This is a genomic window from Flammeovirga sp. SJP92 (genome assembly GCF_001583495.1).
Taxonomy (GTDB): Bacteria; Bacteroidota; Bacteroidia; order Cytophagales; family Flammeovirgaceae; genus Flammeovirga.
In genome coordinates this window covers 173,014-230,684 of record NZ_LQAQ01000093.1, presented here as the reverse complement: position 1 = coordinate 230,684, position 57,671 = coordinate 173,014, and the positions used below count along the sequence as shown (strand labels likewise).

At 36.2% G+C, this 57,671-nt stretch carries 50 protein-coding genes (1 of these 50 running past the window's edge); 40 read left to right on the top strand and 10 right to left on the bottom strand.

Going from position 1 to position 57,671, the window contains the following annotated elements:
- Positions 1 to 337 carry the beginning of an L-serine ammonia-lyase, iron-sulfur-dependent, subunit alpha gene (gene sdaAA, locus AVL50_RS21690; protein ID WP_062618565.1) on the bottom strand. Its footprint begins 566 nt before the window's first position, so 337 of the gene's 903 nt are visible here — the first part of the coding sequence; it begins with the start codon at positions 335 to 337; its stop codon lies off the left edge, out of view.
- A gap of 83 nt (positions 338 to 420) precedes the next feature.
- Between sdaAA and AVL50_RS21685 the strand changes: the two genes are divergently transcribed.
- From AVL50_RS21685 to AVL50_RS21545, 30 genes are all read left to right on the top strand, one after another.
- Entirely contained in the window at positions 421 to 906 is a 486-nt protein-coding gene (locus AVL50_RS21685) for an NADH-quinone oxidoreductase subunit A (RefSeq protein WP_062618564.1), read from the top strand.
- A 7-nt stretch (positions 907 to 913) separates the two neighbouring features.
- The gene (locus AVL50_RS21680; RefSeq protein WP_062618563.1) at positions 914 to 2,323 is read left to right on the top strand and encodes a hypothetical protein; all 1,410 of its coding nucleotides are present in this window, start codon (positions 914 to 916) and stop codon (positions 2,321 to 2,323) included.
- 56 nt (positions 2,324 to 2,379) lie between these two features.
- Complete coding sequence (locus tag AVL50_RS21675) at positions 2,380 to 3,264, top strand: SdiA-regulated domain-containing protein (protein ID WP_062618562.1); 885 nt, start codon at positions 2,380 to 2,382, stop codon at positions 3,262 to 3,264.
- A 354-nt stretch (positions 3,265 to 3,618) separates the two neighbouring features.
- Positions 3,619 to 4,044, top strand: coding sequence for a 50S ribosomal protein L16 (gene rplP / locus AVL50_RS21670; RefSeq protein ID WP_044203083.1), 426 nt, complete (start codon positions 3,619 to 3,621; stop codon positions 4,042 to 4,044).
- Between the two features lie 9 nt (positions 4,045 to 4,053).
- Positions 4,054 to 4,386: a 50S ribosomal protein L29 gene (gene rpmC, locus AVL50_RS32635; protein ID WP_063768999.1), complete on the top strand. Its 333-nt coding sequence runs from the start codon at positions 4,054 to 4,056 to the stop codon at positions 4,384 to 4,386.
- Positions 4,387 to 4,404: 18 nt separating this feature from the next.
- Positions 4,405 to 4,659 carry a 30S ribosomal protein S17 gene (gene rpsQ / locus AVL50_RS21660; protein WP_044203085.1) on the top strand — a complete coding sequence of 85 codons (255 nt, stop codon included), beginning with the start codon at positions 4,405 to 4,407 and terminating at the stop codon, positions 4,657 to 4,659.
- Between the two features lie 71 nt (positions 4,660 to 4,730).
- Positions 4,731 to 5,099 (top strand): 50S ribosomal protein L14, encoded by a 369-nt coding sequence (rplN, locus tag AVL50_RS21655; protein ID WP_044203087.1) that lies wholly within the window; start codon positions 4,731 to 4,733, stop codon positions 5,097 to 5,099.
- A gap of 5 nt (positions 5,100 to 5,104) precedes the next feature.
- Positions 5,105 to 5,428, top strand: a complete 324-nt coding sequence (gene rplX, locus AVL50_RS21650) for a 50S ribosomal protein L24 (protein ID WP_062618561.1) — start codon at positions 5,105 to 5,107, stop codon at positions 5,426 to 5,428.
- Entirely contained in the window at positions 5,428 to 5,976 is a 549-nt protein-coding gene (gene rplE, locus AVL50_RS21645) for a 50S ribosomal protein L5 (protein WP_044203091.1), read from the top strand. The genes rplX and rplE overlap by 1 nt, the downstream gene beginning before the upstream one ends.
- Before the next feature lie 105 nt (positions 5,977 to 6,081).
- Positions 6,082 to 6,351, top strand: coding sequence for a 30S ribosomal protein S14 (gene rpsN, locus AVL50_RS21640; RefSeq protein ID WP_044203093.1), 270 nt, complete (start codon positions 6,082 to 6,084; stop codon positions 6,349 to 6,351).
- Between the two features lie 57 nt (positions 6,352 to 6,408).
- Positions 6,409 to 6,807, top strand: coding sequence for a 30S ribosomal protein S8 (rpsH, locus tag AVL50_RS21635; RefSeq protein ID WP_062619153.1), 399 nt, complete (start codon positions 6,409 to 6,411; stop codon positions 6,805 to 6,807).
- An 80-nt stretch (positions 6,808 to 6,887) separates the two neighbouring features.
- On the top strand, positions 6,888 to 7,445 hold the full coding sequence (gene rplF / locus AVL50_RS21630) for a 50S ribosomal protein L6 (protein ID WP_044203095.1): 558 nt from the start codon (positions 6,888 to 6,890) through the stop codon (positions 7,443 to 7,445).
- 5 nt (positions 7,446 to 7,450) lie between these two features.
- Positions 7,451 to 7,804, top strand: a complete 354-nt coding sequence (rplR, locus tag AVL50_RS21625; RefSeq protein ID WP_062618560.1) for a 50S ribosomal protein L18 — start codon at positions 7,451 to 7,453, stop codon at positions 7,802 to 7,804.
- Between the two features lie 14 nt (positions 7,805 to 7,818).
- Positions 7,819 to 8,334, top strand: coding sequence for a 30S ribosomal protein S5 (rpsE, locus tag AVL50_RS21620; RefSeq protein ID WP_044203098.1), 516 nt, complete (start codon positions 7,819 to 7,821; stop codon positions 8,332 to 8,334).
- 18 nt (positions 8,335 to 8,352) lie between these two features.
- On the top strand, positions 8,353 to 8,532 hold the full coding sequence (gene rpmD / locus AVL50_RS21615) for a 50S ribosomal protein L30 (protein ID WP_044203100.1): 180 nt from the start codon (positions 8,353 to 8,355) through the stop codon (positions 8,530 to 8,532).
- A 59-nt stretch (positions 8,533 to 8,591) separates the two neighbouring features.
- Positions 8,592 to 9,041: a 50S ribosomal protein L15 gene (gene rplO, locus AVL50_RS21610; protein WP_062618559.1), complete on the top strand. Its 450-nt coding sequence runs from the start codon at positions 8,592 to 8,594 to the stop codon at positions 9,039 to 9,041.
- 6 nt (positions 9,042 to 9,047) lie between these two features.
- The gene (secY, locus tag AVL50_RS21605; protein ID WP_062618558.1) at positions 9,048 to 10,370 is read left to right on the top strand and encodes a preprotein translocase subunit SecY; all 1,323 of its coding nucleotides are present in this window, start codon (positions 9,048 to 9,050) and stop codon (positions 10,368 to 10,370) included.
- Entirely contained in the window at positions 10,370 to 11,143 is a 774-nt protein-coding gene (gene map / locus AVL50_RS21600) for a type I methionyl aminopeptidase (RefSeq protein ID WP_062618557.1), read from the top strand. Before secY ends, map begins: the two co-directional genes overlap by 1 nt.
- 11 nt (positions 11,144 to 11,154) lie before the next feature.
- Positions 11,155 to 11,373 carry a translation initiation factor IF-1 gene (infA, locus tag AVL50_RS21595; RefSeq protein ID WP_044203105.1) on the top strand — a complete coding sequence of 73 codons (219 nt, stop codon included), beginning with the start codon at positions 11,155 to 11,157 and terminating at the stop codon, positions 11,371 to 11,373.
- 223 nt (positions 11,374 to 11,596) lie between these two features.
- Entirely contained in the window at positions 11,597 to 11,713 is a 117-nt protein-coding gene (gene rpmJ, locus AVL50_RS32795; RefSeq protein WP_082026427.1) for a 50S ribosomal protein L36, read from the top strand.
- Between the two features lie 61 nt (positions 11,714 to 11,774).
- Positions 11,775 to 12,143 carry a 30S ribosomal protein S13 gene (rpsM, locus tag AVL50_RS21590; protein WP_062618556.1) on the top strand — a complete coding sequence of 123 codons (369 nt, stop codon included), beginning with the start codon at positions 11,775 to 11,777 and terminating at the stop codon, positions 12,141 to 12,143.
- 36 nt (positions 12,144 to 12,179) lie between these two features.
- Positions 12,180 to 12,575: a 30S ribosomal protein S11 gene (gene rpsK / locus AVL50_RS21585; protein WP_044203107.1), complete on the top strand. Its 396-nt coding sequence runs from the start codon at positions 12,180 to 12,182 to the stop codon at positions 12,573 to 12,575.
- Between the two features lie 145 nt (positions 12,576 to 12,720).
- Positions 12,721 to 13,326, top strand: coding sequence for a 30S ribosomal protein S4 (gene rpsD / locus AVL50_RS21580; RefSeq protein WP_062618555.1), 606 nt, complete (start codon positions 12,721 to 12,723; stop codon positions 13,324 to 13,326).
- A 100-nt stretch (positions 13,327 to 13,426) separates the two neighbouring features.
- On the top strand, positions 13,427 to 14,422 hold the full coding sequence (locus AVL50_RS21575) for a DNA-directed RNA polymerase subunit alpha (RefSeq protein WP_044203109.1): 996 nt from the start codon (positions 13,427 to 13,429) through the stop codon (positions 14,420 to 14,422).
- Positions 14,423 to 14,578: 156 nt separating this feature from the next.
- Positions 14,579 to 15,049 carry a 50S ribosomal protein L17 gene (gene rplQ / locus AVL50_RS21570; protein WP_062618554.1) on the top strand — a complete coding sequence of 157 codons (471 nt, stop codon included), beginning with the start codon at positions 14,579 to 14,581 and terminating at the stop codon, positions 15,047 to 15,049.
- Positions 15,050 to 15,331: 282 nt separating this feature from the next.
- On the top strand, positions 15,332 to 16,426 hold the full coding sequence (carA, locus tag AVL50_RS21565; RefSeq protein ID WP_062618553.1) for a glutamine-hydrolyzing carbamoyl-phosphate synthase small subunit: 1,095 nt from the start codon (positions 15,332 to 15,334) through the stop codon (positions 16,424 to 16,426).
- 203 nt (positions 16,427 to 16,629) lie between these two features.
- Entirely contained in the window at positions 16,630 to 20,031 is a 3,402-nt protein-coding gene (porU, locus tag AVL50_RS21560) for a type IX secretion system sortase PorU (RefSeq protein ID WP_062618552.1), read from the top strand.
- A gap of 149 nt (positions 20,032 to 20,180) precedes the next feature.
- Positions 20,181 to 21,395: a type IX secretion system outer membrane channel protein PorV gene (gene porV, locus AVL50_RS21555; protein ID WP_062618551.1), complete on the top strand. Its 1,215-nt coding sequence runs from the start codon at positions 20,181 to 20,183 to the stop codon at positions 21,393 to 21,395.
- A gap of 117 nt (positions 21,396 to 21,512) precedes the next feature.
- Positions 21,513 to 22,793, top strand: a complete 1,281-nt coding sequence (locus tag AVL50_RS21550) for a pitrilysin family protein (protein WP_062618550.1) — start codon at positions 21,513 to 21,515, stop codon at positions 22,791 to 22,793.
- A gap of 576 nt (positions 22,794 to 23,369) precedes the next feature.
- A complete protein-coding gene (locus AVL50_RS21545) occupies positions 23,370 to 24,473 on the top strand; it encodes a sulfotransferase (RefSeq protein WP_062618549.1) in 1,104 nt (367 codons plus the stop codon).
- A gap of 233 nt (positions 24,474 to 24,706) precedes the next feature.
- Here the strand turns inward: AVL50_RS21545 and AVL50_RS21540 are convergent, their stop codons facing one another.
- From AVL50_RS21540 to ruvB, 6 genes are all read right to left on the bottom strand, one after another.
- A complete protein-coding gene (locus tag AVL50_RS21540; protein WP_082795954.1) occupies positions 24,707 to 26,143 on the bottom strand; it encodes an efflux transporter outer membrane subunit in 1,437 nt (478 codons plus the stop codon).
- Positions 26,144 to 26,146: 3 nt separating this feature from the next.
- The gene (locus tag AVL50_RS21535; protein ID WP_062618547.1) at positions 26,147 to 29,314 is read right to left on the bottom strand and encodes an efflux RND transporter permease subunit; all 3,168 of its coding nucleotides are present in this window, start codon (positions 29,312 to 29,314) and stop codon (positions 26,147 to 26,149) included.
- Positions 29,314 to 30,507 carry an efflux RND transporter periplasmic adaptor subunit gene (locus AVL50_RS21530; protein ID WP_063850832.1) on the bottom strand — a complete coding sequence of 398 codons (1,194 nt, stop codon included), beginning with the start codon at positions 30,505 to 30,507 and terminating at the stop codon, positions 29,314 to 29,316. The genes AVL50_RS21535 and AVL50_RS21530 overlap by 1 nt, the downstream gene beginning before the upstream one ends.
- 120 nt (positions 30,508 to 30,627) lie before the next feature.
- The gene (gene glpK, locus AVL50_RS21525; RefSeq protein WP_062618545.1) at positions 30,628 to 32,127 is read right to left on the bottom strand and encodes a glycerol kinase GlpK; all 1,500 of its coding nucleotides are present in this window, start codon (positions 32,125 to 32,127) and stop codon (positions 30,628 to 30,630) included.
- A 48-nt stretch (positions 32,128 to 32,175) separates the two neighbouring features.
- On the bottom strand, positions 32,176 to 34,356 hold the full coding sequence (locus tag AVL50_RS21520; RefSeq protein WP_062618544.1) for a tetratricopeptide repeat protein: 2,181 nt from the start codon (positions 34,354 to 34,356) through the stop codon (positions 32,176 to 32,178).
- A gap of 158 nt (positions 34,357 to 34,514) precedes the next feature.
- Positions 34,515 to 35,546, bottom strand: coding sequence for a Holliday junction branch migration DNA helicase RuvB (gene ruvB, locus AVL50_RS21515; protein ID WP_062618543.1), 1,032 nt, complete (start codon positions 35,544 to 35,546; stop codon positions 34,515 to 34,517).
- Positions 35,547 to 35,750: 204 nt separating this feature from the next.
- Here ruvB and AVL50_RS21510 point away from each other — a divergent pair, with 204 nt between their 5' ends.
- From AVL50_RS21510 to AVL50_RS33415, 7 genes are all read left to right on the top strand, one after another.
- A complete protein-coding gene (locus tag AVL50_RS21510; RefSeq protein WP_062618542.1) occupies positions 35,751 to 36,989 on the top strand; it encodes a pitrilysin family protein in 1,239 nt (412 codons plus the stop codon).
- Positions 36,989 to 38,053, top strand: coding sequence for a type IX secretion system protein PorQ (gene porQ / locus AVL50_RS21505; RefSeq protein WP_062618541.1), 1,065 nt, complete (start codon positions 36,989 to 36,991; stop codon positions 38,051 to 38,053). Before AVL50_RS21510 ends, porQ begins: the two co-directional genes overlap by 1 nt.
- Before the next feature lie 90 nt (positions 38,054 to 38,143).
- The gene (gene hslU, locus AVL50_RS21500; RefSeq protein WP_062618540.1) at positions 38,144 to 39,514 is read left to right on the top strand and encodes an ATP-dependent protease ATPase subunit HslU; all 1,371 of its coding nucleotides are present in this window, start codon (positions 38,144 to 38,146) and stop codon (positions 39,512 to 39,514) included.
- 472 nt (positions 39,515 to 39,986) lie between these two features.
- Entirely contained in the window at positions 39,987 to 43,118 is a 3,132-nt protein-coding gene (locus AVL50_RS21495) for a SusC/RagA family TonB-linked outer membrane protein (protein WP_062618539.1), read from the top strand.
- Positions 43,119 to 43,128: 10 nt separating this feature from the next.
- Positions 43,129 to 44,616, top strand: a complete 1,488-nt coding sequence (locus tag AVL50_RS21490; protein WP_172826897.1) for a SusD/RagB family nutrient-binding outer membrane lipoprotein — start codon at positions 43,129 to 43,131, stop codon at positions 44,614 to 44,616.
- Positions 44,617 to 44,629: 13 nt separating this feature from the next.
- Positions 44,630 to 45,547, top strand: coding sequence for a hypothetical protein (locus AVL50_RS21485; protein WP_157491482.1), 918 nt, complete (start codon positions 44,630 to 44,632; stop codon positions 45,545 to 45,547).
- A 6-nt stretch (positions 45,548 to 45,553) separates the two neighbouring features.
- Entirely contained in the window at positions 45,554 to 49,225 is a 3,672-nt protein-coding gene (locus tag AVL50_RS33415; protein ID WP_082795953.1) for a S8 family serine peptidase, read from the top strand.
- A gap of 48 nt (positions 49,226 to 49,273) precedes the next feature.
- Here AVL50_RS33415 and AVL50_RS21475 read toward each other — a convergent pair whose 3' ends face one another.
- From AVL50_RS21475 to AVL50_RS21465, 3 genes are all read right to left on the bottom strand, one after another.
- Complete coding sequence (locus AVL50_RS21475; RefSeq protein WP_062618535.1) at positions 49,274 to 50,089, bottom strand: helix-turn-helix domain-containing protein; 816 nt, start codon at positions 50,087 to 50,089, stop codon at positions 49,274 to 49,276.
- Positions 50,090 to 50,251: 162 nt separating this feature from the next.
- Positions 50,252 to 52,681 carry a transglycosylase domain-containing protein gene (locus AVL50_RS21470; protein WP_062618534.1) on the bottom strand — a complete coding sequence of 810 codons (2,430 nt, stop codon included), beginning with the start codon at positions 52,679 to 52,681 and terminating at the stop codon, positions 50,252 to 50,254.
- A 179-nt stretch (positions 52,682 to 52,860) separates the two neighbouring features.
- A complete protein-coding gene (locus tag AVL50_RS21465; protein ID WP_062618533.1) occupies positions 52,861 to 54,993 on the bottom strand; it encodes a tetratricopeptide repeat protein in 2,133 nt (710 codons plus the stop codon).
- Positions 54,994 to 55,454: 461 nt separating this feature from the next.
- On the opposite strand from AVL50_RS21465, the gene AVL50_RS21460 reads away from it, so the two are divergent.
- From AVL50_RS21460 to AVL50_RS21450, 3 genes are all read left to right on the top strand, one after another.
- Positions 55,455 to 56,327 carry a M23 family metallopeptidase gene (locus AVL50_RS21460; RefSeq protein ID WP_062618532.1) on the top strand — a complete coding sequence of 291 codons (873 nt, stop codon included), beginning with the start codon at positions 55,455 to 55,457 and terminating at the stop codon, positions 56,325 to 56,327.
- A 141-nt stretch (positions 56,328 to 56,468) separates the two neighbouring features.
- Entirely contained in the window at positions 56,469 to 56,900 is a 432-nt protein-coding gene (locus AVL50_RS21455) for a polymer-forming cytoskeletal protein (protein ID WP_157491481.1), read from the top strand.
- Positions 56,887 to 57,198, top strand: a complete 312-nt coding sequence (locus AVL50_RS21450) for an AtpZ/AtpI family protein (RefSeq protein WP_062618531.1) — start codon at positions 56,887 to 56,889, stop codon at positions 57,196 to 57,198. Before AVL50_RS21455 ends, AVL50_RS21450 begins: the two co-directional genes overlap by 14 nt.
- Positions 57,199 to 57,671 lie beyond the last annotated feature (473 nt).

Below are 57,671 nucleotides of genomic sequence, written 5' to 3'. Positions count from 1 at the left end.
CGGCGACAACTCTACCCATGCAGGAGTTGACTTCCTTGGCCGCTAAAGCACGTGCCACTAGTAGCTTAAATTCCTCAGAAAGTACGTTGACAGGTGTTTTCATTACCTTTTTGCCTCCATTTTCGATCATTCCAGATCTAGAGGTCATATCTTCATGAAGACCTGTTTTTACAGCATCTTTCATGACTAGGAAAGCGTTTTCAAGAGCAGTTTGGATTTCTTCTTTAGTGCGTTCTTTTTCTCTGATTTCATACTCAAGAACAGGTTGATAAAGAGGAACATTTTTCTTTTCACAATACTCTTTCCATTCTAAAAATGTCTCAAAAAGTACGGCCATGTTATGATAGTGTTTATATGGTTAGTATTTTTATCCCGAAATTTATACAAAAGAAATAATTCAACCTCGAATTTTCTATTTTTATGAGCAATCAAATCCTAACAGACTTCGGGAATATCGCTTTATTCATCATTGTAGGTGTCATTTTTGTTTTAGGCGGATTAATGGCAGCAAGTCTTATGCGTCCTAACAGACCAAGTCATGAAAAACTGACAACCTATGAAAGTGGTGAAGATCCGGTAGGTTCAGCATGGGGCGGTTTCAATATCCGTTTCTATATCATTGCCTTGATTTTTCTTCTTTTTGAAGTAGAGATTTTATTCTTATTCCCTTGGGCAACCGTATTTGGTGATGCTGAAAAAATAGAGCAGACCAATGGTGTATGGGGTTGGTTTGCTTTGGTAGAGATATTTCTTTTTGTAGGAATATTGATTGTAGGTTTAGCGTATGTATGGAGAAAAGGCTTTTTGGATTGGGTAAAACCAGCAACAGCTTCAAATGCAAGTTCAACTGCAAAGGAATTTGATAAAACGCTATACGATCAATTTAATAAGCAATACACTAAATAATATTAGTTTGAGATCTATTCATCCATTTTTTTATATAGCTATTGGGTTAATTTTTTTTACTTCATGTGATCCTCAAGATGAGATATTATCCACAGACCCAAATTTAAGATTATCGTTTTCGCAAGATACCGTCTTCTTTGATACTTTATATACATCAAAAGTGGATGAAGGGATTGATATGCCCAGTACAACCCAGCGTTTTACGGTATACAATAGAAGTGAAAATGCGGTAAATATTGCTGAAATCTCACTTTCTGACCCTGATAATGTATATCAGCTATTGATTAATGGGCAGGCTTCTGATAAAGTAGAAAATACATTTCTGAGAGGAGGTGATAGTATGCTGATCTTTGCTGAAGCTAATATTCCTCATGAAAATAAAGATGATATTAGAGAGTTTACTGGCAGTGTAAACCTATTTACGAATGGCAATAGACAGGAGGTAATTCTTAGTGCTTTTGCTGAAGATCCATTTTATGTAGCAGGAGGCGCAATTGTGATAGGAGATGTAGTTTGGCCTAAAGGAAGACCGTACGTTATTATGGACTCGCTTTATGTGGCGGAATCTTCTTCTTTGACTGTTGAAGCCGGAGCCAAGATGGTTTTCAATAATGATGCAAAGATTCAAGTGAGCGGTTCATTAAAATTGCAAGGAACCGTACAAGATACGATACGTTTAGAAAGTATTAGAACAGATGGAAGGTACTTCAATTCACCTGGACAATGGGGCGGGATAATATTTGATTCATTGAGTAGTAACAATGAGGTAAAGGGAGTTCACTTAAAAAATGCTACCTTTGGGCTCTACATTTATCACCCTGATGAGGATGATGAGATTGATTTACTTATTGAAAACTCGACAATTGAGAATATTTCTCAGGTTGGCGTAAGTGTTATCAAGGCTGATGTTACTGTTATCAATTCAATTATTAGTCATACAGTAAGCTATGCTTATGCTCATGCATCAGGAGGTGTTTGTAATTTCCTCTATAATACTGTAGTCAATGAAAATACAGGATTTTTTAGAGACAGACCCTCTTTAGCATTTGAAGCCGTGGCCGATGATAAAGGAGTTTTGACGCCCATAGATTTGACGCTGAAGAATAATATTATTTGGGGAAGCTTAAGTAATGAAATTTCTATCCTTGAAGGAGTTAATAAGTTAAGTGTCGTACATAACTTATTAAAGACTAATGTAGAGGATTTTGATCCATCGAATATTTTAAATCAGGATCCATATTTTAAAGTTCCTTATTCATATAACTATCAGATATCCGAAGAAAGCCCGGCTAGAGAAGTAGGGATTGATGTAGAGGGAATTAATATGGATCAAGTCGGAGTACCAAGAACATCACCTCCAGATATTGGAGCTTTACAATATGTTCCTGATACTACCGAAGTTGCAACAGAGCCATAGAGCTTCTGTATTAAATCAGAAACAAGTACTTATGTACTTCATAATTTTATTGAACATTGAAGAGACTAATTCTAATTTTATTTTATTTCCTAGCTACCTCATTATCAACATTAGGTCAGAAAATTCATGAGCTGAAATTACTGGATATTAAGCAAATGACTGAATATGAGGGCCGTTTTGACTTAAGTGGTATCACATATAAAGGAGATGATATATATGTTATTGCCGATAAAAAAGAAAATAATCATATCTATAAATTAAACTGGAGAGAAAATGACTGGACAGTTTCACCTAAAGTATCTTTTGATTTAGGAGTGGATATAGATATAGAAGGCATTACCTTGAATAATGAAGATGCTTATTTGATTAATGAGGCAAATAATGAAGTTTATAAGGTTGACTTAAAAGATGGTAATGCATCACAACTTCAAATTGATTGGGGTAAACTGAAGTTGCCTAAAAAGAAATGGGCTAAAAACGCAGGTTTTGAAGGGGTTGCAATTGACGAGGAGAAGCAGGTTTTATATTTAGCAAAAGAAAGAGACCCAAGATTTATAATTGAGATAGACCTAAAGACACAAACAATCATAGAGGAATATGATGTTAGGAAAACGTGCTCTAAAGATTTTGCAGACCTTTATTTTTATGAAGGTTACCTCTATGGAATAGAAAGAAATGCTTTATGTATTGCTAAAATAGATCCTTCGACACATAAAGTGGTACAGCACTTCAGCTATCAAGAAGTGGCAAGTAGAGAAGGAGAGAAGCTTTATGAACCTGTGAAATACGGTATGGCGGAAGCTTTAATGATAAAAGACGGCGTGATTTGGATAGGTTGGGATAACAATGGCGTTGAAGTTTCTAGCTTTGCCAAAGAAAAATACAATCTCAAAGGCACCTTGCCAGTGATTATGTTACTTGAATTGCCTGATGCAGAGTAAGTAATATTCAAATAAATGTCATCAAAACTAACTTTTTAGACCTAAAGCAAGTATTACTCAATAGCAAAACTTAAAAATTTGGCTGTCAAATGTAAAAGATTTTAAATTCATGTAGATATTTTCGCTAACTACTTGGATTACAAAAAAAAGTGTTATACTTTTGCAGTCCAAACCTCGGGAAACTACGTTTATAATCAGACATGAGCGCAAGTCCTAAACTACTTAATAATAAGAAACATTAATTCTGTTATAAAAGAATTTAGCGTCAAACGCTTAAGTTCTCCGAGAAGTTTGTGCACTTAGGCATAAGAAATCGCAGGAGGTTCCTGCGTGTAGGTAAATAACAGAACGAAAATGTTACAGCCAAAAAGAGTCAAGTTCAGAAAGAGACAAAAAGAAAGAAGTAGAAGCCATGGTATCGCGCAACGCGGTCATAGCGTTTCTTTCGGTAGCTTCGGTTTGAAAGCTCTAGAAGGTGGTTGGATCACTGCTCGTCAAATTGAGGCATCTCGTATTGCGATGACTCGTGCGATGAAGCGTGAAGGTCAGGTATGGATCCGTATCTTCCCTGACAAGCCAGTTACTTCAAAGCCAGCCGAGGTACGTATGGGTAAGGGTAAAGGTGCCCCTGCTTATTGGGTTGCTCCAGTGAAAGCCGGAACAATCTTGTTCGAATCTGATGGAGTATCAATCGAGAGAGCTCAGGAGTCAATGAGATTGGCTGCACAAAAGCTCCCAATCAAAGTGAAGTTTGTAGTTCGACCAGACTACGTAGGATAAGCTTAGAAGATGAAAACACTAGATTTAAAAAAGCAGGTGAACGCAATGTCTTCAGAAGAGTTAGCAGAGAACATCAAAACTTCTCAAAAGCAACTTGAAGATTTAGCTTATGCTCATGCAGTATCACCATTGGAGAACCCAATGCAACTTAGTTCACTAAGAAAGCAAGTAGCTCGTTTAAAAACAGCTTTACATGCGAAAGTGACTGTTGAGTTGGAGGAAAAGGTTAAAGCTGAGAACGTAACTCGTGAGTCAATCACTGAGTTTTTGAACAAATCAACGTTTTTAGCACCTGTAAACAAGAAGATGGTCTTAAGAGCCATCGAGAAAGTTAACAACTAAGATACCTGACAGAGGATCATGGAAAGAAACTTCAGAAAGCAGCGTACTGGAATCGTTGTAAGCGACAAAATGGATAAGTCAATCACAGTGCAAGTGGAAACACGTCAAAAGCACCCGATGTACGGTAAGTTCATCAAGACGACTAAGAAATTTATGGCGCACGACGACAGCAACACTGCAGGTATCGGAGATACCGTTAGAATCATGGAGACGCGCCCAATGAGTGCGCGTAAACGTTGGAGATTGGTGGAGATCGTAGAAAAAGCGAAGTAATTCCTTTTTCGATCCATCGAAAATTAATTTTTTACAATCACCAAAAAAAGAATCCTTAATAGGATAGGAGAATGATACAACAGGAATCAAGACTGTCAGTAGCAGATAACTCAGGAGCAAAAGAGGTTTTATGTATTCGTGTATTAGGCGGTACTAAAAAACGCTATGCTTCAGTAGGCGACAAAATTGTCGTTTCTGTGAAGTCAGCTATCCCTTCTTCAAACGTTAAGAAAGGGACTGTATCTAAAGCGGTTGTTGTAAGAACAAAAAAAGAAGTTCGTAGAAAGGACGGTTCTTACATTCGTTTCGAAGACAACGCTGCGGTTTTATTAAACCCGCAGGACGAGCCAAGAGGTACTCGTATCTTCGGACCAGTCGCAAGAGAGCTTCGTGAGAAGCAATTTATGAAAATCGTTTCGTTAGCACCTGAGGTACTCTAAGAGTTATGAATAAGAAATTCCATATCAAAAAAGGCGACAAAGTAACGATCATCTCTGGTAACCATAAAGGTTCAGAGGGTGTAGTACTTACTGTCGACCGTGAGAAGGAACGTGCTACTGTTGAAGGTGTGAATATGGTAACTAAGCACATCAAACCAACAGCTGAAAAGCCTGAGGGCGGTGTGAAAAAAATGGAAGCACCAATTCACGTTTCTAACATCATGTTAATCGATCCTGAAACGGGGAAATCAACTCGCGTAGGTCGTAAGCAAGACGAAAACGGTAAGTTGAAAAGATATTCTAAGAACACTGGAAAATTTATCGACTAATGGCTACAGCGACAAGATTAAAGGACAAATACCAGGAGGAAATCGTTCCAGCATTAAAGGAGCGTTTCAATTACAAGTCTGTAATGCAAGTTCCAAAATTGGAAAAAATCATCATCAACCGTGGTGTTGGTGAGGCAGTTGCAGATAAAAAACTTGTAGACATCGCAGTAGAAGAACTTTCTACTATCTCTGGTCAAAAAGCAGTTCCAACGATGTCTAAGAAATCAATCTCGAACTTCAAATTACGTGAGGAAATGCCAATCGGTGCTCGTGTAACATTAAGAGGTGACAGAATGTACCAATTCTTAGATCGTTTGATCACAATTGCTATTCCTCGTGAGCGTGACTTCCAAGGTATCAAAGATAAATTGGACGGTCGTGGTAACTACACTTTAGGTGTGAAAGAGCAGATCATTTTCCCTGAGATCAAAATTGATCAAGTGAAGAAAGTGACAGGTATGGACATCACGTTCACTACTTCTGCAAACACTGATGAAGAAGCTTACGAGCTTCTGAAATTATTTGGAATGCCTTTTAAGAAAAAGTAGTAAGACATCACGTTCACTACTTCTGCAAACACTGATGAAGAAGCTTACGAGCTTCTGAAATTATTTGGAATGCCTTTTAAGAAAAAGTAGTAAACACGAGAAATTATGGCAAGAGAAGCGATAAAAGCGAGAGAGCGTAAGCGTGAAAGACTTGTTGCAAAATATGCAGCAAAACGTAAAGCGTTAAAAGAAGCAGGTGACTGGGAAGGTTTAGATGCCCTACCAAAGAACTCTTCACCGGTTCGTTTACACAATCGTTGTAAATTAACTGGACGTCCAAAAGGTTACATGCGTAAGTTTGGTATTTCACGTGTTACTTTCCGTGAAATGGCATCAGCAGGTAAAATCCCAGGCGTTACAAAATCGAGCTGGTAATTAAAATTTAGGAACCTACGACATTTAGTGTTGTAAAAATATTTGCAAGCAATGGCAATGACAGATCCTATAGCGGACTACCTTACGAGACTTAGAAATGCGATCAGCGCTAACAAGCGTATCGTAGAAGTTCCTGCTTCTAACATTAAGAAGCAGATGACTAAGGTACTGCATGAGAAAGGCTTCGTTCAAGGCTACAAGTTTGAGGATGGTGTAAATACTCAAGGTGTAATTAAAATCGCTTTGAAATACCACCCAGTAACTAAGCAACCTGCGGTTGTTGACTTAGAGCGTGTTTCACGTCCAGGTCTCCGTAAGTATGCTAACGCTAAGAGCATGCCGCGTGTATTAAACGGTTTAGGTATTGCAATCCTTTCTACTTCGAAAGGTGTGATGACTGACAAAGAAGCACGCGAATTAAACGTTGGTGGAGAGATTCTTTGCTACGTATACTAAGAGTAATAGAAATACTTTTATTAAATAATTGGCTGACCGCTTTCCTTAGTCGAAAGCCTTAAGCCGTAATAGTAAAAACCATGTCAAGAATTGGTAAAAAACCTGTTACTATCCCTTCAGGTGTTGAGGTAAAAGTTACTGATGCTAACGTATTAGTAGTGAAAGGCCCTAAAGGTGAGTTACAACAGGAAATCAACAAAGACATCAATATTGAGATTGAAGGTTCTGAAGTACGTTTCGTACGTCCATCAGATCATAAAGACCACCGTTCTATGCACGGTCTTTATAGAGCTTTAACTCAAAACATGGTGACTGGTGTATCTGAAGGATACAAAAAGTCATTAGAGTTAATTGGTGTCGGTTTTAAAGCATCGGTACAAGGTCAATTATTAGACCTTGATCTTGGTTATTCACACCGTATCCTTTTCCAAGTTCCAGCGGAAATCAAGGTGAGTGCTGAAACAGCTAAAGGTAAAGCTCCAGTTGTTACTATCGAAGGTGTAGACAAACAACTAGTTGGACAAGTAGCTGCAAAAGTTCGCTCATTCAGAAAGCCAGAACCATACAAAGGTAAAGGCGTGAAGTATGTTGGTGAAGAGATTAGAAGAAAAGCAGGTAAAGCTGCTGGTAAAAAATAACAAGTATGGCCACTAAGAAAGATCTGAGAAGACTGAGAATCAAAAGGGGCATTCGTAAGAAGATTTCTGGTACTCCAGAACGTCCTAGACTCTCTGTATATAAGAGTAACACTGCAATCTATGTGCAGTTGATCGACGACCTAAACGGCCGTACTGTTGTTGCCACAAGCTCTCGTGAGATTAATGCTGATAGCAAATCTGCGAACGTTGCTTTGGCTACAGAAGTAGGCAAAAAGGTTGCTGAAAAAGCTACAGCTGCTGGTATCTCTACGGTTGTATTTGACCGTAACGGTTACCTTTACCACGGTAAAGTGAAGGCGTTAGCAGAAGGTGCTAGAGAAGGTGGTTTGAAATTCTAAAGAAGTTGTCAGAGATGAAACAGAACGTAACAAAAGTAAAATCAGCCGATCTAGAACTTACAGAAAAAGTTGTTGCTATTAAGCGTGTTGCTAAAGTAGTAAAAGGTGGTAGACGCTTCAGCTTTTCTGCTATCGTAGTTGTAGGTAACGGTGATGGTGTTGCAGGTTATGGTTTAGGTAAAGCTAACGAAGTAACTGATGCAATCACTAAAGGCATCGACGACGCTAAGAAAAACCTTATGAAGGTTCCAGTATTGAAAGGTACTGTACCACACCCTCAAAAAGGTAAATTCGGTGGCGGACGCGTGCTAATCAAACCTGCTTCTGCAGGTACTGGTGTTATCGCAGGTGGTGCGATGCGTGCAGTGCTTGAATCAGCAGGTGTTCATGACGTATTGGCAAAGTCGCAAGGTTCTTCTAACCCACACAACGTGGTTAAAGCAACTTTCGACGCGTTACTAAAAATGCGTGATCCACGCATGGTAGCGGAACAACGCGGCGTGAAATTGAGCAAAGTTTTTAACGGCTAATCAAAAATTTAATCTGTTATGGCAAAGATCCGTATTACTCAGGTTAGATCGTTGATCGGTCGTCCTGAAAGACAAAAACGCACAATTAAAGCACTTGGTTTAGGAAAAATCAACAAAACTGTGGAAAAAGAAGTAAATCCACAGATCCTTGGCATGGTTAAGGCAGTTGATCACCTAATCAGTGTTGAAGAGTTGTAAATTCTTTGTACTTTTGCACAAGGCATTAGTACTTTAAAGGTATTAATTGGGAAACAGTCATGAAACTGCATACACTAAGTCCTGCGAAAGGCGGTAAAGTTCGCCAAAATAAGCGCGTAGGTCGTGGACAAGGCTCAGGCCGTGGTGGCACATCAACACGTGGTCACAAAGGTGCTAAGTCTCGTTCTGGTTACAGCCAGAAGTTTGGCTTCGAAGGAGGTCAAATGCCATTACAGCGTCGCGTGCCTAAATTTGGCTTCAAAGCTCCTTTCAGAGTTGAGTATAGCGTAATCAACTTGGATGATATCCAAAAGATCGCTACAGAGAAAGGAATTACTACTTTCGCATTTGAGACATTCGTGGAGTTAGGCGTTGTTGCTAAGAACGGTATTGTTAAAGTTCTTGGTAATGGTGAGCTAACTGCAACAGTAGAGATTTCGGCGAACGCTTTCTCTGCATCTGCTAAAGAGGCAATCGAAAAAGCAGGCGGAAAAGCGATTACATTGTAAGAAGCTATGAATAAGTTTGTCAAGACACTGAAGAACATTTTTTCAATCGAGGAGCTCAGAGATAGAATCATCTACACTCTGGGTTTCCTAGCGATTTTTAGATTGGGGTCGTATATCGTCCTTCCAGGAGTTGATCCAAGTGCACTATCTGATTCATCAGGTGGTCTTTTGGGGATGTTAAACATCTTTTTAGGTGGAGCATTTACGCGTGCCTCTATCTTCGCTCTTGGTATTATGCCTTACATTTCGGCATCCATTGTGATCCAATTGTTAGGTATGGCTGTCCCTTACTTCCAGCGTTTGCAGAAGGAAGGAGAGTCAGGACGTAAGCGCATGAACCAAATTACGCGTGTTTTGACGATCGTGATTACTTTAGCACAAGGATCAGGGTATTTATACTCTACAATCCCTAATGAAGCTATCGTAATCAGCCAGTCATTATTTTACCCAGCGTCAATGATTATTTTGACTGCGGGTACAGTTTTCTGTATGTGGCTTGGTGAGAAAATCACGGAGAAAGGAATTGGAAACGGTATTTCAATGCTGATCATGATCGGTATTATTTCAGGTTTTCCAACGGCAATTGTTCAAGAATTCCAAACACAGGGATTCAGTATCATTTTGGTAGTTGAATTAGTTGCTTTATTCTTTATCGTAATGGGAGTTGTTTTATTAAACGCTGCCGTTCGTAAAGTACCAGTGCAATATGCACGTCAGGTTGTTGGTGCTGGAGGTAAGAAGCGTACGCTTGCTACAGGTCAACGTTCATACATTCCTTTAAAAGTGAATGCTGCGAACGTGATGCCTATTATCTTCGCTCAATCGCTTATGTTCCTTCCTTCATTGATTGCTGGTGTTTGGGCAGACGATAGTGATGCCGCTAGATGGGTAATGCAGAATTTCTCTGATTACACATCTTTTGCGTATAATTTCACTTTCGGTATGCTAATTCTTATTTTCACTTATTTCTATACTGCTATCACGATCAATCCTGATCAAATGGCAGAAGATTTAAAGAGAAATAATGCATTTGTTCCAAATGTCAAGCCAGGTGAAGAGACTTCAAGTTTTGTAAGTTGGATTCTAGATCGTATTACTTTACCTTCAGCTATCTACTTAGCGGTAGTAGCTATCTTACCTGCTTTTGCAAGTATGTTAGGTGTAAGTTCAGCCTTCTCAAGATTCTATGGTGGTACATCATTGATCATTATGGTAGGTGTGATCTTGGATACATTACAACAAATTGAATCGTACTTGCTAATGCAAAACTATGATTCGATGATGAAGTCTGGTAATATCAAAGGCCGCCAAAATGTGGCAACAGTCTAATGGTATACTACAAAACAGAAGAAGAGATCGAACTTATGCGCAAATCGGCTGATTTACTCGGTCGTGCACATGGTGAGGTCGCTAAAAATATTAAAGAAGGGGTTAGCCTTAATGCTTTGGATAAAATCGCTCAAGAGTTTATCCAGGATAATGGGGCTCACCCCTCATTCTTGAATTATAATGGGTTTCCTGGTACATTATGTATGTCATTAAATGACGTTATTGTACACGGCTTGCCATCTGATTATGTGCTGAAAAGCGGAGACGTCATATCTTTGGATTGTGGTGTTTTTCTTGACGGTTTCCATTCAGATAGTGCCTACACTTATCCTGTTGGAGAAGTGGATGCTGAAACAATGAAACTTTTAAAGGTTACTCAAGAGTGCCTTCAGAAGGGAATTGAAGAATGCAAAATCAATAACAGAATTGGTGATATCAGCTTTGCAGTGCAGCAACACGCTGAAATGCATGGTTATGGTGTGGTTAGAGAATTGGTGGGTCATGGACTTGGTCAAAAGTTACATGAGAAGCCAGAAGTACCTAATTATGGGAAAAGAGGTAGAGGTTTAAAAATCAAGGATGGATTAGTAATCGCAATTGAGCCTATGATCAACATGGGGACAAGAGCGATCACACAAGACCGTGATGGTTGGACAATCCGTACGAGAGACCGTAAGCCTTCTGCTCATTATGAACACACAGTGGCTGTTATCAATGGTCAAACTGAAGTGTTGACAACATTCAAGTACATTGAGGAAGTATATCCATTTTAATTAATAATCAAATGCCAAAACAATCAAACATTACCCAAGACGGTACGATCGTAGAGGCACTTTCTAACGCCATGTTCCGTGTGGAGTTGAAGAATGGACACCAGGTAATAGCACATATTTCTGGTAAGATGCGTATGCACTACATTCGTATTCTCCCTGGCGACAAAGTGCGTCTGGAAATGTCACCTTACGATCTTACTAAAGGAAGAATTGTTTATAGATATAAATAATTCAAAAAAATGTCTATCTTTGCACGCCCGTGTTTAATTTTATTCATTTAAGTTAACATGCGGAAACAAAATAAGGGAATTATTCCCTCTATTTTTGCATTTAAGAAGGTAGGTTATGTGCATGTGATGTTTTTTATATGGATAAACTGAGCATGGATAGGCGACTTTCGGGTGCCTTGACATTTAATCAAGGATTTATAACGTTTTCTAAACAATTGGAGCAATGAAAGTCAAAGCTTCTATCAAAAAACGCAGTGCGGACGATAAGATCATCCGCCGCAAAGGCAAATTGTACGTTATCAACAAGAAAAACCCTAGACATAAACAACGTCAAGGTTAATTCTTAGTACAATAAGCGATAGTTAAATTTAGTTTTACAAAGTAACCGTTCACAGTAAAACATGGCACGTATTGCAGGTGTTGACATCCCAAATAACAAGAGAGGTGTAATTGCATTAACTTACATCTTCGGAATTGGTAGATCGTCAGCGGCAGATATCCTTGCTGAAGCAGAAGTAAGCCAGGATAAAAAAGTTCAAGATTGGACTGACGAAGAATCACAAAAGATTCGTGAGCTTATTACAGAAGGTCACAAAATCGAAGGTGAGTTAAAATCAGAGATTCAATTAAACATCAAGCGTTTAATGGATATCGGATGTTACAGAGGTCTTCGTCACAGAAGAGGTTTGCCAGTTCGTGGTCAACATACCAAGAACAACTCACGTACTCGTAAGGGTAAGCGTAAGACAGTTGCAAACAAGAAGAAATAATTTAGTTTTTAGCGCTTAAGCTGAACAATAAGAATTATGGCTCAAAGAAGAAAAAACGAAAAAGCGAAGAAAAGAGTAGTTAATGTTACTCAGGAGGGAGAAGTGCACATCAAAGCTTCTTTTAACAACATTATCATCTCTTTCACCAACAAAGAAGGACAAGTGATTTCTTGGTCTTCAGCTGGTAAAATGGGCTTCAGAGGCTCAAAGAAAAACACTCCTTACGCTGCACAACAAGCGTCATCAGATGCTGCTAAAGTAGCTTATGACTTAGGTATGCGTAAAGCAGAGGTTTTTGTTAAAGGTCCAGGATCAGGTCGTGAAGCGGCTATCCGTACCGTACAAAACTCAGGTATCGAAGTAACAATCATCAAAGATGTTACTCCTCTACCTCACAACGGTTGTCGTCCTCCAAAAAGAAGAAGAGTCTGATACGACCTTCTCAACTTTTTGAGAATACAATCATTGAGTGTGTTAAAACATTATTTGTAAGGTCTGTCGTCTTAAGCCACGGCAGAGATCATTAGCACCTCCTGAATTTAAATTATTATAGACACTCCTAAAATTCTAGAGAAAAATGGCTAGATATACAGGGCCTACGTCGAAGATTGCTAGAAAGTTTAATGATCCAATCTTCGGGGCATGCAAGGAACTAAAAAAGAAGGCGTATCCTCCAGGACAGCACGGTAAAAACAGACGTCGTAAGCAGTCTGAATATGCTATCCAGCTTGCTGCTAAGCAGAAAGCTAAGTACACTTATGGTGTATTAGAGCGTCAGTTCCGCAACGTTTTCGAAAAAGCTGCCAACAAATCAGGCATCACAGGTACTAACTTGCTTCAATTGTTAGAAGCTAGATTAGACAACACAGTATACCGTTTAGGTTTCGCTCCTACTCGTCGTGCTGCTCGTCAGTTAGTATCACACAAACACATTACTGTGAACGGTAAAGTAGTGAATATTCCTTCATATACTTTGAAGTTTGGTGACGTGATTGGTGTTCGTGCTAAGTCACAAACAAACAAAGTGATCAAGGAAGCAACTTCTGGTAAGCAACGTACTGCTTATTCTTGGTTAGAATATAATGCTGAGAATATGACAGGTAGATTCGTTCAGTTCCCAGAACGTGATGAAATTCCTGAACAAATTCAAGAGCAACTTATCGTCGAGTTGTACTCTAAGTAATATAGATCTTTGGAAAAAGCTTCTAAGAAGATTATCTTTAATTTTCTTAGGAGCTTTTCGTATGAGCTCTTATTAAATTTATTAAAACCACAACTTTTATATGTCCATTCTTGCTTTCCAAAAACCTGATAAGGTGGTAATGGAAAAGGCTGATGATTTTAAAGGTCTTTTCGAATTTAAACCGCTAGAAAGAGGTTACGGTTTAACAATAGGTAACGCGCTTAGACGTATATTACTTTCATCACTTGAAGGGTATGCTATTGTAGGAATTAAGTTTCCAAATGTTCTTCATGAGTATTCTACAATCGATGGTGTTGTGGAGGACGTGACTGAGATTATTTTGAACTTGAAAAAAGTTCGATTTAAGGCTGTAAGTGAAAACCCTTCACAAAAAATCAGTGTAAATCTTAGTGGCAAAAGCGAATTTAAGGCTGGAGATATTGCTCAGTTTACTGAGGAGTACGAAATCTTAAACCCCGATTTTGTGATTTGTCATCTTGACGAAAGTGTAAACTTACAAGTTGAGTTTACTATTCACAACGGAAGAGGTTACCTATCTGCAGACGACCAAACAGAAAGCGAAGCTGACGATATTATAGGTTTTATTCCAATTGACGCTATTTTTACGCCAATCAAAAATGTTCAGTACAGAGTAGAAGATCTGAGAGTTGATGACCGTACTGACTTTGAAAAATTAGTGATTGAAGTAGAATCTGACGGTTCAATTCATCCTGAAGAAGCGTTAAAAGGAGCTGCCAATATCCTGATTCAACATTTCATGTTGTTCTCAGACAAAAACATGATTATGGACGATCCTACAGATGGAAGTGCAGTAGAAATTGATGACGAATACTTAAGAATGCGTAAGCTTCTTAAAACATCATTATCTGACCTTGAATTATCTGTACGTGCATATAACTGTTTGAAGGCTGCTGATGTGAAAACATTAGGTGATTTAGCCTCTTTAGAAATTTCTGATATGATGAAGTTTAGAAACTTTGGTAAGAAATCTCTTACTGAGTTAGAAACTTTGATGTCTGACAGAAATTTATCATTCGGAATGGATGTATCTAAGTACCGTTTGGACGAAGATTAATCTTTTCTGATAGGAAGTTGTTCCTTGGACACGGCAATTTCTGAAATCACCGGTAAAAATTAAGCTACGGCTTAGTTGATACTTATTAGTCCTAAAAATTATTTTTAAAATTTGGTAAAGTTCCTAATACGGCTTTATCATTCATTAAGGTGAAACATGAGACACGGTAAAAAATTCAACCACTTAGGTAGACAAAAGAAGCACAGAGAGCTAATGTTAGCTAACATGGCTTGTTCATTAATCGAGCACAAGCGTGTATTTACTACTGTTGCTAAAGCGAAAGCTCTTCGTACTTACATCGAGCCATTAGTAACTAAGTCTAAAAACGATACAATGCACTCTCGTCGTGTAGTATTCTCTTACTTAAGAGACAAAGAAGCTACTACTGAGCTTTACACTACAGTTCGTGATGCTGTTATCAACCGTCCAGGTGGTTATACTCGTATCATCAAAACAGGTCGTCGTTTAGGTGACGGTGCTGAGATGGCAATGATCGAGTTTGTAGACTTCAACGATATCTACAACGTGAAAGAGACGAAAACAAAAACTCGTCGTTCAAGAAAGAAAACAACAACTTCTATCGAGCCAAAGACAGAAGCTGAAAACAATAACGAATCAGCAGAGTAATCTGATGAGGGTTTATTAATATAAATAGGGAAATAGTTCTTGTAACTGTTTCCCTTTTTTTTAGGTCCAAGTATTTTTAACATGAAGTATTGATTCAGAAATATGCTTTGCATTGAGTTCTGATGATCTACTTTACTTCCCAAGCTTTCGAATTACCTTAAAAAATGTTTTTCAGAAGTGCCTTATAAAGAAAATGTTAACATACTTAAAAGTAAACAATTCGTTTATTCCTATTTTTTTTTAAATTTGCACAATCTAAGTTCAATAAGACTGTAATAATCAATGGAGAAGAAGACTGCGATACTAATGCTACAAGATGGCACAACCTACAAAGGTACTGCTATTGGTGCAATTGGTACCACTACTGGAGAAATTTGTTTTAATACTAGTATGACAGGCTACCAAGAGATCTACACAGATCCATCATACTACGGACAAATCATTGTAAACACTGTTTCTCATATTGGAAACTATGGAACAGTTCACAATGAGAATGAATCCTCTAAACCTCAAATTAATGGTCTTGTTGTAAAAAGCTTTTCGAGTGTTGTCTCAAGACTCACAGCAGAAGGGTCATTGCAAGATTACCTAGAAACTGCAAATTTAGTGGGTATTGCAGATATCGACACTAGAGAGCTTGTAAAGCACATCCGTACACAAGGGGCAATGAATGCTATCATTACTTCGGAGATTGAGGACTTGAAAGAGATCAAAAAGCGTTTGGAAGAAACTCCAAATATGGATGGTCTTGAGTTGTCATCTGAAGTATGTACAAAAGAACCTTACTTTGTAGGTGATCCTCACGCAGCTGTAAAAGTTGCTGTATTGGATCTTGGCGTTAAGAAGTCTATCTTAACAAACTTCACTGAAAGAGGTATGTTATGTAAAGTATTCCCTTCAAACACTACTTTCGAACAAATGAAGCAGTGGAAACCTGATGGGTACTTCTTGTCAAACGGACCTGGTGATCCGGGTGCAATGGATTATGCAGTAGAAACTGCAAAAGCAATTTTAGAAGCAGATAAACCATTATTCGGGATCTGTTTAGGTCATCAGATTATTTCAAGAGCAGTAGGTCTTGAAACATACAAGATGCACCATGGTCACAGGGGTGCAAATCACCCAGTGAAAAACCTGGTTTCTGGAAGATCTGAGGTGACTTCACAAAACCACGGTTTTGCTGTGAAAATGGAAAGCATTGAAAACAATGAGTCTGTTGAATTGACACACAAAAACTTAAACGATGAAACTGTAGAAGGTATCAAAGTGAATGGTAAGAAGGCGTTCTCGGTGCAATATCACCCAGAAGCTTCTCCAGGACCAAATGATTCTAGATATCTTTTCACTAGATTCTTAGAACTTATTCAAGATAATTAATTCAGTTTTTGAATATATATTTACAAAGTCCAATTAGTATTTCTAATTGGACTTTTTTAATTTGTGTAAAAAACATTTATTGTATACTTTTTGTATAAATAAGTGGCGTTGAGTTCAACTTATGTTTTGATACTTAAAACGTTATATTATTATTCTATCTGATCATGACTACCTATTCTGATCAATCAATATACTTTTAACTAATGACTTTTTCCTCTTTTATAAAATATATATCTACTTCTTCTCTACTCATTATTCTTATTAATGTGTTGACTATTTCAGTGTATGCTCAAGATGGCCCTTTAAGTACAGGGCAAGTCTATAAGTTGAAAGTAGATAAAAATGGAGTTTACAAAATAGATAAAAGTTTACTTGATGAGCTTGGCATTTCTACTTCAGGTTTAAATACTAATAACATTGCTGTTTTTGGATTTGGTGGCGGTATGTTACCTCAAGAAAATGCTAAAGAAAGACCTGATTCATTAACTGAAGTACCGCTTCTTTTTGTTGGAAATAACTCCAATAGTTTTCAGGATGATGACTTTTTACTTTTTTATGGAGAAGGACCTGACAAAGTATATTATGACTCAGCAAATCAGTTTATAGATTATGAGTTAAACCTATATGATGTTTCAAATTATTATTTTCTTAGAGTAGGAACTCCAAGATCTAAGAATATAGAATTAGAAAGTTCTTCAATCCAAAATCCAGACTCGTTTAATTCATTAATTCAAGTTTACCACCATGAAGTGGAAGAGGTTACTGCCTTGAGTGAACCTTCTGGCCGTTATTGGTTTGGAGAAAATTTATCTAGTTCAACGTCTACTTCTGTAAACTTTCAAGTAAACTCAACTTCAAATACCTTAAGGTTGAAGGCTGGTGTAATGGCCAAATCTAGAGATGAAAGTACTTTTTCGTTTAAAGCAACAGGTGCTGACTTAGGGATGATAAACGTTAGAGGAGCAAGAGATTTTAATAATTACCGCTACGGTAGACAGGGGTATATGGAAAATGAGGTCTTTGCTGAGAAATCTATTAATATTTCTTCGAATTCAATCACTATTGATGTAAGTTTCAGTAAACCTCAAAGTGATTCTGAGGGATATATTGATTATTTAACGCTGAATACTAAAAGCCCATTGTCAAAAGATAAAGACAATCTTATTTATTATGGTATTTTTAGTGAAAATAGTGATGGAGGAGAGTTACCTACTTCTTTGAACTATAACTATGTGTGGGATATTACGAATCCATCAGCAGTGAAAAGCATAACGAAGCAATCTAATAAATACTCATTGAGCAAAAAAGAAAACTATTTTTCAGTGATTCTTTTTGATGAGAATGATATACTTAAACCTGAAGCAGGAGGGATGGTTGCTAATCAGGATTTAAGAAATATTGCGGTCCCAGACTTAATTCTGATAACTTCTTCAGCATATACATCTCAGGCAAATAAATTATCCTCTCATAGAACGTCACATAGCGGAATTGATGTGAAAGTGGTTACAATCGAGTCTGTGTATAATGAATTTTCATCTGGTCGACAAGATGTTTCTGCGATCAGAGATTTTGCACGTCATTTATATCTGCAGAATGGTAAGTTGAAATATATATTGCTTTTTGGGCAATGTTCATATGATTACAAAGGCATAAAATATGAAGGCGGGAGTCAAGTGCCTATTTATGAATCAAGAGATGTATTAATGAGAACAAAGACTTTCTCATCTGATGATTACTTTGGTTTTATGGATGAAGATGAAGGTTTTTGGGGTGAGGATATCGATGGAAAAGTTGATAATTATGATATGGAAATCGGTGTTGGACGTTTACCTGCTGGAACAAATGAAGTCGCTGATATTTTAGTCAATAAAATTATTCATTATGACACCACCACGCTAAATGCTACAGGCTGGAAAAAGAATGTCTTGTTTGTGGCTGATGATGGAGATGATAATACCCATCAAGATGATGCAAATAAATTGGCTGAATATGTTGAAGAAAACCATCCTGATTTTGTATCCCAGCGTCTTTTTATAGATAACCAACCTAAAGTTTCTACTCCATCAGGAGCAAAATCACCTGAAACAAATGACAAATTAACTTCATGGATTGATAATGATGGAGTATTGATTGTGAACTATAGTGGTCACGGTTCGGTGACCCATTGGGCAGAGGAATCCATATTTACACCGGCAATGGTTTCTGAGTTGAACAACACTCACCAGGCACCTTTGTTTTTTACTGCAACATGTGAGTTCGGTCGATACGATAATCCTAATATTACTTCAGGTGCAGAAAGATTATTGTCTAAAGAGGCCGGAGGAAGTATTGCTTTGATGACAACCACTAGACCTGTTTATGCATCAAGTAATTTTAAAATCAATAAAGCATTTTACGAGTCAGTTTTTGTAAAGAATGATGCAGGAAATTATCAATGCTTAGGTGATGTTTTTAAGACTACAAAAAATAACAGTTTGTCAGGCGTCAATAATAGAAACTTTGCACTTTTGAGTGATCCGTCGATGAGCTTGAATATTCCTCAAAAAGAACTATCAATTACTACTTTAAATGATGCACCACTATCAGAAACAGATACCATAAAAGCATTAGATAAAGTAAAAATTCAAGGTAATGTCAATGTAAATGGTTCAATTGATAAAACTTATAATGGAGATGTTCACTTGACTTTATTTGAAAAGTTGACATTATCTGAGACAAGAGGTAATAATGGACCAGAAACTGTATTCAATTACTATGAAAGAAAATATCAACTGTACAGAGGTGTCGTTGATGTTACAAATGGTGAATTTGAATTTGAGTTTGTAGTGCCTAAGGATATTCGATATGCCTATGACAATGCTAAATTTAGTTTGTATGCCATAGACGATGCCAATTCAGAGGCACTTGGTAGTAATGTGGAAGTGACATTGGGAGGAACTTCGGAATCTCCTATTGAAGATACAACTCCACCTGTTATCGATTTGTCAATATATTCTGAAAACAATACAAATGTTGTTTACCCTGATACTTATATTACTACTCAAATATCAGACGATTTTGGTCTAAATATATCAGGTATCGGTGCTGGGCATGACGTGAAATTAATATTGAATGAAGAAGACACAAGCTGGGTATTGAATGAATACTTAATGCCGGTTAAAGGAGAAAAAGCGACTTATTCTTTGGTTTTTCCTCTGAAGAATTTACCTGAAGGTGAAAATACATTGAAACTTGAAGCATGGGATGTGGCGAATAATAGAAGTGAGCAAACAATTTCATTTTATGTAAGCCCTGTTTCAGAAATTAAAGTGTCCAATTTTGTTTTATTTCCCAATCCTGTTCAAAATGATGTTGATATTCGTTTTTCACATAATCTGTTAGGGCAGGATTTAGAGATCCAATCAAATATTATATCAATGAATGGCAATATTGTTGCTACCAATGATTTCATTGTAAATGATTCTGAATCTGAAATTTTACTAACCTATCAAGGCCTAAAATCAAATTATAATCTAATTAGTGGCGTTTATGTTGTACAAATAATTATCAATTGTCCAGCATTAGGAATTAAAACCTACCAAACTGCTAGGATTTTGTTGAAATAAACCTTGACTTCATTTTTTTTAATAAATCTTTAGTATCTTTAAGGGTTGTTAAAATTTGAATGCCTATAGTCTAACTTTTACACTTTTACGCACCTTAGTATTGCTAAGGAAATTTTTTTAAGACTTTTTGATAAGTACATTGGATAATTATGGACAACAATAAATTCAAACCTCTATTCATCATACTGACTTTATTCGGTATCATAGATTCATACGGACAATCACAGATTGTAGGCCAAGGAAGTGATAGCAATCCTATTATTACGGCAGTTCCGTTTTTAACAATTGCACCTGAAGCACGTGGTGCAGCAATGGGTGATATGGGTGCAGCAACTTCTTCGGATGTGAATTCCGCACACTGGAACCCTTCAAAATATGCTTTTATTGAGAACGATTATGGTGCTTCTCTTTCTTATAATCCTTGGTTACAGAAGATTGTTGGTGACATGTCATTAAGCTATCTTGCTGGTTTCTTAAGGCTAAATGACCGACAAACTGTAGGTTTGAGTATGAGATACTTTGATCTGGGAAGTATTGATTTTACTGATGGTCAAGGAAGTATCACGAGAACATTTAATCCTAGAGAATATTCTTTTGATGGTCATTTTGCTATGAAGCTGTCTAACAGATATAGTATGGCTGTTTCTGGTCGCTATATTTATTCAAACCTTGCTGGTTCTATTTCAACAGGAGCACAAGACAGTAAGCCAGGTCACGCTTTTGCCGCTGACATCTCTGGTTATTGGATCAATCCTGATGTTAAATTAGGGTCTTATGATGCCACTTTCGCATGGGGATGGAATATTTCGAATATCGGTACAAAGATGAACTATTCGAATGAGTCTCAAGAAGATTTCTTACCAACAAATTTACGTTTGGGAGCAACTTTAACAACGGAGTTTGATCCATATAACAAACTGACTTTTGGTATTGACGTAAATAAGCTTTTAGTACCAACTCCAGATTCAACTTATGATTATAAATCAGTTGGTGTATTGGAAGGAATGTGGTCAGGATTGACAAAGGCCCCAGGTGGATTTTCAGAAAAAATGAAAGAATTTATGTGGAGTGTTGGTGCTGAATATTGGTATAATGATTTATTTGCAGCTAGAGTAGGTTACTTCTACGAGCATCCTGATAAAGGGGATAGACAATATATGCAGATGGGTCTTGGTATTAGATATCAGGTAGTAAGTTTAGATTTTTCTTACTTATTATCATTCAAGCGAAACAATCCATTAGAAGATACATTAAGATTTACTTTGGCATTCAACTTTGGAGAGTCTAAAATTGGTAGACAAAGATCTAAAGGAAAAAATAGTAAAGGAAGTAGTACAAATACTTTAGATGCAGATGACATTTAGAAGATAATAATCATTATTGAAACTGATTATTATGAATTCATAATATAGTCTGTTAACTTAAAGTGAGATAATTTCAAGGAGATTATCTCACTTTTTTTATTTCATTAAAGATAAGTTATGAACGCATTAGATAGGTCTATACCTCCAAAATCCTATTCAATTAAAGATTTTTCACTACCTAAACCTTCTGAGTTTACATTAGATAATTCGTGTAAAGTGTTTAGTATTCCTAATAGTGCACAACCTATCATACATTTTTCGCTTTATATTAAAGGAGGAAAATTACTTGAAAAAGAAAAAGGAGCGGCTGCGTTGACTGCTAAAATGATGGGGGAAGGAGTCGAAGGGATGGACAGTAAGGCTTTACACCAAAAACTTGAATCATATGGTGCTATTTTAAGCACTTCAAGTGATATAGATTCTTTTACAATTAGCGGTCATTGTATGAAGAGGTATTTTGCAGAGGTTATACAGCTTGTGAAAAAGTACTTGACGGTGTCAACTTTTGCAGAAAAAGACTTTTCTCATATTCTGCAAGTGATGTTGCAACAACAACAACTTAATGAGGAGAAGACTTCTTACCTTTCTACTAAATTATTCAGAGAAAATTTCTATGGAGATCAACATCCATATGGAAAGTCATTGTCATCTGAGGCATTGAAGAACTTTCAGTTAAATGAAGTGAGCCGTTATTATCAAGAGAATATTTTAGGTAATCCTTTTCAGCTTTTCATCACTGGAGATGTTGGTGAGTTAGAAATTAAGGAAATCAACAAGTATCTTGGTTCTATTGCTGTAAGAGAAGATGCAGTATTTACTTACCCTGACTTTGTGAGTAAGATAAGTAGTCCTCAACTGAATATTTATCAGGAAAAAGAAGATGCTGTTCAGACAAGTATAAGAATTGGCTGCCCAACATTTACCTTGCCTAACCCTGATTTAGAAGCTTTCACAATTCTTAATGAGGTACTTGGTGGTTATTTTGGATCTCGACTAATGAAAAATGTGCGTGAAGAGAAAGGTTTAACTTATGGAATACATTCTTCTTTTAGGAACGAAACAAACCAAGGTTACTTCTTAATTGCTACAGACCTTAAGAAAGAATCAAAAGATTTAGCACTTCAAGAAATTTATAAAGAGATCAATATTCTAACAGAAGAAGAGATTTCTGAAGAAGAGTTGGAAACGGTAAAGAATTATATGACAGGTAATTTTGTAATGTCTATTAATTCTAATTTATCGCTTTTGGAAGTGACAAAATCATTATACAAAAAAGGTCTGCCTTTTAATTATTATGATGACTATGTAAGTAGAATACAGGAGATAGAATCACCAACATTGAAGGAAGTAGCTAATAAATATTTTAAGCAAGATATGTTGGAAATCTGTGTAGGATAAAAATAGGTAGTGTAGTAAGCCTTTTTGGCTTACTACATTCCCATTGTTGAAAGTGAAGCTTGTATTATTTCTTTTATAAGTAAAAGACTAAAGTAAAGTTCTTTAATTGAGCTAGTATATCAAAAAAGTCGGGTGCAAATTTAGTTTATAGAAAAAAGTTGAAAGTTTGTTTTTTGCACGTAGTTTAAAAAATGCAGTAATGTTTGCTTTGTAATCTATTAAAGTGGAACGAAAAAACCAATAAAAGTTATATTTCTTACTGAGTCATTTCGTTGATGCAATAGTATTAAAAACAATTTAAAACCACAATTTTTGTTAACAAAAACCTTAAAATTTATTGAATTAATAATATCGAATGTTAAAATTATTATAATTTTTTATGATTTTTATCCAAAAATAAAATTTATATCATTTTTAATACAATAAACCAAAAGAATTGAAAAAGTTTATTTCTCATTTAAAACTTACATTGTACTGTACATGTGTAAATTCCCAATAAATATTAATTAAATCATTCTAATTTCCTGTGAAGGCGTATTACACTATAGTATTGTTAACTTAATCAATCCCAAAAATATGGCATCATTTGATAATTTAGATATGGCTACCTTAGCCGGAAGCTCACAAAAAAATTTCTCTAAATTAGAAGATCAATATACAATTGAACCTGAGTTCAGAAAGAAATTCAATAAAGCAAAATTAATAGGAAACCTTTGTTACCCTGTTGAAGCGATCAATCAGAATTGGCTATATAAAAAGGTTGACAATATTAAAATTGATAAAGATCCCGTTTTTGTATTAGGACATTGGAGGAGTGGTACAACTCACCTTCATAACTTATTGAGTAAAGATCCTCAGTTTGGATTTGTAAATACATTCCAAAGTGTATTCCCTAATGCATTAATGTTTGGTAGAAATATTTTTATTCCTTTAATGAAAATGCTGATGCCTAAAGAAAGGCCGGCAGATGGGTTAAAATTAGATCCAGCGTTTCCGCAAGAAGAGGAGTTTGCATTGGGGAATCTACATGATATGTCTTATTATTATTTCTGGTATTTCCCAAAAGATACTATTAAGATATTTGATAAATTTTTATTAGGTAAAGGACTGTCTGAGGAAGATAAACAACATTGGAGAACTACTTATGAGCGATTTGCTAAATTGGCTTTATGGCAGACAAAAGGCGAGCGTTTTCTTTCTAAGAACCCTCCTCATACAGCAAGAGTAGATGAATTGTTGAAGATCTATCCTAATGCCAAATTCATTTATATTTACAGAAATCCATATGAGGTTTATGGTTCAACTTTCAGATTCTTTAAAGGAGTTTTACCAAGTCAGCAGTTCCAGTCGATTACAGACGAGCAACTGAGTGAAAATATCTTGAAGGTTTTTACTAAAATGTATGATAAATATGAGCAGGATAAATCTTTGATTCCGTCAGAAAATCTTGTAGAGATTAAATATGAAGAGTTTTCAAAAGACAACCTTGGTTATTTAGATAATATCTATAATCAGTTGGATCTTGGAGACTTCAGTAAAGTGAGAGGTACTATGCAAATTTACCTTGACAGTTTAGGTTCACATAAAAAACATAAGTACAATTTCCCTCAAGAGACAATTGATAAAGTAAATGCCAATTGGAGTTATGCTTTTGAAAAATGGAACTACGATATGTTATAAGTACTAAGACAAAAATAAATAACACTAATTCATATTATTTTTTTTGATTACTGCCTTCCAAAAACTTTAAATAGAACCACTATTTATGCGTTTTTTCGCGTTGTACTCACAAAAAATAATTACGAATTAATTATCATTTATTTTCGGCTTAGTACTTAAAAATAAATTAAGTATAAAAAATGGAGTAGACTTAAAGCCTACTCCATTTTTTTATATTCAATAATTACCTGTGTTTAATTATTGCCCTGAGCATCTTGTTGCTCTTGAGGAGTGATCCAGCCACCACCTAAGGCTTTGTACAATTGAATATATGATGCTAAAATATTACTTTGAACCTTTACAAGGTTTAATTCCGCATCGAAAGCTTGTCTTTGTTGCTCAAGGTATTCCAAGTAACTGGTTACACCTCTGTCATATCTTTGTTTAGAAAGGTATTCTGCATTAAGAGCTGCTTTAGTATGCTTTTCTCTTGCTATACGTTCTTCTTCATAAAACTGAATAGAAGCTAAAGCATCCTCAACTTCTCTAAAGGCAACTAGTGCACTTCTTTCATATTCTTGTATAGAAGCTTCAAGTTTTGCCTTTTCAACTTCAACTTGTCTTTTATTTCTTCCCCATTGAAATAATGGTCCAGTTAAACCAGCACCAATATTCCAAGCTTCTGCAGGTCCACTTGTTGCCGTATTTAATGCTTGTGAGGCCAGTCCTCCTGCTCCAGTTATACTGATTGTAGGAAAACGATTAGCGATTGCTGCTCCAACTTGAGCATTTTGAGCTACAATTGCTTGCTCTGCTCTTAAGATATCTGGTCTTCTTTTCAATAAATCAGAAGGAATTCCAGCAGGAATAACAGGGGACTTGATTTGATTTTCTAATGCTAACCCTCCAACAAAACCTTTTGAACTTGTGCCAATCAACACAGATAGTAGGTTTTCTGCTAAAGCAACACCTCTTTTATAAATTGGAACACTACTTTCTGCAATTGCCTGTTGAATTTGTGCCTGATTAAGATCAAGTTCTGGAATAGTACCTTGCTTATAGCGTGCTTCCATAATGATCATTGAGCTGTCTCTTGAGGCTAAAGTTTCTTGAGCAACAACAAGACTAGCTCTATTTTCAAGCAATTGAACATAAGCTGCTGTGACTTCTGAAATGAGACTTATCTGAACAGCTCTAAGACCATAAACAGTTCCTAGGTAATTAGCATTAGCGGCTTCTGAAAGTCTTTTATTTTTACCCCAAAGGTCAATTTCCCAATTTAAAGAAGCTCCTGCGAAATAATTACCATTTGCTCCATCAGGTAGTACAAAACCACCGTAGTTTCCGTAAGTATAATTACCATCATACCCAAATTGAGGACGAGTATTTACTTTCTGGATTCTGTAAAGTTTTTCAGCTTCAATAATTCTTTGCATTGCAACTTTAACATCCTGATTGTTTTCTAATGCAACAACAATCAGACTGTCTAAAACTTTGTCTTGAATTAATGTCCACCAGCCTATAGTATCATTTTCTGTAGAAACAAGAGTATCTACTCCGAAACGATATTCAGAAGGAGCATTGATGTCGGGAGCCTCATAATTCTTACCCATTTTACAGCCCCATAAGGAGAGTAAAACAAGGCAACTGACTAGGAGACGGTTTCTATTTGATATAATTAAATTTTTCATGATTTATGCCTCTCCGTTAGTTTGAATTTCTTTCTCTCTTTTTTCCTCATATTTCGCAATTTTACCTACGAGCACGAATAGCATTGGATATAAGAAAAGACCTAAAATTGTAGCCATTCCCATACCTCCAAGAAGTGCCATTCCCATTACTTTTCTAGCTTCTGCACCTGACCCTGTAGCGATTACAAGTGGAAGTACACCAAGGATAAATGAGAAAGCAGTCATTAGAATAGGTCTGAAACGTAGTTCGGCAGATTTGATAGCCGCATCAAATAATGATAAGCCTTCATCAAATTTCAGTTTTGCGAATTCTACGATCAGAATGGCATTTTTCGCTGCCATGGCAATTAACATTACCAGTGAGATCTGTGCGAAAATATTATTCTCATAACTTTCACTAAAGAATCTGGCAACCCATATCATTAGAAAGGCACCAAATATAGCGAAAGGTGTTCCCAGTAGAATACTGAAAGGCATTGACCATGATTCATACTGAGCTGCAAGAATTAAGAATACGAATAGTAAAGAGAAAGCAAATATGATGAATACTGATCCTGATGCCTTTTTCTCTTGGTAAGACATACCGTTCCACGCATACGTCATGTTGTCAGGAAGTACTTCTTTGGCTACTTCTTCGAGTGCATCCATTGCTTGTCCAGAACTAAATCCAGGAGCAGGAGAGCCTGTTACTTCCACGGATCTAAGAAGGTTAAATCTATTGGTATATTCAGGACCACTTATTTTTTCAACGGTCACAAGTGTTGAAAGTGGAACATTGGAGCCATTTGAAGATTTGACATAAAACATATCTAATTGTTTTTCATCATTTCTGTATTCAGGCTCTGCTTGCACATACGCTCTATAAAGACGACCAAATCTGTTGAAATCATTGATGTAAGAACCTCCAAGGAAGGCGGCAAAAGTAGTATAGACATCATTCAGGTTGACCCCAAGTTTTAGAATTTTATCTCTGTTGATATCAATAAAACGTTGAGGAACACTTGATTCAAATGTGGTGAATGCCATTCCAATTTCTGGCCTTGCATTGGCTGCTCTTATGAACTCATTGGTGTAATTAGCTAAATAGTCAGGAGTGTTACCTCCTTTATCTTGTACCATAATACTGAAACCTGAGCCGTTACCTAAACCAGGGATGGCAGGAGGTCCAAAGGCAAATACTTTTGCTTCGGTAATTTGTGTAGCAAATAAGTAGTTTAGTTTCTGTACTACTTGTTTTGCGGTTAGTTCTCTTTCATCCCAGTTTTTGAGCGTAACGAAGAAGAAAGCAGAATTGGTTGACATACTACTTGATAGAAGAGAGTAACCTGCTACAGTAGTGTTCATCTCTATTTCTTCTACTTGAGAAGCAATTTTCTCAATTTTATAGGCTAAATCATTTGTTCTTTGTAGAGAAGATGCCACTGGTAGTTGGGCGTTGATAAAGATATAACCTTGATCTTCTTCTGGAATAAATCCTACAGGAACTTTTACACCTAGCCAGCCTGCTGCTAATAATGTACCGCCAATGAAAAGGCAGCTCATCAATATTTTACGAGTTGCAATTTTGGTAACGCTAAGATAAGATGTAGTGGAACGATCAAAGACATTATTGAAAACTTTGAAAAATGCTCCTAAAGGTCCGCCAACAGGTTCTTTCTTTCTTAAGATCAATCCACAAAGTGCAGGAGATAATGTCAAGGCATTTAGTGAAGAGAAACAAACAGAAACGGCTACAGTGATAGCAAACTGCTGGTAAAGTCGACCGGTGATACCCGCCATACCCGCTACAGGAATAAATACCGCAACAAGTACTAAAGTAGTGGCAATTACTGGCGCGGTTACCTCACTCATTGCTTTATTAGTTGCATCTTTAGGACTGTATCCTTCTTCTATATAAACTTGTACAGCATCTACTACTACAATGGCGTCATCCACTACAATACCGATGGCGAGTACTAGACCTAATAATGATAATACGTTGATGGTAAAACCTAATAGAGGGAACAGCATAAATGCTGCTACCAAAGAAACAGGGATCGCCATGGTAGGTACTAAGGTTGCTCTCCAGTCTTGGATGAAAACATATACAACAAGTACTACTAATAATAAGGCAATAAATAATGTTTCAATGATTTCATTGATACCTGCTGTAATAGGTTTGGTAGAGTCAAGGGATACTTCGTATGCGATTCCATTAGGGAAATCTTCTTTTAAAGCATCCATCTTCGTGATCATTTCTTCTGCCAATGCCACCGCATTTGAACCTGGAGCTTGATAAACGGCGATTACTGCACAATTAGCTCCATTCAGACGTGTAAATGCAGAATAGGTTTCTACACCAAGTTCAATACGAGCAACATCACTTAAAAGAACTTGACTACCATCTTTGTTGGTTCTTACTACAATATTTCCAAATTCTTCTTCAGATTGAAGACGGTCAGGAAGAAGTACTGTATAAGTAAATTCAGTTCCCTTTGGAGCGGGTTCTGCTCCAAATTTACCACCCGGGACAATGACGTTTTGATTATTGACAGCAGTTGTAATCTCAGGTATTGTCAAATTCAATTTTGCTAATCGATCAGGTTTAACCCAGATACGCATCGAATAATCTGAAGTACCTAATACGGATACACTACCAACACCTTTAGTTCTTGCCAATACATCTTTAATATTGATCAAAGAGTAGTTACCTAAGAAGTTTTGGTCAAACCTACCATCAGGAGAGGTTAGTGTGATTAGCATCAAAATGTTAGGTAATGACTTTTCTGTTTTTACACCTGTTCTTTTTACACCTTCAGGTAGTTTAGGAGTGGCAGTAGCAACACGGTTTTGTGTAAATACTGTACTCATATCAGGGTCAGTACCAATATCAAATGATGTCTGAATTTGTAGAGTACCATCATTGGAGTTGATGGACTTCATATAGATCATATTTTCTACACCATTGATCTCTTGTTCTAATGGAGTAGCAACTGATTGCTCTACGTTTAATGCACTTGCTCCTGTATAAGTTGCACTAATTTTTACAATAGGAGGAGTCAAGTTAGGATACTGTTCAATTGGAAGCCCTGTAATTGAAACAGCACCGACGATGGTCATAATAATGGCAATGACCATGGCGACAATTGGTCGCCTCACAAAAAAGTTTGATTTTATTTGTTCCTTGCTCATTATACTCCTTCGTACTGTGATTCGAATTGAACTACTTTGTATTTAATTGTTGCTCCTTCTTGAACTTTTTGTAGTCCTTCCAAAACAATTTTTTCTCCTTTTTTAAGGCCTGACCTTACAAGGAAGTAATCTTTATAAGCATGTCTTGCTAATTCAATACTTCTTTGTGCTACTTTACCAGTTTCATCTACAACGTAAACTGAGTATCGTCCTTGGAACTCCATAACAGCTCTTTGAGGAACGAGAATTCCATCATGTACGATATCAATCACTGAACGAACCTTAGCAAATTGACCAGGTCTGATCAAACCGTCTACATTTGGGAAAGTAGCCTGGATAAGGATAGCACCTGTGTTTGCATCAACACTTCTATCAATAAAATCAAAATGTCCTTTGTGCTTGTAAACGGTATTATCTGAGAATATTAAATCAAGGTTGTCTTTTGGCTGATCATCGGCTTTTTCATTTCTCTTACCAGATTTTTCTTGAGCTACTGCGTATCTCGCTAATCTTAGATAATCATTTTCATTAATAAAGAAACGAACGTTAACAGAGTCAATTCTGGAAACAGTATTTAATATCACTGGGTTAGGATCTTTCCCAACAAATTCTCCCACTTTAGCTTCTGTTTTACCAATAATTCCGCTGATCGGAGAAGCGATTCTTGTATAGCCTAATTCAATTTGTGCCATTCGAAGGTTTGCTTCAGCAGCAGCAACCATTGATTCAGATGCACCTTTTTCTGCTAAAGCAGCATCTAAGTCAGATTTCGAAACAGCATTCTGCTCAGCAAGTGGCTGAATACGATCTAAATCATTAGAAGCACGAATTAAAGTTACCTTAGCTTCAGCTAATTGCCCTTCTCTCATTGCCACATTGGCAGCATATTGTTTGGGATCAACTTTATAAAGTAATTGCCCCTTTTTGACTTCACTACCTTCCTTAAAATATATTCCTTCCAAATATCCTTCTACTCTGGAACGAATAGGGATATCTTTTGTACCATACACTTGGCCCACAAATTCTTTGGTTAATGGAACATCTTGAATGGTTACTTCGGTAATAGGGATTTCAACCTGTGGTAATTGATTCTGTTGTTGTGTTTCAGAACTTTTGCCACACCCATACAGCAAGTTGATAGTGAATGCAAGGGTCATAATTTTACAAGTTGCATTCAAAAAGTTAAATGTCATTATTTTGAGATATTATGTAGTTAAGTACGTATTTATAATGTTAGAGTAAATCTATTAAAAATTTTGTTAAAAAATAGTAAGTAACACCTTTTACATCTATTAATATATAATGTTACTAATCTATTCAGTTTCCCAGTTGAAACTTCTTTTAATAGCTTTTTTCCATAATTTACGAGACGCCGAACGTTCTTTTTCATTCATATTACTTTCAAAAGACTTGTCCATTTTCCATATTTTATTGATTTCATCAATGTTATTCCAATACCCCACAGCCAATCCTGCAAGGAAAGCGGCTCCCATTGCTGTTGTTTCAAGAATTTTTGGGCGAATCACATCTATATTAGAAATATTACTTTGAATTTGCATTAGTAAATCATTGGCACATGCGCCACCGTCTACTCTTAGTTCTTTCGCTTCTTTTTTTGTGTCGGCCTGCATTGCTTCAATCACATCTTGGGATTGAAACGCAATTGCTTCTAAAGTGGCTCTAACGATATGACCTTTTTGCGTGCCTCTTGTGATACCAACTAAAGTTCCTCTTGCATATTGATCCCAATAAGGTGCTCCAAGTCCAGTCAGTGCCGGAACAAAAACAACGCCTCCATTGTCTTTAACTTCTCTTGCAATTTTTTCACTGTGATGGGCTTTTTTGATAATACCCAATCCATCTCTCAACCATTGAATTGCAGCTCCTGCAACAAAGACACTCCCTTCTAATGCATAGTTGACATCATTTCCAATTTTCCATGCAATGGTAGTGAGGAGTTTATGTTTTGAAATAATAGCTTTTTTACCGGTATTCATCATGATGAAGCATCCTGTTCCATAGGTATTCTTGACCATCCCTGTATTGGTACACATTTGCCCAAAAAGAGCGGCCTGTTGATCTCCCGCAATACCGGCAATAGGAATTTTACTTGCAAAAAGTGTGGTGGCTGTTTGAGCGTAAATTTCACTACTGCTTTTTACTTCAGGCAACATACTCTTTGGAATATTAAAAATACGGAGCAGTTCATCGTCCCACTTTAAAGTATGGATATTGAAGAGCATGGTTCTGCTAGCATTTGTAACATCTGTGACATAAGCTTTTCCTCGTGTGAATTGCCAGATCAGCCAAGTGTCTATGGTGCCAAAACGCAAAAGGCTTTTTTCAGCTTTCTTTCGTGCTCCTTTTACATTTTCAAGAATCCAGTGGATTTTGCTAGCAGAAAAATAAGCATCAATAATAAGCCCGGTTTTATCTTGAATTATCTTTGTATATTCTTTTTTAAGAGAGTCACAAAACTTGGATGTTCTTCGGTCTTGCCAAACAATAGCATTATAAATAGGCTTATTGGTTGAGGCATCCCAAACAACGGTTGTTTCTCTTTGATTTGTAATACCAATACCGGCTATATTCAAGCCATTCAATCCTTCTTTTGCAATACATTCTGCGGCTACAGCGGCTTGAGTTGACCAGATTTCTTTGGGGTCATGCTCAACCCATCCAGGTTTGGGGTAGTATTGTTTGAATTCTTTTTGAGCAGCGTTGACAATCTTGCCTTTTTTATCAAAAAGAATAGCTCTTGAACTTGTAGTACCTTGATCTAAAGAAAGAATATATTGTTTGGTTTTACTCATAGATGATGCAGCTTTTAATCGGTTACATCACCTAAAATAGAAAATTAATTAGATTTTTAAATGAAAACCCATCACCAAAGTGTCATCTGTAGGTTTGTTTTGTGTCTTCAGATCAGGATTCATCCATTGATGTCTTTCTTTTTCAATTTTGTTTTTCTGAGTAGTACAATCCTCATCGGCGTTTTCAATAATCAAATTACGAAGATTTTTTTCAAGGAATTTCTTTTCCTTTGCTCCTCCAAATTGATCAGGGAAACCGTCAGAATATAAATAGAATTTAAGATCCTCAGAAAGAGGAATAGTATGTTTATGGAAAGTATATTGGAATGGAGATAGAGAGTCACACACTGATCGTTTCGTTCCTTTGATATAATGACTTTCTCCATTTTCAATATATAATAAAGGTCTCCTTGCTCCTGAATAAGTCAAGGTCTGACTATTCATATCAATGGTAACAACGGCCATGTCTATACCTACCATATCTTCATTCTGATCAAAGACTTCACTCATTACCTCATCTAACTCCGTTAAAATTTTATCAGGAGACGTGATACCAGCTTGAATGATTTGGTTTAAAGTTTTGACCCCTAAAGTAGCCAGCAAAGCAGCAGGAACTCCATGACCAGCAAAATCCATCATCGAAATAATGATTTTATGATCAACTATGGAGATATTATAAACGTCACCACTTACTTTTTGTGCAGGGCGCAATAGTATAAAGTAATCGTGTATGAAAGAACTTACTTCTTGTGGAATGTTATTTAAAGATTGCTGAATTTTAGAAGCGTATTGTAAACTGTCTGTCAATTCGTCGTGTATATCTTTTATTTCTCTATTCTGCTTTCTAATCCTTTGATGGGCCTTTCTTAATCTTTTATTGTTGATAAGAATATAAATACCAAATGAAGACAAAACAACAATGACCAAGGCAAAAGAGAAGTTCAATTGCTTTTGATGAAGGATTGCGGCTTCTTTTCTCTCTTTTTCTTTCTGAAGCTTGTCAATTTTCAACAGTTGATCTCTATTGTTATATTTTTCATGGATGATTGCTAAATCTCTCTTATTTGCTTCTTCTGTGAAGTCCATTTCTATCTTCTGCAATACTGTTTGGCATTCAAATGCTTTTTGGTATTTTTTCTGCGTAGAATAGATTTGTACTAGAAGTCGATAAACATTTCTTCTCTCTGGAGCAAAATGTTCACCTTGGTTAAAGTAGTCTAGTGTTCTGTTTAGCAGTCTTAATGCTGTTGAATATCTATGGAGATTCATATGAGCTTCTGCTTGAATTCGATTAGCTCTATGCACTCCACTTTCAGAATTTATTTCCTCAAAAATTTCTTTACCTTGTCTGCCAAATTCAATAACATCATTATATCTTTCTTGCAGTAATAATATGTCTGCGATATTGAGGTAAACCTCCCCAATTCTGTATTTTGAATTAAACTTTTCAAAAGTAGCCAATGCTACATAAAACTGATCTAAAGCTTCTTCGTATTCTTTAAGCTCGTGATGTACAGCTCCAAGATTATTAGAAACTAAAGCTAGTCCATATTCATCATTCAGTTCTAGTCTTAAATCTTTAGAGCGGTTAAAAAAACTCTTGGCTAACTCAAGTTCTCTAGTAAGGAGATGTATTTGGCCAATGTTATTATAGGCAATCGCTAAATCTTTTGGTCGGTTCAGCTTATTATTTAGTTCAGCATCTTTGATGTAAAACTGTATGGCATGCGTGTATTTACCTTGAATTTTGTAGATAGCCCCCATATTATTGAGAGCAATAGACTCACTGGTAAAATCACCATACTTTTGACTGTAATCAAGTGCTTTTTGATAGGTTTCAATTGCTTCGCCGTACTGTTTCAATCCTTTTTTATTTCGAGCGACTTCCAGAAGTAAGATCGATAAAAATTCAGCCTGATTATTTTTATTAGCCCAGTAGATACTAGCTTTAGATGAGATAATTCCTTCTTTGTATTTTTGAGTTCTTCGGTATGCTTTGGCTTGGACATGATAAACCATGGCTAATGGTTTGTACATCAACTGGCGTTGGTACTTTTTTATTAGCCTTTCAGAAGTTTGGATACAACTATCAAATTGTCTTTGTTTATAAAGCTGTTCTAATTCGTTTTGGGATACAGTTATTGAATCAGTAATTGCAACTTTACTTTTTGACGTTTTCAAGTTTGTTTGATCACCGCTAGCTGATGCTCCTGTTACTGTGAATAACAAGAGGCTGTTGATTAATAGTAGTAATAAGTTTCCGATAGTATCAGTGTGCTTTGTAATTTAATTTTTATAATTATATTAATATATTTTTGTAAAAAAAAAAGATTGAGCAAGTTTTTTCACTCAATCTTATCATTTCTCTTTTTAGATGAGAAATGTCCTTAAAATAAGGTGTTTTGAGTGCCATCTGAAGGAGGGGCTATGCCCAAATGCTCATAGGCTTTTAAAGTCACTTCTCTTCCTCTTGAAGTCCTTTTGATGAACCCTTCTTGAATTAAAAATGGCTCATAAACTTCTTCAATTGTTTCTGCTTCATCACCACAAGCTGTCGCAATTGTAGTAATGCCAACCGGTCCTCCTTTGAACTTTTCTATAATAGTAGACAAGATACGATTATCCATCTCATCCAATCCTCCTTGATCAACATTTAAAGCGCCAAGTGCCATTTTTGCAATATCCAGTGTGATAGTACCATCTCCTTTGATTTCAGCAAAATCACGTGTTCTTCTCAACAAATTGTTGGCAATACGTGGGGTGCCTCGGCTCCTTCTTGCAATCTCAAATGCTGCATCATCATTGATAGGAGTTTCTAAAATACTTGAAGATCTTTTTACAATGGAAGTCAGTAGTTTAGAATCATAATATTGCAGTCTTGCATTGATACCAAAACGGGCTCTCAAAGGAGCTGTCAGAAGGCCAGATCTTGTCGTTGCACCTATTAATGTAAAAGGATTAAGGTCAATTTGAATCGTTCTCGCATTTGGACCAGAATCCAGCATGATATCGATTCTGAAATCTTCCATAGCGGAGTATAAATACTCTTCCACTACAGGATTCAGACGGTGGATTTCATCAATAAATAAAACATCATTATCTTCTAAATTAGTCAGAAGACCTGCCAAATCACTAGGTTTTTCTAAAACGGGACCTGATGTAATTTTAATCTCAGCTTCCATTTCGTTGGCAATGATGTTGGATAAAGTGGTCTTACCCAAGCCCGGAGGTCCATGTAATAGTACATGATCCAATGGTTCTCCTCTTTTTTTAGCGGCAAGAACAAATATCTCTAAGTTTTCAACAATTTTCTGTTGACCTGTGAAGTCATCAAATGAGAGAGGTCTTAATGCTCTTTCAACATCCCTTTCTGCATCTGAAAATCCTTCATTATCTCCTTTTAAGTAATCTTCTCTCATTATTAGTGAAAAAACTTTACGTGATGTTTCTCTGTTGTGAAATCAATCTGAAATAGATAATTTCTATTGTTGTGAGCTGATTTTTACATATAAGCATTCATAAAATCGAGCTCAAAAACAAAGTTAGTAAAATGTTTGCTCTAATTTGAATTTGGAAAGTGGTATAGGTCTGCTAACTTTATATACTTATTATAAAATAACACAATGATAAAGTTCTCGGCGTTCGAATTAGATAACGGACTGAAAGTTTATGTTCACGAAGATCATAATATAGCTTCAGCTGTTCTGAATATAATGTATGATGTGGGATCAAGAGATGAAGACCCGGAAAAAACAGGATTTGCCCATTTGTTTGAGCATCTGATGTTTGGCGGATCAGTCAACATTCCTTCTTATGATACTCCTCTTCAAAAAGTGGGAGGAACCAACAATGCATTTACTTCACCTGATATTACAAACTATTATATCACTCTTCCTGCTCAAAACCTGGAAACGGCTTTTTGGTTGGAAGCAGACCGAATGCTGAGTTTATCTTTTGACCCCAGTGTGTTGGAGGTGCAACGTAAGGTGGTGATTGAAGAATACAAACAACGTTATATCAATCAACCCTACGGAGATGTATGGCACCACTTAAGAGAACTGGCTTATAAAGAGCACTCTTATAGATGGCCAACAATCGGCAGGGAAATCAAGCATATTGAAGATGCTACAATGGAAGATGTGAAAGCATTTTTCAATAAATATTATGTTCCTTCGAATGCTGTGATGGTTGTGGCTGGAAATGTGAAGTTGGAGGAAGTGAAGCAATTGGCAAAAAAATGGTTTGAACCTATTCCGTCAGGTGATAAGCCAATAAGAAATATTCCAATGGAACCTATACAAGTGGCACCAAGGAGGAAAATAGTTGAAGAGAAAGTTCCATTAGACGTGCTTTATAAGGTATGGCACATGGAAGGACGGTCTCAAGATGGATATTACACTACTGACTTAATCAGTGATTTATTAGGTAGAGGGAAGTCGTCTTTACTTTATGAAAAACTGGTGAAAGATAAAAAAGTATATTCAGGTGTTTCAGCATTTATCACAGGATCTTTTGAACCGGGATTATTCTGCATTACTGGAAAAACTGCCGATGGTGTAAGTTTGGAAGATGCGGAAGGAGAACTTCAAAGTGTTATAGATGGTTTTATTGATTCTGAGGTCAACCCTGAGAATTTAGAAAAGGTGAAAAATCAAGCGGAATTTTCTATGACTTACGGAAAAACAGAAATTCTGCCGAGAGCCATGTCCATTGCATATGGAGCAACTTTAGGAAATGCAAACTTGATTAATGAGGAAGAAGGCAAGCTGAGAAGTGTAACAATCGATCAAATTGAATCAAAAAAGAGTACTTTATTCAATCCGAATAACTGCTCGACATTATTTTATAAGGCAAAACGATAATGAAGCAATTATCTATTTATCTGTACTTAATTTTTTTAACTGTTATTACTCCAATCAACTCCGCATTTGCTCAATTTGGGGGAAGTGAAACTTATAGTTTTTTGGCAGTACCAACCAACGCACGTCAAGTGGGACTAGGAGGCTTTCTAGTGTCATCAGGCTTGGATGATCCCAATGCTATGTTTTATAATTCAGCATTATTGGGAGAACAGTCCGTAAACAAAGTCACATTCAACTATTTTGACTATCATACCTCAGCTAGTTTGACTTCTTTAGGATATGCCCATAAAGTAGGGAAAGGCATAGTAGGTATTGGCATGGGTTATATGGGTTATGGTAGTTTTGATGGTTTTGATGACCAAGGAAACCCAACAGGAACTTATAATGCCAATGATTTTTGGTTTCAAGGAAGTTATACAAGAAAGCAAGGTGTATTTTCAATGTCGGCCAATGTGAAATATGCTGCTTCAACCATAGAAACATATAAGTCAAATGCATTGATGTTTGATTTGAATGGAGCCTTTATTCACCCAACAAAAGATTTAGTTGTTGGTTTAGTGATAAAGAATGCTGGATTTGTGATGAGGGATTATCAACCTAATGATACATCAGAATTACCTTTTGATACTCAATTAGGTATCTCTTTCAAGCCAGAGAGAATGCCAATCCGTTTTTCTGTAACATATCACCACTTACATCAGTTTGATATTACCTATACTGACACTTCGTTGAAAGGAGAAAAAGACGCTTTTGGCAATGATCTTTACTCAGAACCTAGTTTTGCTGACAAATTGTCACGTCATTTTAGCTTTGGCGGTGAATTTGTTTTAGGAAAAGTGCTTAACCTTCGTGTCGGCTATAATGTAATGCGTAGGAAAGAGATGGTAACCCAAGGCGTAAAAGGCTTAGCTGGAATGTCGATAGGAGCATCATTAAAAATAAAAAAGCACATAGACTTTGGATACAGTGCCGCTTGGTATCATGTGGCTGGAGCAACAAACAGTTTAACGCTGGCTGTTGCGACTTCAGGCTGGGATAAAAGAAAGAAGACGGTCATTGAATAATAACAGAGAAGGAATGAAAATGAATATAGTTCCAGAATGTTGATAAATCCATTGCTAAGAAATTGAAGTTATACAAAAGATAAACATAGCATGTTAGAAAACTCATCATATTTAACCCCAAGAGAGATTGTTGCAGAATTAGATAAATACATTATTGGTCAAGACGATGCTAAAAAGAATGTAGCCATTGCTCTTAGAAATCGCTGGCGTAGAATGAACGTTGCTGGTGATATGCAAAAAGAGATTATGCCTAATAATATATTGATGATTGGTTCTACAGGTGTTGGTAAAACTGAAATCGCTCGCCGTTTGGCAAAGGTAGCAAAAGCACCGTTTGTGAAAGTGGAAGCTTCTAAGTTTACTGAAGTAGGATATGTGGGTAGAGATGTAGAAAGCATGGTGCGTGACCTTGTGGAACAAGCTGTGACCATGGTACAGGATCAAAAGAAAGCATTGGTAGAAGAAAAGACTTCTCAAGCTGTTGAGGATGTAATTTTGGATGCTTTGATTCCACCTTTAAAAGGAACTCCAACAACTACTACTGGAGAGTATGTTTCTCAGGATCATGAATTGAATGAGAAAACAAGAGAGCGTTTCAGAGAGAAATTGCGTGCGGGTGAGTTAGAGGAAAGAAAAATTGACGTTACTGTAGACAAAAACGGAGGTAATCTAGGTTTTATTGGTGGATCACCGATCGATGAAGGTTCTATGATGAACATTCAGGAGATGATCAACGGTATGATGCCGAAGAAAACCAAGAAGAGAAAAATGACAATTGCTGAGGCTCGTAAAATCCTTGTAGATCAAGAAAGTTCTAAACTGATCGATATGGATGAAGTGAAGGATGAAGCAGTTCGTTTAGCAGAAAACTCTGGTATTATCTTCATTGACGAGATCGATAAAGTAGCAAGTGGAGGGAATAAAAATGGTGCAGATGTCTCTCGTCAAGGTGTACAGAGAGACTTGCTTCCAATTGTAGAGGGAAGTACTGTAAATACGAAGCACGGTATTGTGAAAACAGACCACATGCTTTTCGTGGCAGCAGGAGCATTCCACGTTGCAAAGCCATCTGATTTGATCCCAGAATTACAAGGACGTTTCCCAATCAGAGTTGAATTACAGAGCTTGACGGATAAAGACTTCAAAGTGATCTTAAGACAACCTAAGAATGCATTGACAAAACAATATGAAGCATTATTAGGTTCTGAAAATGTTCAGTTGTCATTCAATGAAGATGCTTTAGATGAAATCGCTCGTTTAGCGTATGAAATCAATGTAGAAGTGGAGAACATTGGAGCAAGAAGATTGCACACTGTAATGTCTCATTTATTAAATGATTTGTTGTTTGATGTGCCAGATGTAATTGGTGCAAATGCTCAAATTGTAGTCACGAAAGAAATGGTGAACGAAAGATTATCAGGTTTGGTGAAAAACAGAGACTTAAGTCAGTATATCATCTAAGACTGCATTAGAAAAGATAAATTGAAAATATTAAATCCCAATCTCATTCATTTGAGGTTGGGATTTTTACGTTTTAGGGTGAATATTAAATAAATACAATTTTTTCTTTCATCTTTTTAAAGGAATTTAAGATAAAATTATGTAATATTATAAAGGAAAATTAACCTTTTTTCATCTTCGATAGAAAAAGATATTACATTCTACTAATTACTTTAAACAAAATATAGGCTTGAAAAAGCGTTTTTCAGAAACTCTTTCTACAATCAATACTCTATTGGAAATGACCTATTATTTTTTGGGGAATGGTTTTACTTCACTCTTCAGATTTCTTAATATTTCACACCCAAATAGTGAACCTATTACTTTAAGGCATAAATATAGAAAGTGCATATCTCTTCAATAAATTAACAGTAAGCAAATTATCAAAGATGAACTTAAATGTAGACTTCTATAATTAAACCATCCTTAACTAATGAGACTTAAAACAATCTTATGTTGGTTGCTCTCTGTATTATCGATCTCAATATCACTCGCACAGGAAAGAGTAGTAACAGGCACAATTACCGGAGAAGGGGGAGATCCTCTGCCAGGTGTAACAGTCGTTGTCAAAGGAACTAGACGTGGAGCCGTATCCGATGTCGATGGAAAGTATAAAATAGCACTCCAGCAAAATGACAAAGTGCTTATTTATAATTTCATTGGTCTAAAATCTCAAGAAGTAGAAGTGGGGAATCAGTCTAAGATTGATGTAGCCATGGAAGCTGACACCGAACAGTTAGATGAAGTGGTTGTGACCGCCAATGCCATCGAACGTGAAAAACGAACACTCGGTTATTCTGTCACTTCAGTGGCAGGGGAAGAAGTAGAGAGAGTGAAATCAACAAACTTCTTGAATTCGCTTTCCGGCAAAGTACCAGGCGTTCAAATTTCACAAGCGAGTTCCAATCCTGGAGGCTCTACTAGAATTGTGATTCGAGGTACTAATTCATTGAGTGGGAATAACCAACCATTAATGGTAGTCGATGGAGTGCCAATTAGTAATCAGAATATTGCTACAGGTAGTGGTATTCAAGGTGCTTTTGATGCAGGTAATGGTGCAGGAGAAATCAACCCTGCTGATATTGCTTCTGTGACAGTACTTAAAGGAGCATCAGCGGCGGCACTTTATGGATCAAGAGCGGCAAATGGAGCTATTATCATCACAACCAAAAGAGGGAAGGCGTCAAAAGGACCAACAGTGAGTATTAGTTCAAGCTTCAGAGCGGAAACACCAAATAGATTACCGTCATTTCAAAATGAATATGCTCAAGGTTCATATGGAAAATATGATAAGAGGTCAGAAAATGGATGGGGCCCAAAGATTGAAGGACAAATTGTACCTTCTTACAGTTATGATGCTGATACTGCAAACTTACCCGAAAACCTGTGGCCTTTGGAATCACTAACAGCGTACCCTAACAATGTAAAAGATTTTTATGAGACTGGAACGTTGTTTATCAATTCTATTGATGTGTCAAGTGCTACTGAAAAAGGAGATTATAGATTAGGTTTTACTTCGATGAACCAAAAAGGCATTGTACCAGGAGCAGGATTAGATAGGTACACATTTGCCATCAATGCTGGTCAGCAACTGAATAAAGTCATTAAGTCAAGAGTAGGTATTAATTATGTGAAATCAGAAACACGAGGTTCTGTTTCTCAAGGTGGTAATTCTCCCAATGTTTTGACTTCTATTATCAATGGAATTCCAAGAACAACTTCTATTGAGCGACTGCAATTAGTGGATGGCAGACAAGATCCAATTGGTGTATTTTCAAATAGTCCTTATTGGATAGCAGAGAAAAATGGCAATGATGTAAAACTCAATCGCTTTTTTGGATTTGGAATGCTTGAGGCACAAGCTACTGATTGGTTGAGTTTCAGAGCAAGAGTTGGTTTGGATTACAGGGTAGACAAGAGATTCAGAAAATCAGCAAAAGGAACTCTAGGTGCTTTAAACGGATCATTTACAAATGATGATCTTACAAATACAGAATTGACGACTTCTTTGATGGCAACTATTCAAAAAGACTTTGGAGAAAAGTTTAAATTGACAGCTATTGTGGGTCATGAATTCAATAATAGAACTTTTGAAAGAAGTACTTTAGAAGCTTCAGAATTATCTGTATCGGAAATTTATACTCCAACGAATGCTAAAAATACAACAAGTAGAACAGATTTTACAGAGCAGAGATTGTTAGGATTATACGGTGATGTTTCATTGACCTATAATAATTATTTGACGCTGAACTTAACCATGAGAAATGACTGGTCATCTACATTACCCAAAGATAACCGCTCATACTTTTATCCATCAGCGAGTTTGTCATTTGTATTTTCAGATGCTTTCAAAATTCATAATGATATTTTCTCATTTGGTAAACTTCGTTTGAGTGCTGCTCAAGTTGGTAATGATACAAGACCTTATCAGCTGGATTATTATTACAATCCATTGTCTGAGTATTTTGGTCAATATGGTACTACAAATAATTACCCTTTTAATGGTCAGACAGCTTATTCGGCAACCAATACGATTCCTCCAGAAAACTTAGTCCCAGAAAGGCAAAACTCATGGGAGGTAGGTACAGAACTAAGTTTTTTTAATGGAAGAGCAGGTATTGATTTCACTTTTTACAACATAGAAACTTCTAATCAGATTTTGGCGGTTCCTACACCAGAATCTACAGGTTATAGAAGAAAAAGAGTTAATGCAGGTACAGTAACCAATCAAGGAATTGAATTATTGCTTTCTTTCATACCAGTACAAACAAGTGCTTTTGAATGGACTTCTCAAATCAACTTTACACGAAATGAAAATAAAGTAACAGAGTTGGCTGAAGGATTGGATAAACTTCAAATCGCTTCAGGATTCAACGGTGTTTCCGTTGAAGCAGTACCAGGAGAATCACTTCAATTACAAGGTGTTGGTTTCAAAAGAGCAGAAACAGGAGAAATTCTAGTAGATCCTAAAACAGGTTTAAGAATGCAAGGCGACCAACAAACATTTGGAGAAATTCAGCCTGAATTTCTTTTAGGTTTCCAAAATAGTTTCACTTATAAAGGAGTAACATTGAATTTCTTGATCGATTGGAATCAAGGAGGTAAGATGATTTCAAGAACAGTAGGTGATTTAAGGTTTAACGGTTTAGCTGAAGAAACAGCAGTAAATAGAGAGCAGGTATTTATTGATAAAAATGCATACATCGAAAATGGAGATGGTTCTGTAAAACCCAATGACATTGCTGTCACTCACCAAGATTATTGGCAGGCTTATTCAACAAGCGGTATAGCAGAAGGTTCTGTGTTTAGTAAGACTTATGTGAAACTTCGTGAAGTAAGTTTATCCTATGCTTTGCCAAGTACCTTGTTGAAGAAAACAGGTTTTATCAAGTCAGTAGCTGTTGGTTTTGAGGCAAGAAACCTTTGGCTTATTTATAGTGAAATTCCTCACATCGACCCTGAAACAAGTTTATTTCAAGCGGCAAGTGACGCTTCGGGATCTGTTGAAATGGGTAGTTTGCCTTCTACAAGAAGTTTTGGTGGTAATCTTAAAATAGTATTCTAGAACAATGAAGATGAATAATAAATACAGCAACCTATTGACAAGAGTATGTTTGTTAGTTGCACTTGCATTCAGTTACTCTTGTGATAGTATTTTAGATATCAATAAAGATCCGTTTGCGGCAGGTGATGATCAGATTGCCGAACAGCCAGGATTACTCATGACCACAATCATGACTAATATAAGTTCTGACAAAGTGATGGAAACCAACTTATTCAACCGTTGGGCTCAGCATTATGTTGGAGCTGGAGCAAATGTATTTTCTTCAGCAGATAATTTTTCTGTTCCGTCTTTCCCTCAGACCAATACATGGGCTACATATTATGTGAACTCCTTAAAGAATGCAAGTAGAGGAGAAGTTTTAGCCAATGAGATTGGTGAAGTGAATACAGCTTCTCAATTTAGAATTATGCAGGCATTCGCTTTTTACCATTTGACTTTAATGTTTGAAGATGTTCCATTTACAGAAGCATTGAATACGGACATCCTTTTTCCTAATGGAGATACACAAGAAAATATCTTGAAAGGAATTGTAGAAATGCTTGATGAAGCAGTTGATAATTTTGATTTAGGAGACCCAGCAAAAGTTGGGGGTGAAGATTTGCTTTTTCAAGGAGACCTCAATAAGTGGATTAAATTTGCAAACTCTATTAAGATTAAAACCTTAATGCTTATTGCAGCAAAAGATGAGGAATATGCAAAGCCAAAACTTGAAACTGCTTTCAGGCAAGAACATGTAGAAGATTTAGCAGATGAAGTGGTCATGAATTATTATGATGACTTGAACAATGCCAATCAGTTTTACAAACTTCACTTCCAATTTGCAGGAGGGCAGAGTTTATTCTTCTATGCCAGTACTCCTTTTATTGATTTATTAAGAGGAACAAATGATCCTAGATTGGATATTTTCTACGATCGTCCTGATGGTGTAGTTGATGCTGTGCCGCACACAGGTTTGGCTCCTGGCTCTAGTAGTGCATTTACCTCTACTTCCGTTTTAAGTTTGAATTTTATTACAGCTACTTCACCAGATTATTGGATTACAGCAGCGGAGTTGAAGTTTATGCGAGCGGAAGCAATCCTTAGAGGTTGGGTTCCCGGAACCACAGCAGACGCCAATGATTATTATAGAGAAGGTATAATTTTTAATATAGTGCATCTCAATTCATTATTGGCAGTACAAGATAATGGAAGTGGTGTTACGCAGTTTGAATACGATACATATAATGGTGCTTTACCTGACCTTCAAACTCTAGCACCAAGTAATGCTTTGGAAGCAGTACACCATCAAGGGTACATTGAAACTTTCCAAAGAGGAATGGATGCATGGACTTATGTGAGGAGAACCAACTATCCGAATAATCGACCTTTGCCTGTAGATGCTGTATTGAGCGATCATATTGCCCGATTGCCTTATTCTCCAAATGAGGTGAGTGCTAATCCAAATATTCCCGAACAAAAACCATTGGATACTCCAATGTGGTTTATGACATCAAATTAAACCTAAGAAACAGATGAAAAAGAGATTAATAATAGGGCTTTTATGTTTGGGAGTTTTCTTCCAGAGCTGTGAGCTTTATGATACATATAAGGAAGAGGTTCAAGCCGAATTTATCGGTGAGACAGTCGCTTTCTCAGTAGCCACACCATTTGGTGAAGTCGATTCTATCAAAGAGAATTCAGTGCCACTTAGTCTGGAAGTAAGAATGCCAATGGCAATTGATACTGAAAGAGGAGTAGAGGTAACTTATTCTTTTGGAGGAGCAGCAACCTTCGGTGTTGATTTTACAGCAAAAGCTATTGAAAGAAATAATGCCGATTTTCAAGATGTAACGGAAAAATTTGCGACAGCTACAGGAGGTACGTTTATCATCAAAAATAGAATCAAATCAGAAGATGCTTCTGGTGAGGAGAATTTTACCAATACAAGAAACACGGCTACCATTGAGGTTTCTCCCTTGGTTGTTTATGGAGTAGATAAGCAAGGAGGAAAAGAATTGGATATAATATTGGAATCAGCTAGAAATTTAGATGATGGATCTGAAATTACAGTAGGTCAGGGAGGAATTCGAAAGGTATACAATATTGTTATTGAAGATATACATTGTCCAACAAGTTTAGATGGTACGTATGATGCAGAAATGACAACTGAGGAAGGAACAAAAAGTGTAGACGATGTAATGTTGACAACAGTTGGAGATTTGGCTAACCCAGATAACATTTGGGGGCTATATAGCATTTCAAATATTGCAGGAGATTTTCAAGATATACCTTTTCAGATTATTGATCAATGTGGAGAGTTCTTAGGACCATCAGATAATTATATTTCTCTTCAAGGAGAAACCTTATCGGATGGGAAAATTTCATTGGAAGTCTTATTCTCTGATGGAACAACTACAAAACAATGGGTACTTCTTCTCACTAAAAAGTAAAAGACCATGAAAAAAGAATATATATACAACATACTCCTATTCATGGGAAGTCTCATGTTTGGAAATGAAGTATTGGCACAACAGCAACAATTAGCTTCTTCTCCTACTCAAAAATGGATTACACCTTCTATTCAAACAGCACCAACAAAATTATTTGTAAGGTTCAAAGATCCTAAGGATGTAGCTTTTGCTTATATGGATGCTGATCAACAGCAGTTTGTCAGTAGTGAAAAAAGAAAAATATATAACTTATTGACAGACTCTAGAATTAAAAGAGTCATGGAACCTATGTCTGTACTGAAGAATAGTGTTTCTGATGTCTTGCAAATTACACTTTACAATCAATCCGATATGGAAAATTACCGTAGGGAATTAAATAATGACCCTAATGTAATGTATGTAGAAAGTGTACCATTGCCGATTCAGTTTAATGATCCCAATGATCCTTTAGCACAAGATCAATACCACCTTGAATTAGTAGGAGCAGTTGAGGCTTGGGGAAAAAGTAAGGTGATAGAAGGTCAGCGGGATGTAGTTTTAGCCATTTTGGATGATGGAGTATTGATTACTCATGAAGATTTGGCCGCTAATATTTATATCAATGAAGGAGAAATCCCAAATAATGGTAGAGATGATGATAAAAATGGCTATATAGATGATTACCAAGGTTGGGATGCCTCGGGTGATACTTACACAAACGGTGATCCTGATCCGAATCCGCCTACCTCGGAAGCAAGTCGATTTAACTTCTCACATGGTACACACTGTGCAGGTATAGCAGGAGCAGTGACCAGTAATAATGTGGGAGGAGCATCCGTTACCAACAATGGAGTAAAGATTTTGGCAGTAAAAGCAACTTCAGATGATACTCCAGATGCAAGGGCTATTACACACTCTACTGAAGCATTGATGTATGCAATAGAAATGGAGGCAGACATTGTCAGTATGTCTTATGGTAGCTATTTTTATTCTGCTACTATAGCAAGGATGATTAATGAAGCGACAGAGGAAAAAGGAATGCTGTTTATAGCTGCTGCAGGTAATGATAATGTTAACCTACCTAGTTATCCGGCAGGTTATGATCATGTAATTGCAGTTGCCAATACAACAAGTAATGATGTGAAAGCTCCTTCTTCTCAATATGGTGCATGGATAGACATCTCAGCACCCGGGACTGATATTATTAGTACCGTAGCGGCAGATAATGGAAATCCTTTAGGAGATTATGCTCCTTATACGGGTACTTCAATGGCATGTCCGATGGTGGCCGGAGCCGCTGCATTTCTTAAAACTCAGAATACAAATCTTACTCCAGATCAGTTAACAGCAGTATTGATGGGGACATCTACGGATATTAATCCTAGAAATCCTAATTTTCAAAATGCATTGGGGGCAGGGAGAATAAATATGAGTGCAGCTATGGATGCATTGCAGTCTAATAGACCTTTAGCAGCTTTCAATATTTTGTCAGATAATGGTATAATTAATCAAGCATTAGAATTTGAGAACCTGTCTTTTGGTTCTAACCTTACTTATTTCTGGACATTTGGTGATGAAATAACTTCTACAGAAGAGAACCCGTCTCATACCTATACTTCCTTAACGGATTTGGGGTCTTATGTTATTTCTTTGACAGTGAAAGATGATCAAGGGAGAGAAAATACTTTTAGGAGAGCAATAAGAATGACGGAAGGACCTCCAAAAGGACCTGAAGAAACAGTGCCTTTCTCAAATGACTTTCAATTGGATACTGGCGGGTTTGTGACAGAGACAGTTTATTTTGATGGTGGAGATGGAGATGATATCTGGGAATGGGGCCGTGCAAGGGGAGATCGGATTAATAGTGGTGATTCTCTCACCTGGGCAACAACTTTAGCAGGAGGTGTCCCTTTAAGATCTTTTGAAGCCTACCTCTATACACCTACATTTGATTTGACAGAAGAAGGGCATGAGTATAAAATTAACTTTCTGAAAAGTATGCACATTACTTATTGTAATGCTCCTGCTGCAGCAAAAATGGAATATACTACAGACAATGGTGGAACATGGAAGTTACTTGGGGATGCATTTGATGGTCTTGGGACAGGATGGTATAATAAAACCCCGGATGATGCTTGTGCAATTCATCCTATTATCTTCCAAGATCAAGTAGGTTGGTTAGGGAATTTTGATAGAGATTCTACTTCCTATAATGTTTCTTTCCTAACAGGACACAATGTGCGATTTAGATTTGTCTATCGAATGGAATCTGCATTCTTGATAGAAGATACAGATGACGGATTTATGGTCAATAATTTCAATCTTACAAAACAAGACCCTTCTGGAGAATTTACAAAACCTGCAGATGTAGCTTATGTGAACCGTCTGATTGACTTTATTTATAATTCAGGAGGAGCAAGTAGTTATGCTTGGGATTTTGGTGATGGATCAACATCAACAGAAAAAGACCCGACGCATACATATGAATCAGCAGGTACTTATATAGTGAAATTAGAAGTGGATAATAATCCTGCATCTGCTTTCCAGGATACTATTGGAATATTAGGTATAAAAGAAGCACCATTCTTAGCTTCAGATGGTGGTGATTTGGAATCTGATGAACTACTGTTTTACTCTTTAAACCTTGCAGGAACAGATTTAGTATTAGACAGTTCTTCCATTGCTGGGAAATCTGGAACGACAAGTGGTTCAAATGCTTATGTACTTGGTCCTGATACAGCAGGTTATCAAGTGCCAACAGGCTTCTATTTATATACATCCGTATTTGATTTACCGGGTGATCAAGAAGATTTTGATTCTACGCAGATGTTTACTTTCCAATTGAAAATGGATGTAGCAAACAAAATTGACGGTCTGAGAGTAGAATTTACAGATGATTACGGTGAATCATGGATTCCATTAGGTTTCTACAAAGATTCGGATTGGACTAATGAGCTTTCTAGTGAAGATCATTGGGGAGGGGAAGGTATTCCGCTGATGACCGGTTCTACAAATGATGAGTGGGTAACAAAGTACATTCCATTGGCAGGGTTTGAAGGTGAAAAAATTGCTATGCGTTTATTCTTTGTTGGAGCAACTCAGGATTCTAGTGGAGGTATTGGTTTAGCCATGGATGATTTTCAGGTTCTGGATTATACACCTACGGTGGGTACTCTTAATTACACTGTAGATAAAACGGTAGTAGGATTAAATGAGAAAGTAACCTTTACGAATGCTTCAAATACTGATGGTGCATTGATTGGTTGGGCGTTTCAAGATGATCCAAGTGAAGATTTTATAATACGTTATGGTGAAGGTCCACATGAAATTGAATACACCACTCAGGGTCGAAAAAATATGGCCATGTTTGTAGTAGGGACAAATGAGCAAAGAGATTTTTCAAATGTTGTCAATGTGACGACTTCTGGTTCTTCTTCAATTACAAGTTTGGAAGATGATTTGACCGAGAACTCACCAATTATTTACCCAAATCCAGGAATAGGAAAAGATTTATTTATTCTTTCCAAAATGAAGATCAATACAATTGGTTTATTCAAAATGTCAGGAGAGAAAGTAGACATTCCTATTGCCTTTTTAGGAGATAAATTAGATATTTCATTACTCAATGAAGGTATTTACATCATCAAGATAGAGCGGGAAGACGGAGAAGTTTTCCACAAGAAATTTATTAAAAAATAGATTTTGAGAGCATGTTGAAAAGCATGCTCTTTTTTTGTCTATCAAAATCTATCCATTTCTAAATTGAGATGGAGTTTGTTCAGTATTTCTTTTAAAGTATTTATTGAAGTGGGAAGTGTCTTTGAAATCTAATTTGAAGGCAACTTCACTGATTGGAAGGCTAGTATACAATAATAATCGCTTGGCTTCTTTGATAATATATTCTCCAATAAATTTTGAAGCGGCTATTCCTGTAGCTTGTCTGCAAATGGTATTAAGATTTTGTGGAGTAGTATTCAATTGTTCAGCATAAAAGTGAACACTATTGTGAATAACTTCAGCATTTTCTAATAAACTTTTGAAATCAACAAAAATAGAAGGCAGATTAGTCTTGATACTACTGCCAATGGGTGAAATTGTGGTTAAAGTTTTGGCAAATAATGCTTTTAGTAAACCTTCGATGATTGTTTGTTGATAACTATTGGAATTAGCGACTTCCTCTACTAACAATTCAAAGATAATGTTGATTTTCTCATATTCTTTCACATCTACACAGACCTGATTACTGAGTTGTGCAATTAATTTTTCAAGTTCTTTATCAACAGAGTTTTCAAGAAAGTCTTTTTTCAGAATAATCACATAGCCCTTAGGTGGTGAAGTAATGTCCCAACAGTGTAATTGATCTTTTCGCATAAAGAACATAGTTGGTGGTTTGATTTCAAAGGTATCATTATCGATTACATGAGTGCCCGAACCTTGATATAAGTAGATGATCTCAAAATATTTATGATGCTTATGTGGTTGGGTTTTTCTAATACTTTCCTTGAAAGGCTCAATTTTAATATTGCCTTTGCTTTGTAATTTGTCTTTAATTTCTATTTCCATTTCAAAACTAGGTCAATGTATTTCAGTTGAAAAGGGAGGGTTCTAATCAACAATAAATAGGTTGTGATTCAACTTCCTTCTTAAGCTAAAAGCATAATCAGAAACAAAAAAAGCGAGAGCAGATCTATTTGTCTGTTCTCGCTTTTAAAGTTAAAATAAGTCTTACAGAATACCATCAGTAGCTTCTGTAGGCTGTATATATTCATCTTCTCTAGTGGAGTCTAATTCTGCACCAAACTCACCAAAGTTCTCAACATCGTATTTACTACAATCTAGCTCAACATCGATAGGTTTAGAAGGTTCTGGGAATAATGACCTCTTATAACCTAACTCATTGATCAGCTTTTTGTCTGAATAAATATCTTCCATGAAATACGCAAATGCTGGAAGTGCTTGTCTAGCACCTTGACCATACTTGATGGTTCTGAAGTGAATACTTCTGTCTTCACCACCACACCATACGCCAGTAACAAGGTCGTTGGTGAAGCCCATAAACCAAGCATCTGAGAAGTTGGCAGTTGTACCTGTCTTACCAGCAACATGGAAATCTTCTCTAGTTTTTTGATCTCTTCTAAAGTTATAGCGAGTCAACCTTAAAGCAGTACCACCTGCTTCTTCAGAAGTACCTCTCAGCATGTAAGTCATTAACCATGCAGTTTTTTCATTCAATACTTCTTTTTTCTTAGGAATAAACTCCTTCAAGACACGGCCGTTTTTATCTTCAATTCTTGTGATAAATAATGGTTCAGTCCAAACACCTTTATTGATGAATGTTGAGTAAGCAGTTACCATTTCATATACCGAAACATCTTCAGTACCTAAACATAATGAAGGAACTCCTTGGATTGGTTTTTTATTATAACCCGTTATTCCTCTTTCTCTATCATCATCAGTAAGCATGTAGTCAAACATTTTATCTCTGATGAATCGGAATCCAAACTTATCAGCAGAGTATTTTGCTAACTCATTTGCTGTTAATTCCTTCACTAAATAAGCAGCTGCCGTGTTGATGGATCTAGACATTGCCTGACGCATTGTGAAAGTTTGTCCACTATAGCGGTCTGCATTTTTAGGAGTCCATGGTTTGTCCGATCTTGCCTCTTCAGCTGTGAAAGTAATTGGAATATCCACAATTGGAGAGCATGGCTGGAATCGGTCTTCAAGTGCTCTTGAGTATAAGAATGGTTTGAACGTTGATCCAGGCTGTCTGTAACCTAATCTTACGTGATCATATTTGAAGTATTTGTAGTTGATGCCACCAACCCAAGCTTTAATTTCACCTGTTTTTGGTTCCATTGACATCATACCGATCTGTAAGAACATTTTATAATAACGCAATGAATCGTAAGAACTCATCACAGTGTCAATTTCATAAGTAGGACTGTTCCAAGAAAAGACTTTCATCTTTTTCTTCACTTTCAATTGCTTGTCGATCGCTAAAGAATCATTGCCGATTTGCTTTCTCAAAGTTCTATAGACTTGAGTTCTTCTAATGGCTCTTGCCATGAAGTTTGGTATTACTTTTCCTTCTCTATCTCTCCAAGGCTTACCTTGTCCCTCCCAGTGTTCATTAAATAAAGATTGTTGTTCACGCATGTGCTTCTCAACTGCTTTTTCAGCATATTTCTGAACTCTAGAATCAATTGTTGTATAGATCTTTAGACCATCGGCATATAAGTCTAGTCCTTTTTCTTTACAGAATTTTAATAAGTCTTTTACAACCTCTGCTCTGAAATAAGGAGCAATACCTTTGTTGTGGTTTTCTACATTATAATTAAGGACCATTTCTTCGGCCATTAACTTTTGTTCTTCTTCTTTTGTAATGTAGTTGTATTTCTCCATTTGAGAGATTACCTTGTTTCGAACGTATACGGCTCTTTCTGGATGATATCTCGGGCTGTAATAAGAAGGTGCTTGAAGAATACCCACAAGAACAGCAGCTTCAGGGATCGATAATTGATCAGGATCTACTCCAAAGAATGTTCTTGAAGCTACGTGTATACCAAATGCATTTGAACCAAAATCTACGGTATTCAAATACATCGTTATAATTTCTTTTTTAGTATACGAAGTCTCTAACTCAACAGCTACAATCCATTCTTTAAACTTATTGATAACCAAATTCAATCCCTTCACATCTGAAAGTCTACCTTTCAAATCTTCTTCTCTTCTGATTTTAAATAAGTTTTTTGCAAGCTGTTGTGTAATGGTAGAAGATCCTCTTTTTTGCCCACCTAAAGTTACATACTTGAACAAGTAGTAAGGCACTGCTAATGTAGCTTTAAAGTCAATGCCCGAGTGATCTTTAAAACGGATATCTTCAGAGGCTAAAAGTGCATTTAATAAATTAGGTGAAAGGTCTTCGTATTCTGACTTAGTTCTATTTTTACGGAAATATTTACCTAAAAGTACTCCATCAGCAGAGTATAGTTCTGAAGCTAGCTCACTTTTAGGGTTCTCCAATATACTTGGGTCAGGCAGTTCACCATAAAGATTAAACCAGTTATTTTTTAATGAAAAACCTAACATTATCATACTTATCACGCCGATAATAAATAGGATCCAAAGTGTTCGTATAGCTTTTAAATACATAAGTTTTTATTATTCATTGCTTCAGTAATAGAACAAATTTAATTGATTTTATGAAATAAAATTTATAATCAACTGTGTACTAGTACTTAAGCTAAATTGAGTTAAGACATGGTAACTTCAGCGAGCAATTTAATCAATCTATTTTAAAAGAGAATAAATGACTCTTGAAGAAAAACTATTTATTCTTCGATTGTAATATCAAAGTCATGGTATCTGCCAGGGATATAACCGTTCTCAAGTCGGCGGTCTGTAATCTGTTCCAGCATACCATTTGTAATTTCAGTAAATTCCCCTTCAGGATATCTTTTCTGAAAATTAAGAATAGCTTCTTTGAAAATTTTATAATACTTAGTGGTTCTGCCAACTAATAAAACTCTTAAGAATCGCCCTTTCTCTTCATAAGAACTTTGAGGGAAATCATTAAGAAGTTCATTCAGTTTTTTGTCTGAAGCATTATAATCTCCCTTGTTATATAAAGCATAAGCATCTACATATAAGTCTCTGATGTAATTTTCTCTTTCATTAGTTTCCTTCACATAGTTAGGGTTGACTAATATTTTAGAGTACAAACAATCGGGATAATTTTCAATTAGATATTGTTTCGAAGTTTCAGCATCACAGCCATCATAATCTTGGCAAATTACATAAACCAAATAAGCCACTTCATAGGCATTTTCATCTTCAGGGTAATCCTTGAGGAAGCGGTTGAAGTTGGCTAAAGCATTTTCTGTGATTTTAATTTGATACATATATACTTTACCTAATTCAAAAAGAGCATCAGCCAGTTTTTTATGTACAGCTTGCATCTGTTCTTCTGAAGTTGGAATTTCTTGTTTTCTTTCTTCAAGAGATTTTACATCAGCAAAAAGGTTTTCATCAATACCTTCATTTTCTTTTCCTTTTTTGTTGGATAAATTTCTAGGAGAAGGACTATTGTTATTAGCTTGGTTTTGATTATTATCATTAGAATTGAAAACTAATTTATTGGATCTTCTCCAGTCGTCCTCCAAAGGTCGTGATCCCCAAGTTCTCAAAAACTGTGATTTCCCCTGTGCAATGGCTACAGTATTGTAAAAGTAAAATTCTTTTGATCCTTTAGTATTGAAAGAAGAAGACTCACTTACCTCAGGTTTAGTTTTTCTTTTCTCGTTTTCTTTGGCATACTGTTGCTTTAAAATAATAGCTTCTTTTTCATTCTCAATTTCTTCTTCTAGTAATGTGTTAAGTTCATCTTCCGGCATTCCAGCAAGTTTTATCAACCGTTCTTGATCTATTACTATTTTGGTATACTTTGCTAGATCTTGAAGGTTTTCAGATTTCTTTTTTATTTCTTCAAAGCCATAAACGCTTTCATCAAGATTTTGAACAGCACTGTCATAATAAGCGGCCGCTGGGATATAATCCTTTTTGACATCATAATAGATATCACCTGCGGTTAAGTAGGAGTGGCCTTTTTGAATCTTGTTGGTTGTGCTGACTTGTATAGATTCATTCAATTCAAAAAGAGCACGGTCATAATCAGGTTTTCTTAATTGGAACTGAGCCATCTCATAATAGATTTTATCTCTATCATCCCAATAATTATGATTTTTAAGTTTTTTAGCGAAATACTTATTGATTTTTCCAATCTGTTTTTCATTGTTGAAATCTACAGGTTGCATACTGTATGCACTGATATCAGATTGAAATTCTAAGGTGTTGGTCTTGGATAATTTTTCTGCTTTAGTATAAGCTTTATAAGCCTCGTCAATTTTTCCTTTTTTCTCCAGCATTTGACCTAGAATGAAATAATATCGAGCTTTATAATGTCTTTTTTCTTCTAATTCTACAGCATAACGTAAGTGTTGAATTGCCTGACCATAATCAAGCTTGTTCCTATAGTAATGAGCAAAATTGAGATGGTAATCTTTAGTGTTTTTATCCGAGAAAGGTGCTATTTCCTGTTTTATTACATCTTTTACCAACGTGATGTTAGCATCTTCCTCTTTTTCAATGAACATTCTTAATAGAGCATTGAGAGCTTCATGTCTGCTATCATGATCTGTCGTTTTAGCATTGATGTACTTGAAAGTAGTCAACGCATTTTCATAATCCTCCTCATATAATCTTACCCATCCTACAAGCAAATAACACTCATCAATCCAGTCGCTTGATTGATGGAATTTAATAGGTCTTGACGCTTTTGTGATGACATAGTCAAGTTGTTCTTTATAAGTTAAAGTCTTATTAGAATCAATAGGAATTAAGATAGAGAGAACATCATTGTAATCGTCAACGTGTTCATTGAAAAAATCATTTTCAAATTGTTCCATTCCTTCTTTGGCAAGAAAATAGGAATTATAATGTGTAGCTGTATTATGGTAAAAATGACAGCCCGATCCTAGTAATAGAAAAATTAATAGAAAAGATTTAAAAAAATACTTATATATGAAGTTTGAAAAAGTTTGCATCGTTTTTCAACAGGAATTACTCTAAAAGAATTAATTGAAGGACCGTTGCAAAAATTAAGCAAAAAGTAATTCTTAATTTTTTTTGGTTACAATCCTTAAAAAATACTAATAGCAGAACTACTTCATTTTTTAGAGAAATTAACCTCAATACAACAAAAGAATTAATGTAAATTAATTTTGCAGAGATACTTAGTAGCTAATTTACAGTTTTTCTTGACCAAAAAGTTATAATAATTCAATACTTCTTTCAAAAATGACAAGAAACTCTGCATTTATTGTAATTTTGTGAGCAAGAACCTTCTGGCAAGAAGCAGAAATTATACATGAAAAGACAAGGGAAAACGTTATCGGAATGGCTAACAACAAGGTTTGTGCTTGTTGTGCGAGATGAGGAAACATTCGCAGAAAGAGCAGCATATAGGCTATCCTACGTAAAAATACTTTTACTCGCAGGGATTGTTTTTACAATTCTCGGAGGATTAAGTTTTCTTTTAGCTACCACTTTATTAGCTAGGATCTTTGATCCAAGAGTAGCGTATAGGGAAACAGATCGAAAAATGATAGAAATGGAGAGAGTCGTAGATTCTCTGAAAATTGCCTCTGATGAGAAAGATGTTTATATGGCGTCAATCAAGGCTATTTTGGATGGTGAAGTGGAAGATGCTGAAGACATTAAGGCAAAAGTGATAGAAAAAGCTGGTGAGCAGGAAACTGAAGTAGATTTAAAACAGTTAGATCCTGTTGATTCTGTTTTTAGAAGTGAATTTGAAGACTTAGAAATAAAATCAGCACCAATTAATGTGGTTAATAATGGAGTAGAAGATCTTTTCTTCTTTCCTCCTGTATCAAATGGTGTGCTGTCCAAAGGGTTTGATATTAGAAATGGGCACTATGGTGTCGATGTCTTAGCAAAAAGAAATGAAGGTATAAAAGCTATTGCGGAAGGAACCGTAATTGTATCTTCATGGACACAAGATTCAGGATATGTGATAGGAATACAACATAAAGGTCAAGTTTTGTCGTTCTATAAACATAATTCAGTCTTACTCAAGAAAGTAGGAGAAACGGTGAGGACCGGAGATATCATTGCTATTATTGGTAATAGCGGTGAAATGACAGATGGTCAGCACTTGCATTTTGAATTATGGTTTAAAGGGAACCCAGTTGACCCTGTAGATTTTATACCTTTTGAATAGAAATACTTATCTTTAAAGACAGAGTTTTAGTAGACTTAAAAAAAACTAATAGCCCTTGTTTGGAATAGTTTTTAATTTAGATTAGAATTATTTTCTCAGTATTAAGAAGTACTACTTCAACGATTATAAATATTAATAAATATGGGATTGTTTAAAAACAATGAAGAAAGAGTTGCGCCAACTCAACAATCTTCGAACGCGGCAAATAATACTATTGGACACGGCACTACCCTAAAAGGAGATGTGGAGACACATGGTATTTTAAGAATGGATGGTAAAGTTATTGGTAATTTGCACTGTCATTCGAAATTGTTTCTTGGTAAAGACGGGCAGGTAGAGGGAGATATTTTTTCTCAGAACGCAGAAATTGAAGGGGAGATTCATGGAAAAATTGAAGTATCTGAAAACCTTGTTTTAAGAGCTTCAGCAGTTATTCATGGTGATATCATCACAAAGAGTTTAACTATTGATCCAGGTGCTATCTTCAATGGACAATGTCATATGGGTGAGTCTGCAAAGCCACTCTTAACAGCAAAAGCTTCAGAAGAAGTTGTAGAAGATGAAACAACATAAGGAGGAAAAAAACAATGATATTTCAACACCTAAAAAGGCAGTTGAAAAGTATTCCACCTTTTTAAGATACTCTTCATTAAGTACAGAAATGATTGTAACAATGTTGGTTTGTGCTTATGCAGGAAGGTATTTAGATAATATTATTAAAGCCAATGGTCCTTATTGTACCATTGGTTTTCTTTTGTTTGGAACTTTTGCCTCATTAGTGATTCTAATCAACGGGTTGAAGAAAATTTCTAATAAAAAAGGAGAAATATTGAAAAAAAAAGGTAAACATGACAATTTTTCTAAAAAATGATTACCTCCTTCTTTGTGTTTAAAAGGTATTACCTTATGTTTGCAATCGATTCAACTGATTGAGTTGAAAATTTAATATGCAACTAAGTTTACGAACAAGATTTTACTTTGCTTTGCTAATTACTTCATCAATTTTCTTGTTGATCATTATAATAGCAGATCAGAGTGATTTCAATGTTGGTCGCTTTATTTATCTTGAACTCGCATTCAATTTAATATTGGCGATAATGTCATATGAAGTTACATGTCTAGGAGCAGGATCAGGAAATGGAGAAATCTTCTACGGCTTTTATATGGCAACAGTATTGATAAGGATTTTACTAACATTAACTATCTTTATCTTGTACTTTATTTTGATGGATGCAGATAAGCAGGAGAAATTAGTTTTCATATTAAGTTATTTCTTTTTTTATTTTGCATATACTATCCTTGAGGTAAAGCACCTCATGTCTAAGTTACAGGATAAACGAGGTA

What these genes read in the sequence shown, in the direction of transcription:
- rpsN (WP_044203093.1), top strand. Translation starts at nt 6,082, where the DNA reads ATGGCAAGAGAAGCGATAAAAGCGAGAGAGCGTAAGCGTGAAAGACTT.
- AVL50_RS21495 (WP_062618539.1), top strand. Translation starts at nt 39,987, where the DNA reads ATGAGACTTAAAACAATCTTATGTTGGTTGCTCTCTGTATTATCGATC.
- AVL50_RS21510 (WP_062618542.1), top strand. Translation starts at nt 35,751, where the DNA reads ATGATAAAGTTCTCGGCGTTCGAATTAGATAACGGACTGAAAGTTTAT.
- AVL50_RS21540 (WP_082795954.1), bottom strand. Translation starts at nt 26,143, where the DNA reads ATGAAAAATTTAATTATATCAAATAGAAACCGTCTCCTAGTCAGTTGC.
- glpK (WP_062618545.1), bottom strand. Translation starts at nt 32,127, where the DNA reads ATGAGTAAAACCAAACAATATATTCTTTCTTTAGATCAAGGTACTACA.
- rpsD (WP_062618555.1), top strand. Translation starts at nt 12,721, where the DNA reads ATGGCTAGATATACAGGGCCTACGTCGAAGATTGCTAGAAAGTTTAAT.
- rpsM (WP_062618556.1), top strand. Translation starts at nt 11,775, where the DNA reads ATGGCACGTATTGCAGGTGTTGACATCCCAAATAACAAGAGAGGTGTA.
- AVL50_RS21575 (WP_044203109.1), top strand. Translation starts at nt 13,427, where the DNA reads ATGTCCATTCTTGCTTTCCAAAAACCTGATAAGGTGGTAATGGAAAAG.
- AVL50_RS21545 (WP_062618549.1), top strand. Translation starts at nt 23,370, where the DNA reads ATGGCATCATTTGATAATTTAGATATGGCTACCTTAGCCGGAAGCTCA.
- AVL50_RS21465 (WP_062618533.1), bottom strand. Translation starts at nt 54,993, where the DNA reads ATGGAACAATTTGAAAATGATTTTTTCAATGAACACGTTGACGATTAC.
- AVL50_RS21535 (WP_062618547.1), bottom strand. Translation starts at nt 29,314, where the DNA reads ATGAGCAAGGAACAAATAAAATCAAACTTTTTTGTGAGGCGACCAATT.
- porQ (WP_062618541.1), top strand. Translation starts at nt 36,989, where the DNA reads ATGAAGCAATTATCTATTTATCTGTACTTAATTTTTTTAACTGTTATT.
- porV (WP_062618551.1), top strand. Translation starts at nt 20,181, where the DNA reads ATGGACAACAATAAATTCAAACCTCTATTCATCATACTGACTTTATTC.
- rplX (WP_062618561.1), top strand. Translation starts at nt 5,105, where the DNA reads ATGAATAAGAAATTCCATATCAAAAAAGGCGACAAAGTAACGATCATC.
- rpsK (WP_044203107.1), top strand. Translation starts at nt 12,180, where the DNA reads ATGGCTCAAAGAAGAAAAAACGAAAAAGCGAAGAAAAGAGTAGTTAAT.
- AVL50_RS21470 (WP_062618534.1), bottom strand. Translation starts at nt 52,681, where the DNA reads ATGTATTTAAAAGCTATACGAACACTTTGGATCCTATTTATTATCGGC.
- rplF (WP_044203095.1), top strand. Translation starts at nt 6,888, where the DNA reads ATGTCAAGAATTGGTAAAAAACCTGTTACTATCCCTTCAGGTGTTGAG.
- AVL50_RS21685 (WP_062618564.1), top strand. Translation starts at nt 421, where the DNA reads ATGAGCAATCAAATCCTAACAGACTTCGGGAATATCGCTTTATTCATC.
- rplE (WP_044203091.1), top strand. Translation starts at nt 5,428, where the DNA reads ATGGCTACAGCGACAAGATTAAAGGACAAATACCAGGAGGAAATCGTT.
- AVL50_RS21460 (WP_062618532.1), top strand. Translation starts at nt 55,455, where the DNA reads ATGAAAAGACAAGGGAAAACGTTATCGGAATGGCTAACAACAAGGTTT.
- rpmD (WP_044203100.1), top strand. Translation starts at nt 8,353, where the DNA reads ATGGCAAAGATCCGTATTACTCAGGTTAGATCGTTGATCGGTCGTCCT.
- rplO (WP_062618559.1), top strand. Translation starts at nt 8,592, where the DNA reads ATGAAACTGCATACACTAAGTCCTGCGAAAGGCGGTAAAGTTCGCCAA.
- rpsQ (WP_044203085.1), top strand. Translation starts at nt 4,405, where the DNA reads ATGGAAAGAAACTTCAGAAAGCAGCGTACTGGAATCGTTGTAAGCGAC.
- AVL50_RS21530 (WP_063850832.1), bottom strand. Translation starts at nt 30,507, where the DNA reads ATGACATTTAACTTTTTGAATGCAACTTGTAAAATTATGACCCTTGCA.
- infA (WP_044203105.1), top strand. Translation starts at nt 11,155, where the DNA reads ATGCCAAAACAATCAAACATTACCCAAGACGGTACGATCGTAGAGGCA.
- carA (WP_062618553.1), top strand. Translation starts at nt 15,332, where the DNA reads ATGGAGAAGAAGACTGCGATACTAATGCTACAAGATGGCACAACCTAC.
- AVL50_RS21475 (WP_062618535.1), bottom strand. Translation starts at nt 50,089, where the DNA reads ATGGAAATAGAAATTAAAGACAAATTACAAAGCAAAGGCAATATTAAA.
- AVL50_RS21550 (WP_062618550.1), top strand. Translation starts at nt 21,513, where the DNA reads ATGAACGCATTAGATAGGTCTATACCTCCAAAATCCTATTCAATTAAA.
- map (WP_062618557.1), top strand. Translation starts at nt 10,370, where the DNA reads ATGGTATACTACAAAACAGAAGAAGAGATCGAACTTATGCGCAAATCG.
- AVL50_RS21450 (WP_062618531.1), top strand. Translation starts at nt 56,887, where the DNA reads ATGAAACAACATAAGGAGGAAAAAAACAATGATATTTCAACACCTAAA.
- rplP (WP_044203083.1), top strand. Translation starts at nt 3,619, where the DNA reads ATGTTACAGCCAAAAAGAGTCAAGTTCAGAAAGAGACAAAAAGAAAGA.
- AVL50_RS33415 (WP_082795953.1), top strand. Translation starts at nt 45,554, where the DNA reads ATGAAAAAAGAATATATATACAACATACTCCTATTCATGGGAAGTCTC.
- rplR (WP_062618560.1), top strand. Translation starts at nt 7,451, where the DNA reads ATGGCCACTAAGAAAGATCTGAGAAGACTGAGAATCAAAAGGGGCATT.
- rplN (WP_044203087.1), top strand. Translation starts at nt 4,731, where the DNA reads ATGATACAACAGGAATCAAGACTGTCAGTAGCAGATAACTCAGGAGCA.
- secY (WP_062618558.1), top strand. Translation starts at nt 9,048, where the DNA reads ATGAATAAGTTTGTCAAGACACTGAAGAACATTTTTTCAATCGAGGAG.
- AVL50_RS21485 (WP_157491482.1), top strand. Translation starts at nt 44,630, where the DNA reads ATGAAAAAGAGATTAATAATAGGGCTTTTATGTTTGGGAGTTTTCTTC.
- rplQ (WP_062618554.1), top strand. Translation starts at nt 14,579, where the DNA reads ATGAGACACGGTAAAAAATTCAACCACTTAGGTAGACAAAAGAAGCAC.
- AVL50_RS21455 (WP_157491481.1), top strand. Translation starts at nt 56,469, where the DNA reads ATGGGATTGTTTAAAAACAATGAAGAAAGAGTTGCGCCAACTCAACAA.
- AVL50_RS21490 (WP_172826897.1), top strand. Translation starts at nt 43,129, where the DNA reads ATGAATAATAAATACAGCAACCTATTGACAAGAGTATGTTTGTTAGTT.
- hslU (WP_062618540.1), top strand. Translation starts at nt 38,144, where the DNA reads ATGTTAGAAAACTCATCATATTTAACCCCAAGAGAGATTGTTGCAGAA.
- rpmJ (WP_082026427.1), top strand. Translation starts at nt 11,597, where the DNA reads ATGAAAGTCAAAGCTTCTATCAAAAAACGCAGTGCGGACGATAAGATC.
- rpsH (WP_062619153.1), top strand. Translation starts at nt 6,409, where the DNA reads ATGACAGATCCTATAGCGGACTACCTTACGAGACTTAGAAATGCGATC.
- porU (WP_062618552.1), top strand. Translation starts at nt 16,630, where the DNA reads ATGACTTTTTCCTCTTTTATAAAATATATATCTACTTCTTCTCTACTC.
- rpmC (WP_063768999.1), top strand. Translation starts at nt 4,054, where the DNA reads ATGAAAACACTAGATTTAAAAAAGCAGGTGAACGCAATGTCTTCAGAA.
- ruvB (WP_062618543.1), bottom strand. Translation starts at nt 35,546, where the DNA reads ATGAGAGAAGATTACTTAAAAGGAGATAATGAAGGATTTTCAGATGCA.
- rpsE (WP_044203098.1), top strand. Translation starts at nt 7,819, where the DNA reads ATGAAACAGAACGTAACAAAAGTAAAATCAGCCGATCTAGAACTTACA.